The 55,929-nt window shown below is 67.6% G+C and carries 61 protein-coding genes and 1 tRNA gene (2 of these 62 only partly in view); 4 read left to right on the top strand and 58 right to left on the bottom strand.

The window, feature by feature from the left end:
* From nuoL to IT361_17490, 45 genes are all read right to left on the bottom strand, one after another.
* Positions 1 to 545 carry the 5' portion of an NADH-quinone oxidoreductase subunit L gene (gene nuoL / locus IT361_17710; protein MCC6319512.1) on the bottom strand. 1,633 nt of this gene lie to the left of the window's left edge, so the window shows 545 of its 2,178 coding nt (coding positions 1-545); its start codon is at positions 543 to 545; its stop codon lies off the left edge, out of view.
* Positions 545 to 841 carry an NADH-quinone oxidoreductase subunit NuoK gene (gene nuoK / locus IT361_17705; protein ID MCC6319511.1) on the bottom strand — a complete coding sequence of 99 codons (297 nt, stop codon included), beginning with the start codon at positions 839 to 841 and terminating at the stop codon, positions 545 to 547. Before nuoK ends, nuoL begins: the two co-directional genes overlap by 1 nt.
* Entirely contained in the window at positions 838 to 1,374 is a 537-nt protein-coding gene (locus IT361_17700) for an NADH-quinone oxidoreductase subunit J (GenBank protein MCC6319510.1), read from the bottom strand. The genes nuoK and IT361_17700 overlap by 4 nt, the downstream gene beginning before the upstream one ends.
* Positions 1,374 to 1,871 (bottom strand): NADH-quinone oxidoreductase subunit I, encoded by a 498-nt coding sequence (locus IT361_17695; GenBank protein ID MCC6319509.1) that lies wholly within the window; start codon positions 1,869 to 1,871, stop codon positions 1,374 to 1,376. The genes IT361_17700 and IT361_17695 overlap by 1 nt, the downstream gene beginning before the upstream one ends.
* On the bottom strand, positions 1,872 to 3,107 hold the full coding sequence (gene nuoH, locus IT361_17690; protein ID MCC6319508.1) for an NADH-quinone oxidoreductase subunit NuoH: 1,236 nt from the start codon (positions 3,105 to 3,107) through the stop codon (positions 1,872 to 1,874).
* A 56-nt stretch (positions 3,108 to 3,163) separates the two neighbouring features.
* Positions 3,164 to 4,729 (bottom strand): (2Fe-2S)-binding protein, encoded by a 1,566-nt coding sequence (locus tag IT361_17685; protein ID MCC6319507.1) that lies wholly within the window; start codon positions 4,727 to 4,729, stop codon positions 3,164 to 3,166.
* Positions 4,729 to 6,045: an NADH-quinone oxidoreductase subunit NuoF gene (gene nuoF / locus IT361_17680; protein MCC6319506.1), complete on the bottom strand. Its 1,317-nt coding sequence runs from the start codon at positions 6,043 to 6,045 to the stop codon at positions 4,729 to 4,731. The genes IT361_17685 and nuoF overlap by 1 nt, the downstream gene beginning before the upstream one ends.
* A 51-nt stretch (positions 6,046 to 6,096) precedes the next feature.
* A complete protein-coding gene (locus IT361_17675; protein MCC6319505.1) occupies positions 6,097 to 6,639 on the bottom strand; it encodes an NAD(P)H-dependent oxidoreductase subunit E in 543 nt (180 codons plus the stop codon).
* A gap of 49 nt (positions 6,640 to 6,688) precedes the next feature.
* Positions 6,689 to 7,843 carry an NADH dehydrogenase (quinone) subunit D gene (nuoD, locus tag IT361_17670; protein MCC6319504.1) on the bottom strand — a complete coding sequence of 385 codons (1,155 nt, stop codon included), beginning with the start codon at positions 7,841 to 7,843 and terminating at the stop codon, positions 6,689 to 6,691.
* Between the two features lie 158 nt (positions 7,844 to 8,001).
* Positions 8,002 to 8,700 (bottom strand): NADH-quinone oxidoreductase subunit C, encoded by a 699-nt coding sequence (locus IT361_17665; protein ID MCC6319503.1) that lies wholly within the window; start codon positions 8,698 to 8,700, stop codon positions 8,002 to 8,004.
* Positions 8,697 to 9,323: an NADH-quinone oxidoreductase subunit NuoB gene (nuoB, locus tag IT361_17660; GenBank protein MCC6319502.1), complete on the bottom strand. Its 627-nt coding sequence runs from the start codon at positions 9,321 to 9,323 to the stop codon at positions 8,697 to 8,699. Before nuoB ends, IT361_17665 begins: the two co-directional genes overlap by 4 nt.
* Complete coding sequence (ndhC, locus tag IT361_17655; protein MCC6319501.1) at positions 9,314 to 9,718, bottom strand: NADH-quinone oxidoreductase subunit A; 405 nt, start codon at positions 9,716 to 9,718, stop codon at positions 9,314 to 9,316. The genes nuoB and ndhC overlap by 10 nt, the downstream gene beginning before the upstream one ends.
* Before the next feature lie 197 nt (positions 9,719 to 9,915).
* Positions 9,916 to 10,671 carry a hypothetical protein gene (locus IT361_17650; protein ID MCC6319500.1) on the bottom strand — a complete coding sequence of 252 codons (756 nt, stop codon included), beginning with the start codon at positions 10,669 to 10,671 and terminating at the stop codon, positions 9,916 to 9,918.
* Positions 10,672 to 11,398: 727 nt separating this feature from the next.
* Positions 11,399 to 12,175 carry a succinate dehydrogenase/fumarate reductase iron-sulfur subunit gene (locus tag IT361_17645; GenBank protein MCC6319499.1) on the bottom strand — a complete coding sequence of 259 codons (777 nt, stop codon included), beginning with the start codon at positions 12,173 to 12,175 and terminating at the stop codon, positions 11,399 to 11,401.
* Positions 12,172 to 14,085, bottom strand: a complete 1,914-nt coding sequence (locus IT361_17640) for a fumarate reductase/succinate dehydrogenase flavoprotein subunit (protein ID MCC6319498.1) — start codon at positions 14,083 to 14,085, stop codon at positions 12,172 to 12,174. The genes IT361_17645 and IT361_17640 overlap by 4 nt, the downstream gene beginning before the upstream one ends.
* On the bottom strand, positions 14,082 to 14,873 hold the full coding sequence (locus tag IT361_17635; GenBank protein ID MCC6319497.1) for a succinate dehydrogenase cytochrome b subunit: 792 nt from the start codon (positions 14,871 to 14,873) through the stop codon (positions 14,082 to 14,084). The genes IT361_17640 and IT361_17635 overlap by 4 nt, the downstream gene beginning before the upstream one ends.
* Positions 14,874 to 14,897: 24 nt before the next feature.
* Positions 14,898 to 15,824, bottom strand: a complete 927-nt coding sequence (gene mdh / locus IT361_17630; GenBank protein MCC6319496.1) for a malate dehydrogenase — start codon at positions 15,822 to 15,824, stop codon at positions 14,898 to 14,900.
* Between the two features lie 63 nt (positions 15,825 to 15,887).
* On the bottom strand, positions 15,888 to 16,874 hold the full coding sequence (moaA, locus tag IT361_17625; GenBank protein ID MCC6319495.1) for a GTP 3',8-cyclase MoaA: 987 nt from the start codon (positions 16,872 to 16,874) through the stop codon (positions 15,888 to 15,890).
* Positions 16,871 to 17,317 carry a molybdenum cofactor biosynthesis protein MoaE gene (locus IT361_17620; protein ID MCC6319494.1) on the bottom strand — a complete coding sequence of 149 codons (447 nt, stop codon included), beginning with the start codon at positions 17,315 to 17,317 and terminating at the stop codon, positions 16,871 to 16,873. Before IT361_17620 ends, moaA begins: the two co-directional genes overlap by 4 nt.
* 3 nt (positions 17,318 to 17,320) lie before the next feature.
* Positions 17,321 to 17,560, bottom strand: coding sequence for a MoaD/ThiS family protein (locus tag IT361_17615; GenBank protein MCC6319493.1), 240 nt, complete (start codon positions 17,558 to 17,560; stop codon positions 17,321 to 17,323).
* Between the two features lie 91 nt (positions 17,561 to 17,651).
* Entirely contained in the window at positions 17,652 to 17,984 is a 333-nt protein-coding gene (locus IT361_17610) for an integration host factor subunit beta (GenBank protein MCC6319492.1), read from the bottom strand.
* Positions 17,985 to 18,054: 70 nt separating this feature from the next.
* Entirely contained in the window at positions 18,055 to 19,182 is a 1,128-nt protein-coding gene (gene carA, locus IT361_17605; GenBank protein ID MCC6319491.1) for a glutamine-hydrolyzing carbamoyl-phosphate synthase small subunit, read from the bottom strand.
* A 12-nt stretch (positions 19,183 to 19,194) separates the two neighbouring features.
* Positions 19,195 to 19,569 (bottom strand): preprotein translocase subunit SecG, encoded by a 375-nt coding sequence (gene secG / locus IT361_17600; GenBank protein ID MCC6319490.1) that lies wholly within the window; start codon positions 19,567 to 19,569, stop codon positions 19,195 to 19,197.
* Positions 19,570 to 19,662: 93 nt separating this feature from the next.
* Positions 19,663 to 20,412, bottom strand: a complete 750-nt coding sequence (locus IT361_17595) for a triose-phosphate isomerase (protein MCC6319489.1) — start codon at positions 20,410 to 20,412, stop codon at positions 19,663 to 19,665.
* A 5-nt stretch (positions 20,413 to 20,417) separates the two neighbouring features.
* Positions 20,418 to 21,614 (bottom strand): phosphoglycerate kinase, encoded by a 1,197-nt coding sequence (locus tag IT361_17590; protein ID MCC6319488.1) that lies wholly within the window; start codon positions 21,612 to 21,614, stop codon positions 20,418 to 20,420.
* A gap of 69 nt (positions 21,615 to 21,683) precedes the next feature.
* Positions 21,684 to 22,694: a type I glyceraldehyde-3-phosphate dehydrogenase gene (gene gap / locus IT361_17585; protein ID MCC6319487.1), complete on the bottom strand. Its 1,011-nt coding sequence runs from the start codon at positions 22,692 to 22,694 to the stop codon at positions 21,684 to 21,686.
* A complete protein-coding gene (locus tag IT361_17580; GenBank protein ID MCC6319486.1) occupies positions 22,672 to 23,238 on the bottom strand; it encodes a ComF family protein in 567 nt (188 codons plus the stop codon). The genes gap and IT361_17580 overlap by 23 nt, the downstream gene beginning before the upstream one ends.
* Positions 23,239 to 23,505: 267 nt before the next feature.
* A complete protein-coding gene (gene aroE / locus IT361_17575; GenBank protein MCC6319485.1) occupies positions 23,506 to 24,336 on the bottom strand; it encodes a shikimate dehydrogenase in 831 nt (276 codons plus the stop codon).
* The gene (locus IT361_17570) at positions 24,333 to 24,755 is read right to left on the bottom strand and encodes a low molecular weight protein arginine phosphatase (GenBank protein ID MCC6319484.1); all 423 of its coding nucleotides are present in this window, start codon (positions 24,753 to 24,755) and stop codon (positions 24,333 to 24,335) included. The genes aroE and IT361_17570 overlap by 4 nt, the downstream gene beginning before the upstream one ends.
* A 109-nt stretch (positions 24,756 to 24,864) precedes the next feature.
* Positions 24,865 to 25,536, bottom strand: coding sequence for a threonylcarbamoyl-AMP synthase (locus tag IT361_17565; GenBank protein ID MCC6319483.1), 672 nt, complete (start codon positions 25,534 to 25,536; stop codon positions 24,865 to 24,867).
* A complete protein-coding gene (gene ispD / locus IT361_17560) occupies positions 25,533 to 26,306 on the bottom strand; it encodes a 2-C-methyl-D-erythritol 4-phosphate cytidylyltransferase (protein MCC6319482.1) in 774 nt (257 codons plus the stop codon). The genes IT361_17565 and ispD overlap by 4 nt, the downstream gene beginning before the upstream one ends.
* Before the next feature lie 3 nt (positions 26,307 to 26,309).
* Positions 26,310 to 27,671, bottom strand: coding sequence for a DNA repair protein RadA (radA, locus tag IT361_17555; GenBank protein ID MCC6319481.1), 1,362 nt, complete (start codon positions 27,669 to 27,671; stop codon positions 26,310 to 26,312).
* A gap of 27 nt (positions 27,672 to 27,698) precedes the next feature.
* Positions 27,699 to 29,126 (bottom strand): replicative DNA helicase, encoded by a 1,428-nt coding sequence (gene dnaB / locus IT361_17550; protein ID MCC6319480.1) that lies wholly within the window; start codon positions 29,124 to 29,126, stop codon positions 27,699 to 27,701.
* The gene (locus IT361_17545; GenBank protein ID MCC6319479.1) at positions 29,074 to 29,664 is read right to left on the bottom strand and encodes a uracil-DNA glycosylase; all 591 of its coding nucleotides are present in this window, start codon (positions 29,662 to 29,664) and stop codon (positions 29,074 to 29,076) included. Before IT361_17545 ends, dnaB begins: the two co-directional genes overlap by 53 nt.
* A gap of 484 nt (positions 29,665 to 30,148) precedes the next feature.
* Complete coding sequence (gene coaBC / locus IT361_17540) at positions 30,149 to 31,306, bottom strand: bifunctional phosphopantothenoylcysteine decarboxylase/phosphopantothenate--cysteine ligase CoaBC (GenBank protein MCC6319478.1); 1,158 nt, start codon at positions 31,304 to 31,306, stop codon at positions 30,149 to 30,151.
* 54 nt (positions 31,307 to 31,360) lie between these two features.
* Positions 31,361 to 31,570 carry a DNA-directed RNA polymerase subunit omega gene (locus IT361_17535; GenBank protein ID MCC6319477.1) on the bottom strand — a complete coding sequence of 70 codons (210 nt, stop codon included), beginning with the start codon at positions 31,568 to 31,570 and terminating at the stop codon, positions 31,361 to 31,363.
* 5 nt (positions 31,571 to 31,575) lie between these two features.
* Positions 31,576 to 32,223: a guanylate kinase gene (gene gmk / locus IT361_17530; protein ID MCC6319476.1), complete on the bottom strand. Its 648-nt coding sequence runs from the start codon at positions 32,221 to 32,223 to the stop codon at positions 31,576 to 31,578.
* Complete coding sequence (locus IT361_17525; protein ID MCC6319475.1) at positions 32,220 to 33,089, bottom strand: YicC family protein; 870 nt, start codon at positions 33,087 to 33,089, stop codon at positions 32,220 to 32,222. The genes gmk and IT361_17525 overlap by 4 nt, the downstream gene beginning before the upstream one ends.
* Before the next feature lie 37 nt (positions 33,090 to 33,126).
* Positions 33,127 to 35,040, bottom strand: coding sequence for a hypothetical protein (locus IT361_17520; protein MCC6319474.1), 1,914 nt, complete (start codon positions 35,038 to 35,040; stop codon positions 33,127 to 33,129).
* 2 nt (positions 35,041 to 35,042) lie between these two features.
* Positions 35,043 to 36,518, bottom strand: a complete 1,476-nt coding sequence (locus IT361_17515) for a leucyl aminopeptidase (GenBank protein ID MCC6319473.1) — start codon at positions 36,516 to 36,518, stop codon at positions 35,043 to 35,045.
* Positions 36,519 to 36,611: 93 nt separating this feature from the next.
* A complete protein-coding gene (locus IT361_17510; GenBank protein MCC6319472.1) occupies positions 36,612 to 37,583 on the bottom strand; it encodes a D-glycerate dehydrogenase in 972 nt (323 codons plus the stop codon).
* An 82-nt stretch (positions 37,584 to 37,665) separates the two neighbouring features.
* Positions 37,666 to 37,749 (bottom strand) — tRNA-Leu (locus IT361_17505).
* 34 nt (positions 37,750 to 37,783) lie between these two features.
* Positions 37,784 to 38,314, bottom strand: a complete 531-nt coding sequence (locus tag IT361_17500) for a hypothetical protein (GenBank protein MCC6319471.1) — start codon at positions 38,312 to 38,314, stop codon at positions 37,784 to 37,786.
* 1 nt (position 38,315) lies between these two features.
* Positions 38,316 to 38,897, bottom strand: a complete 582-nt coding sequence (locus IT361_17495; GenBank protein MCC6319470.1) for a zf-HC2 domain-containing protein — start codon at positions 38,895 to 38,897, stop codon at positions 38,316 to 38,318.
* A complete protein-coding gene (locus IT361_17490; protein MCC6319469.1) occupies positions 38,890 to 39,444 on the bottom strand; it encodes an RNA polymerase sigma factor in 555 nt (184 codons plus the stop codon). The genes IT361_17495 and IT361_17490 overlap by 8 nt, the downstream gene beginning before the upstream one ends.
* Positions 39,445 to 39,614: 170 nt before the next feature.
* Here IT361_17490 and IT361_17485 point away from each other — a divergent pair, with 170 nt between their 5' ends.
* On the top strand, positions 39,615 to 41,075 hold the full coding sequence (locus tag IT361_17485; protein MCC6319468.1) for an amidohydrolase: 1,461 nt from the start codon (positions 39,615 to 39,617) through the stop codon (positions 41,073 to 41,075).
* Positions 41,072 to 42,340 (top strand): amidohydrolase family protein, encoded by a 1,269-nt coding sequence (locus IT361_17480; protein ID MCC6319467.1) that lies wholly within the window; start codon positions 41,072 to 41,074, stop codon positions 42,338 to 42,340. The genes IT361_17485 and IT361_17480 overlap by 4 nt, the downstream gene beginning before the upstream one ends.
* Before the next feature lie 120 nt (positions 42,341 to 42,460).
* Here IT361_17480 and rpmA read toward each other — a convergent pair whose 3' ends face one another.
* The 7 genes from rpmA to IT361_17445 all read right to left on the bottom strand — a co-directional run bounded on the left by rpmA (position 42,461) and on the right by IT361_17445 (position 50,331).
* Entirely contained in the window at positions 42,461 to 42,718 is a 258-nt protein-coding gene (rpmA, locus tag IT361_17475) for a 50S ribosomal protein L27 (GenBank protein MCC6319466.1), read from the bottom strand.
* Positions 42,719 to 42,730: 12 nt separating this feature from the next.
* On the bottom strand, positions 42,731 to 43,048 hold the full coding sequence (gene rplU / locus IT361_17470; GenBank protein MCC6319465.1) for a 50S ribosomal protein L21: 318 nt from the start codon (positions 43,046 to 43,048) through the stop codon (positions 42,731 to 42,733).
* 241 nt (positions 43,049 to 43,289) lie between these two features.
* Positions 43,290 to 44,843 carry an Rne/Rng family ribonuclease gene (locus IT361_17465; GenBank protein MCC6319464.1) on the bottom strand — a complete coding sequence of 518 codons (1,554 nt, stop codon included), beginning with the start codon at positions 44,841 to 44,843 and terminating at the stop codon, positions 43,290 to 43,292.
* A 375-nt stretch (positions 44,844 to 45,218) separates the two neighbouring features.
* On the bottom strand, positions 45,219 to 45,776 hold the full coding sequence (locus tag IT361_17460) for an isoprenylcysteine carboxylmethyltransferase family protein (protein ID MCC6319463.1): 558 nt from the start codon (positions 45,774 to 45,776) through the stop codon (positions 45,219 to 45,221).
* The gene (locus IT361_17455; GenBank protein MCC6319462.1) at positions 45,773 to 46,990 is read right to left on the bottom strand and encodes an acyl-CoA dehydrogenase; all 1,218 of its coding nucleotides are present in this window, start codon (positions 46,988 to 46,990) and stop codon (positions 45,773 to 45,775) included. The genes IT361_17460 and IT361_17455 overlap by 4 nt, the downstream gene beginning before the upstream one ends.
* Positions 46,991 to 47,133: 143 nt before the next feature.
* Positions 47,134 to 49,623 carry a U32 family peptidase gene (locus tag IT361_17450; GenBank protein MCC6319461.1) on the bottom strand — a complete coding sequence of 830 codons (2,490 nt, stop codon included), beginning with the start codon at positions 49,621 to 49,623 and terminating at the stop codon, positions 47,134 to 47,136.
* Positions 49,624 to 49,659: 36 nt separating this feature from the next.
* Positions 49,660 to 50,331 carry a hypothetical protein gene (locus IT361_17445; protein MCC6319460.1) on the bottom strand — a complete coding sequence of 224 codons (672 nt, stop codon included), beginning with the start codon at positions 50,329 to 50,331 and terminating at the stop codon, positions 49,660 to 49,662.
* Between the two features lie 134 nt (positions 50,332 to 50,465).
* On the opposite strand from IT361_17445, the gene IT361_17440 reads away from it, so the two are divergent.
* Positions 50,466 to 50,813 (top strand): hydrogenase maturation nickel metallochaperone HypA, encoded by a 348-nt coding sequence (locus tag IT361_17440; GenBank protein ID MCC6319459.1) that lies wholly within the window; start codon positions 50,466 to 50,468, stop codon positions 50,811 to 50,813.
* Positions 50,810 to 51,505, top strand: coding sequence for a hydrogenase nickel incorporation protein HypB (hypB, locus tag IT361_17435; protein MCC6319458.1), 696 nt, complete (start codon positions 50,810 to 50,812; stop codon positions 51,503 to 51,505). Before IT361_17440 ends, hypB begins: the two co-directional genes overlap by 4 nt.
* A 4-nt stretch (positions 51,506 to 51,509) precedes the next feature.
* Here the strand turns inward: hypB and IT361_17430 are convergent, their stop codons facing one another.
* The 6 genes from IT361_17430 to IT361_17405 form a co-directional block, all read right to left on the bottom strand.
* Positions 51,510 to 51,689 carry a hypothetical protein gene (locus IT361_17430; GenBank protein MCC6319457.1) on the bottom strand — a complete coding sequence of 60 codons (180 nt, stop codon included), beginning with the start codon at positions 51,687 to 51,689 and terminating at the stop codon, positions 51,510 to 51,512.
* Between the two features lie 2 nt (positions 51,690 to 51,691).
* A complete protein-coding gene (locus tag IT361_17425; GenBank protein ID MCC6319456.1) occupies positions 51,692 to 52,048 on the bottom strand; it encodes a hypothetical protein in 357 nt (118 codons plus the stop codon).
* Positions 52,045 to 53,406 (bottom strand): DUF1446 domain-containing protein, encoded by a 1,362-nt coding sequence (locus IT361_17420; GenBank protein MCC6319455.1) that lies wholly within the window; start codon positions 53,404 to 53,406, stop codon positions 52,045 to 52,047. The genes IT361_17425 and IT361_17420 overlap by 4 nt, the downstream gene beginning before the upstream one ends.
* Positions 53,403 to 55,073 carry an acyl-CoA carboxylase subunit beta gene (locus IT361_17415; protein MCC6319454.1) on the bottom strand — a complete coding sequence of 557 codons (1,671 nt, stop codon included), beginning with the start codon at positions 55,071 to 55,073 and terminating at the stop codon, positions 53,403 to 53,405. The genes IT361_17420 and IT361_17415 overlap by 4 nt, the downstream gene beginning before the upstream one ends.
* Entirely contained in the window at positions 55,070 to 55,483 is a 414-nt protein-coding gene (locus tag IT361_17410; GenBank protein MCC6319453.1) for a cobalamin B12-binding domain-containing protein, read from the bottom strand. Before IT361_17410 ends, IT361_17415 begins: the two co-directional genes overlap by 4 nt.
* Before the next feature lie 163 nt (positions 55,484 to 55,646).
* Positions 55,647 to 55,929, bottom strand: partial view of a methyltransferase domain-containing protein gene (locus tag IT361_17405; GenBank protein ID MCC6319452.1) — the final stretch only. The gene runs 374 nt beyond the window's last position; the window shows 283 of its 657 coding nt (coding positions 375-657); its start codon lies off the right edge, out of view; its stop codon occupies positions 55,647 to 55,649.

Here is a 55,929-nt window from a genome sequence, read left to right as displayed (position 1 = left end):
ACGAAGAGGTTGAGGTACGCAAAGTATCGCGGATAGCCGGGATCCTCGCGCATGTACCCGACGCTGAACACGTGGATCAGCGATCCGACGCCGGTGATCACCAGCGTCATCACCATGGAGAGCTGGTCGACCTGGAACGCGGCGTCGATCTGCATCGCACCGGCGGGCATCCAGGAGAACAGCGTTCTGACGAACGGAGCCTCGGCGTGCGCACCGACCAGCGCGACAAAGATCGCCGCGGCAAGGCCAAAGGAAAGCAGCAGCACCGCCGGTCCAACCAGGCTCACCAGCGCCGCATGTCGGTGCGCCGTGGGGTGATGATCGTGACCGTGGTCGTCGGCATGTCCGTGCGCGTCGTCGGGTCCGTGGTGCGCGTGGTGCGCCGTCGGATCCTTCGGGCCGATGGTCGACGCGCTGCCGATTGACAGCCAGCCGTTGACGAAGAACCCGATCAGCGGAAGAACCGGCACCAGCCAGATCCACTCCGCCACCGTTCCCGCCAACGGGTGCGCGCCCGCGGCCGCGGCTTCCTGGAGAAGGAGCATCAGCCCTTGAGGATGTTGATGTTCTGGAGGTCGACCGTCTGCCGGTGGCGGAAGATCGAAATGATGATTGCGAGTCCCACGGCCGCCTCGGCCGCGGCCACGGTCATCACGAAGACCACGAAGACCTGCCCCGTCGCGCCGTACAACCGCGACAACGCCACGAAGGACAGGTTCACCGCGTTGAGCATGAGCTCCACGCACATGAAGATCACGATCGCGTTTCGGCGGGTCAGCACGCCGATCACGCCGATGGCGAACAGTACGGCGGAGAGCGCGAGGGCTTCGGCGACCATCATGCGGTGGCCCTCCGCTTCCCCAGGACGACCGCGCCGACAATGGCCACGAGCAGCAGCACCGACGTCAGCTCGAACGCCAGCAGATGTTCGGTGAACATCGGCTTGGCGATGCTGCCCACGGCGTTGAGGTCCCGCAGCTCTGCCGCGGCGGTCGCCGCCGGCACGAGCAGTTCCTCCGGGGCCTGCGAACGCGCCAGCGCCATCACCTGAGCCAGCACGGCAAGGCCAATGAACGCTGCGGCGATGCGTCCCCACTTGCCCCGGATGTCGGAGATCTCGTCGGGGTGGCCAAGGTTGAGGAGCATGAGCACGAACAGGAACACCACCATGATCGCCCCGGCATACACCAGCACCTGGATCGCGCCGATGAAATGCGCGTCCATCATCACGTAGATCGCCGCCAGGCAGAACATCGTGTTGACCAGCCAGAGCGCGGCGGCCACCGGACCCTTGCGCGTGATGAACGTGATCGCCGATGCAATGGCGAGCAGCCCGAACAGATAGAAGTGTACGCGATAGAAGAAGTCCGACATCACTCCCCCTTCGGGTCGGCAGGATCCCACAACTCGGTCACGGGGTGCGTCTGCGCCATGAGTCGCTCCAGGTCGTAGATGAACGCCTCGCGATTGAACTCCGCGTTCTCGTAGTGCCTGCCGAGGTGGATCGCCTCCTCCGGGCAGACTTCCTGGCAGTACCCGCAGAAGATGCAGCGGAACTCGTCGATCTCGAAGACGAGCGGGTAGCGGTTCCCCTTCTCGTCTTCCCCAGGGACCAGCTTGATGCAGTTGGACGGGCAGACCGTCGGACACAGGCCGCACGCCACGCACTTGGCCTTGCCGTCTTCGGTCGTGAGCATGCGGTGCGTCCCACGCCAGCGACGCGTGATCGACTCGCGCTGGTCGGGATACTGCGTCGTCACGCGATGCGGATCGATGAGGTGCTTGAACGTGTTGGCCATGCCCTTGAGCGTGGCCCGCACGTACGTGGTGTCCTCGATCGGTCGCTCGACGACCTTCACTGTGATCGCCATCTAGTCTCCCGCAGAGGTCGAGAGGCGGGAGCGCGACGCCGTGATGCCGCGCAGCCGCTGGAGTTCGTCGGTCGAGGCGCGACCATATGCCGCGCTCAGGATCCTGCCCCGGTCGAGGATTGCGAGGAACACGCCCACCAGCACGACGTTCACGCCGAGGAAGATCAGCCCGTAGACCAGTCCGCGCTCGATGCCCGCGGCGTCGAGCACGAGCATCAGCGACGCCACCACCAGGATGTATCCGAGTCCGGTCGGCAACAGCACCTTCCAGCCCAGGGACATGAGCTGGTCATAGCGGAAGCGCGGGAGGGTCCAGCGAATCCAGATGTAGACGAAGAGGAAGAACAGCGTCTTCGCCATCATGATCGCCATCGACAGCAGCACGAGCGGGAACGACACTGCCCCGGTGTTGTCGGCCTGCGTGAACGGGACGTCCCAGCCGCCGAAGAACAGGGTCGCGATCATCGCCGACTGCGTGGCCATGTTCGCGTATTCGGCGATGAAGAACAACGAGAACTTCATCGCGCTGTATTCGGTGTGGTACCCGGTGATCAGCTCCGACTCGGCCTCGGGCATGTCGAACGGCAGTCGGTTCGTCTCGGCAAAGGCCGAGATCAGATAGACCAGGAACGCCACCGACAGCGTCAGCACGTTCCACAGGTGCATGCTCGCCTGCGCGTTGACCACAGTCGAGAGCGTCACGTTGCCCGTGAAGAGCAGCACCGGGATCAGCGACAGCCCGAGCGAGATCTCGTACGACACCATCTGCGCGCTCGAGCGCAGCCCGCCGAGCAGCGCGTACTTGTTGTTGGACGCCCAGCCGGCGATCACGATGCCGTACACGCCGAGCGAGGCGACGGCGATGGTGAACAGGAACCCGATCGGCAGGTCCGCGAGGACCATGTCCACCCGGCCCCACGGCGAAGCCCACGACGCGCCCCACGGAATCACCGCCCAGATGGTCATGGCCGGGATGAACGCCATCATGGGCGCGAGCACGAACAGCGCCTTGTTCACGTATGGCGGCAGCGTCTCTTCCTTCATGAAGTTCTTCACGCCGTCGGCGAGCGGCTGGAAGAACCCGTTGGGTCCGACGCGGTTTGGGCCGTGCCGGTGCTGAATCCACGCCGAGATCTTGCGTTCGGCAAGGGTCAGGTAGGCCACGCCGAGCATGTAGATCGTGAAGAACGCGAGCAGCTTGACGGCGGTGGCAAGGAGCCATGGCCAGAAATGCATCGGCCCTTGTGGATCAGCCGTCTGCAGCAGCGCGAAGACGGTCGGCATGGCGGCGCTCATGCGGAGGCTCCCGCCATGGCACCCGCGATCGGCAGGCCACGCACTCCGAGGGTGTCGTAGGTCAGTCCGCGGAAGGCGTCATGGCTCGTGGCCAGTCCCTCGAAGACGTCACTGGCCGTGAAGTACGTCGTCGTCTCGCCGGTGGCCCCAAGGAGATCGGACATCACGAACCAGCTCGGCCGCGCGAGGCCCGGCGCCGCCTTCGCCTGGAGGAAACGCTGCACGCGTCCACGCAGGTTGGTGAACGTCCCTTCTTCTTCCACCGTGGTGGCGATCGGAAGCACCACGTCCGCGCGCGGCAGGCCCTGCGGCATGGCCGTGGCGAGCACGATCACCGCCGAGGCCCTGGACACGGCGGCGAGGTCCGCGTCGGTGAGTTCATGATCGGCCAGCACCAGTGCGTCGCCGGCGGCAAGGCCGGCGAACGGTGTGTCACTGCGCGAGAAGCCGAGCAGGTCGGCGCCACGGGGATTGGCCGCACGATCGGCGCGCAGCGCGAGGTCGTCCACGCCCGGCAACGGCGCTTCTGGCCCGCGCGCCACGCGGTAGGTTCCCACGCCGCTGAACTTCTTCATGAGCCGCCCCAGCAGATACAGCGTCTCGTTGGAGAGGTTCGGGGAGGCCACGACAAACGCGCGCTTGCCGCGCAGCACCCGGGCCGCCGCCTCGAGCGCGATGTCCCAGTCCACGGCTTCGTGGCCGCGGGGCCCGAGGATCGACGGCGCCTCGAGCCGCGAGGGCGCATTGAACTTCCGGTAGCCGAACCGCCCCTCATCGCACATGAAGAACTGGTTCACGCTCTCGTTGGACCGCGGCCGCACCCGCATCACCACGTTGTCCCGCGTCTCGACGATGATGTTGCAGCCCTGCGAGCAGCCCGTGCACACCGAGGCAGTGCGGTCCAGTTCCCAGGCGCGCGCCTTGTGCAGGAAGTCCTTGGAGAGAAGCGCCCCGACCGGGCAGAGGTCGACGACGTTGGCGGCCCAGGGGTTGGTGAGATCCTTCCCCTCGAACTTGCCGATGGTCGCGCGGTCTCCGCGCTCACTCACGTTCAGGACCGCGTCGTGCGCCACATCGTCCATGAAGCGCACGCAGCGCGTGCACAGGATGCAGCGCGAGGTGACGTAGACCACGTCGCCGCCGAAGTCTTCGACCGGGTTGAACCGCTTGGGCTCGCGATAGCGCGAGTCCGCGCGGCCTTCCTGGTACGTGTAGTCCTGCAGCTCGCACTCGCCCGACTGGTCACAGATCGGACAGTCGAGCGGGTGATTGATGAGCAGCATCTCGAGCACGCCCTTGCGAGCCTCGCGGGCCTTCTCGGAGTGCACATGCACCACCTGCCCCTCGGCGACCGCCGTGGCACAGGCTGGCGCGAGTTTGGGCGCCTTCTCCACCTCCACCAGGCACATGCGGCAGACGCCGGCGACGGGAAGCCCGGGGTGGTAGCAGTAGTGCGGGATGAGCACCCCCGCCTGCTTGGCCGCCTCGATCAGGTTGGTGCCCGCAGGCACCGCAACCGGGCGGCCTTCGATCGTGAGGTTGACCCTGGATGTGTCGGCCATCAGCCCACCAGTACGGGAACGGCGTGAACGGTCGTGCGGGTGATCAGCGCCTCGAACTCATGCCGGAAGCGCTGCAGCCCGCTCACCACCGGCGTCGCACACGAGTCGGACAGCACGCAGATCGTCTTTCCCGTCATGTTGTCGGCGATCGAGAGGAGCGTGTCGAAGTCCTCGGCCGTGCCGTCACCGGCCACGATGCGCTCGAGGATCTTTGTCGTCCACGCCGTCCCTTCGCGGCACTGCGTGCACTGGGCGCAGGACTCGTGGGCATAGAAGCGCGCGAGCCGCGCGATCTGCCTCGGCATCGACTGCGCGTCATCGATCACGATGCACCCCGCGGAGCCCAGCATCGTGTTGGCGGCGACCATGCCCTCATAGTCCATCACCGCCGACTCCGCTTCTTCCCACGTGATGATTGGCACCGACGACCCGCCCGGGATCACGGCCTTGATCTTTCGGCCATGCGGCGCGCCCCCGCACACATCCTGCAGGAACTCCCCAAAGGGGAAACCCATCTGCACCTCGTAGTTGCCCGGCCGCGCGATGTTGCCGCACACGCTCCACAGCTTGGTGCCCGTGGATTTCGGGTTGTCCGGCCGCGCCATCTGCTTGTACCACGCCGCACCCCGATTGAGGATGTGCGGCACCGCGGTCAGCGTCTCGACGTTGTTGATGGTCGTGGGCAGGCCGAAGAGTCCGGCCACCGCGGGAAACGGCGGCTTGATGCGCGGGTTGCCGCGCTTGCCCTCGATCGAGTTCATGAGGGCCGTCTCTTCACCGCAGATGTAGGCGCCCGCGCCCTTGTGCACCCAGACGTTCACCGTCTTGCCGGAACCCATCGCGTTCGGGCCGATGATGCCTGCCGCGCGCGCCTCGGCGCACGCACGCTCCATCACGTCGAGCGGTTCGGTGAACTCGCCGCGAATATAGATGTAGCAGTTCTCCGCTCCGATCGCGTACGCGCCGATCGCGCAGCCCTCGATGAGGGCGTGCGGCGTCCAGCGCATGATCTCGCGGTCCTTGAACGTGCCGGGCTCGGACTCGTCGGCGTTGCAGCACAGGTAGTGCGGCTTGCCGTCCCCGAGCTTCATGAACGACCACTTGAGACCCGTGGGGAACCCGGCGCCGCCACGACCGCGGAGTCCGGAATCCTTCACGACCTGCTGAATGGCCGTCGGCTCCATGCCCAGCGCCTGCTGCAACGCCTGATAGCCACCGCGCTTCTTCCACCCGTCCAGGGAGCGCGCCTCGGCGACACCGAAGTGTTCCGAGAGGACGCGCGTTTCCCTGGGATGTGGCGTATGTGGGTAACCCATGATCAGTCCGTGGACCGTTGATCGGTGGCCGGCGCGCAACGCGTGAAACGCCTATCCATATCGCTTGAGAACCTCCGGGACGGACTCCGGCGTGATCGACTCCAGAAAGTCGCTGTTGATCATCACGGGCGTCGCAAAGCCGCAGGCACCGAGGCACTCCACCTCGATGACCGTATACCGGCCGTCATCGGACGTCACGCCCAACTCGCCGCAACCGGTCTGTTGCAGGAATGCTTTCACGACGTCTTCGGCACCGCACACGTGACAGGGCGACGTGGTGCACACCTGGATGAAGAATTTCCCCACCGGGTGCTGGTGGTACATCGTGTAGAACGTGACCACGCCCTGCACGTACGCCGGGGTGAGGTCGAGTACCTGCGCCACCTCGGCCATGCCGGCCTCGCTCACCCAGCCGCGGGCCTCCTGCAGCATCCAGAGTGCCGGCAGCAGGGCGGCCTGCTTGGTGGGATAGCGGGTGAGCAGATCATCGAGCCTCGCCTTCGTCGCACCGACGAAGACCGGCTCATGTGGTTCATGCGCGCCGTGACCGCCCTTGATGATGGCGCCGCCGGCAGCCGAAGGACCATGACTCATTGATCGATCGCTCCCATGGATACCGTCGTGCTCTTCCGACTCACTGCGTTCATCGGTCAATCTCTCCCATCACGATATCGATGCTCGCGTTGATCGCGATGACGTCGGACAGCAGGTGCCCTTCGACCATCTTCGGGATCGCCGAGAGGTTCACGTAGGACGGCGGCCGGATGCGCCAGCGCACCGGCTTGGACGTCCCGTCGGAGACCATGTAGTAGCCCTTCTCGCCCTTCGGGCTCTCGACGGCGACGTACGTCTCGCCGATGGGTGGCCTCGGGCCTTCCATCACCTGCTTGAAGTGATGGATCATCGATTCCATCTCGCTCGTCGCCTTGCTCTTGGGCGGCAGGATGACGCGGGCGTCGTCGACGTTCACCGGCCCATCAGGCAGGCGGCTCGCCGCCTGTTCGAGAATGCGCACCGACTGCCGCAACTCTTCCATGCGCACGAGGAACCGATCGTACACGTCGCCCGCGCTGCCCACCGGCACCTCGAAGTCGTACGTCTCGTAGTCGAGGTACGGGAAGTCGCGCCGGATGTCCCACGCGACGCCAGCCGCGCGGACCATCGGACCGGACAGCCCGTAGTTCACCGCCTCGGTCGCCGAGAGCGCGCCGATCCCGATCGTGCGCCCCACCCAGATGCCGTTGCGCGTCACCATCTTGTCGACTTCGGCGATGGTGCGCGGGAACGTCTTGATGAAGTCGCGCAGCCCGTCCATCCACCCGTCGGGAATGTCGGCCGCCATGCCGCCGACGCGCGTGAGCGACGTCGTCAGGCGGGCGCCGATCCAGCCCTCGAGCAGGTTGTAGACCCGCTCACGCTCCTGGAACGCCCAGAGGAACGGCGTGAACGCGCCGATGTCGATGCAGGTCGTGCCGAGCCACACCAGGTGCGAGATGATCCGCGACAACTCCATCGCGATGACGCGAAGCACGGTACATCGCGGCGTGATCTCGATCCCGAACAGGCGTTCGGCGCCGAGCGCGAACGCAACATTGTTCCCCGGCGAGTTCAGGTAGTCCTCGCGGTCGGTCCAGGGGATGATCTGGTTGTACTGGCGATATTCGCCGATCTTCTCGAAGCCGCAATGCAGGTACCCAACGTGCGGGATGCATCGCACGACCGTCTCGCCGTCGAGTTCGAGCACCAGGCGCAGCACGCCGTGCGTCGCCGGGTGCTGTGGGCCGAGGTTGAGGAGCATGTGCTCGCCTTCGAGATCGGGCTCCAGCGCCGGCGGGGCCTCGAGCGCCGTGAGGGTGCCGCCACCATCCACGACCAGCGGCACGCGCTGCGGCCGCCCTTCCGCGTCGAGTCCGGTGGTGGACAGCGCTACCTCGATGGTGCGTTTGGTCGCCATCGCTACTCTCCCGTCTGTTCGCCGCCGGCGAGGCGCCGACGCATGTCCTGCGGCAGATCCTCGAAGGCGTCGGCAATCCTGAGTTCCTCCATCGAGTAGCGCGCCTCAGGGTTGGCCGCGAGGGCCTGACGCAACTGCTCGGCGCGCGAGAAGCGGCCGCGCAACGGGAAGTCCTTCCGGAGCGGAAAGCCTTCCTTGTATTGCTCCCACAGCAGGATGCGACGGAGGTCCGGGTGCCCGTCGAACACCAGGCCGAACATGTCGTAACACTCGCGCTCCATCCAGTCCGCGGCCCTGTAGATCGGCCACACGCTCGCGATGCGCAGCGGCTGCCCCTTGGGCAGCTGTGCCTTCACGCGAAGAAATCGGCGATGCGGCAGCGAACGCAGGTGCCAGACAACTTCCAGCGGGAGTTCGAGGTCACGATACTCGACCGCGGTGACGTCCGAGAGATAGTCGTATTGCTCCGCGGGATCGTCGTGCAGGTACTGCACGACGGCGAACACGTGTTCGGGCTTCACGAAGACGGTCGTTTCGCCCCACACGACCTCGGCGCGCACGAAGGCCAGCGGGAACCGTTCCTGCAGTCGGCCGGCCGAGGGATTCGCGGCCCCACCGCGATGCGGAACCTGCTTCGGCGTCGAGGGGACGTCCCCCGGCGCCGCGTGGCCGGCCATCACCGGCGAGAACGCGGCGCTCACAGGCTGGAGCGCGTCTGGTGCACCGAGTTCCCGAACGGCTCGGACAACTCGTCGATCATCGACGGCGGGATGTAGAGGTTGCTCTTCGGGTCGGGCTCCATCTCGGTGCGCAACGACGTATCACTCATCCGCTCCCGCTTGATCTTCTCCTGCAGCATCATGATGCCGTACATGAGGCCTTCGGGGCGCGGCGGGCACCCCGGTACGTAGACGTCCACGGGAATGATCGTGTCGATCCCCTGCGTCACCGCGTAGGTGTCGAACATGCCGCCCGTGGAAGCGCACGCGCCCATGGAGATCACCCACTTGGGCTGCGGCATCTGCTGGTAGATGCGACGGATCACCGGTGCAAGCTTGAACGGCACGCGGCCGGCGCAGATCAGCACGTCGGCCTGGCGCGGCGAAAACGACATGCGTTCCATGCCGAACCGCGCGAGATCGAACCGACTGGCCGCCGTGGCCATGAACTCGATCGCGCAACAGGCCGTGCCGAACGGCATCGGCCACAGCGAGTTGGCCCGGCCCCAGTTCACGAGAAAATCGAGGCGCGTCGTGACCCAGCCCTCCTGCGACTGCGGGTCCACCGTGACTGTCGCACGCTCAGATCGTGGCGCTAGTCCCATTGCAGCGCTCCCTTCTTCCAGATGTACACGAAGCCGACGACGAGGATGGCCATGAAGACCAGCATCTCGCCGAGCCCGAAGAACGAGGTCATGCCCGCCGGACACGCCAGGTTGACCAGCGGCGCGGTGCACGACAACTGACGGAAGTAGACCCCCCAGGGGATCATGAACACGGTCTCGATGTCGAAGATGATGAACAACATCGCGACCATGTAGAACTTCACGGAAAAGCGCTCCCGCGCGTCACCCAACGGCGGAATGCCGGACTCGTAGGGCTGGTCCTTCACCGGCGTGGGGCGGCGACGCAGGATGATCGTCGAGATGGCGACCATCGCGACCGCGTTCAGGGCCACGAATCCGAGTAAGAGCAGAACCGGGAGGTAGGTGCGATCCATCGCGCTCCTGACTTCGTGAAATTTTTCACGTGAACGGCACGGAGAAGGTACCCGGCCGCGTCAGGCGGTGTCAACGGACGTAACCGACGCACTACCCTTGCTTTATGCCGTCGCGCGCAGTCGCGAAAATCGCGCGCCGGTGCGGGATGTTGGTGCTGGGCATGCACCATCCACCAGCCCGGTCGGGGGACATGCGCTCACCGGCCGCGGCGGTGGAGTCTGTACTTCGCGATACTGGGCATTCCATCCACAGCGCCCCCCGCGAGAACGTGGTCGCGGCCGATGTCGTACACTCGGGTCCCCGGCACCCACAGATCGGCGAGTTCCTTCCCCGTTTCATCGACCGCGAGCCGGCGAAGTCGCGCCTCCCCAGGTGCACCCTGAACGATCCACAGCACCCCGTACTCGTCGGCGATGAGACCAGTGTAAGCAGGCAGCACTCGGGCGGCATCCAGACCGCGCAGGCGAGCGATCACTGTGTCACGTGTCGCGCCCGCAACGGGACCCGCCATCTCCTCCAGCGCGGCCTCGACGTGCTCTGCGCTCACCCGTCTCGGGCGAACCGCAAACTTGATCGCCCGGGTTCCACTCCCCGCCACGTCGTAGGAGGTGACAAAGCCGGAGTCGGCCGATCCCACGAACAGACGGGCCTGGCCGAGTGCGAGATGGGGCTGCCTGCCGAGGGGCCGCGGCAACCATTCTCCGGAGGGCGTTCGCGTCATCTCCACCCCGGGCACCGTCCCGAGCTGGACTGGAGGAGCACTCGGATCGCTCCACATGAACACCGGGGACGCGGTCCGCGCCGACGCCGTCTGTGGGCTCGGCCAGCTCAGAACGACAAATCCAAACAGCCCGTTCCTGTTGCACACCCAGAACGCCGGCCGTCCCGCCGACTGCTCGTGCAGGAACGGCTGTTGGCTGAGCAGAGTGCCCGTGGCACTCAGAGTCGTCATCCTTCGCTGCGCCGGATCCCAAACGCTCAACTGAGCGTTGGCGCCACAGCGTCCGAGCCATGAGATCGATCTGAACTCGCCGGGTCCCGAGCCCCGACGCCCCACGCTTCTCGTGAGCTGACCGCGGAGATCGAAGAACTTGACGACCCCCGCTGCGGCTTCAGCGACCACGATCCCACCTGCGGGCTCGATCAGCGCGGCCGAAGGCATTTCCAGCAGAACTTCGCCGGTCGGCGATGACGCGAGAAGCGTCAACTCGGGTACGGTATCAACGCGCACGGGAAGCTGAGCGCCAGCGACGCTTGCGAACAGTGCTCCCGCAGCGGCTATGATGTGCCTCGCGATGTGACGCCGACGCTCGGAGCGGCCAGCCCATCCCCTACGGAACGTGCAAGCGCGAACCGGAAGAGGTCGTTTCATGGTTGGCGTCATCCTGAAAGGCGAAGGATCCTCGACCGAGGACTGCTGGCGCTCCACGGCCTGCCTAACAGCGACATACCGCTCGTGCAGACGCGGAGGCCCTCCTGGTCATCCGCGAACGCCACGGGACTGTTGTCAACGCAGAGATACTCGGCCGGTACCCCGAGCGCGAGGCCTGCTTCCCGATGCATGGTACGTCGAGAGCGCCCAAGGAATCTCGGTGCCCGCGAGGCGGCTTGGCTATGCATCACACGCCGGGCTCGCCATGAAGCGCGCCCGACTCAGCCGGGGCCGCGAGTAACCGTCGTTACCCCGCGCCGCCCGTCTTCGCGCTCTCTTCCAGTTCGGACGCGGAGGCATACAAGAAGTCCCGGTTCATGCGCGCGATCTCGTCGATCGAGATCTCCTTGGGGCAAGCCGCCTGGCACTCACCGAACAGGGTGCAGCCCCCGAAGTGCTCGAGGTCCATTTGCGCCACCATCCGGAGCGCCCTCCGGTAGCGTTCCGGCTGGCCCTGTGGCAAGTGTCCCAGGTGCGAGACCTTGGCCGCCGTGAACAGCGACGCGGAGCCGTTGGGGCACGCCGCGACGCAGGCCCCGCAACCAATGCAGGCCGCCGCATCCATCGCCGCGTCCGCATCGGGCTTCGAGATGGGCATCGCATTGCCGTCGACCGCGTTGCCCGTCGCCACCGACACGTACCCGCCGGACTGGATGATGCGGTCGAACGCCCCACGGTCCACGCAGAGGTCACGCAACACCGGAAACGCCGCCGCACGCCACGGCTCGATGGTCAGCGTCTCACCATCCGTGAATGAACGCATGTGCAACTGACACGTGGTGGTCGCCTGTACCGGCCCATGCGCCAATCCGTTGATCATCATGCCGCACATGCCGCAGATGCCTTCGCGGCAGTCGTGATCGAAGGCAATCGGCGCCTCGCCCTTTGCCGTCAACTCCTCGTTGACGACGTCGAGCATCTCCAGGAACGACATGTCGGGGCTCACGTCGTGGGCGCGGTACTCGACAAACGCACCCGCGGCCGAGGGACCCGCCTGTCGCCACACCCGAAGGGTCAGGTTCACTTGTACGACCTCGTTGCGAGATGGACGTTCTCGAAGGTCAACGGCTCCTTGTGCAGCGTCGGCGACTGACCGGGACCGCCGTACTCCCACGCCGCGACGTAGGCAAACTTGTCGTCGTGGCGCAGCGCCTCGCCGTCCTCCGTCTGGTGTTCCGTACGGAAGTGCCCACCGCAGGACTCCTCGCGGTGCAGCGCGTCGATGCACATCAGCTCGGCGAGCTCCAGAAAGTCGGCGACCCGCCCGGCCTGCTCCAGGGACTGGTTGAGTTCTGCCCCGCTCCCCGGCACAGTGACGTTTCCCCAGAACTCCTCGCGGAGCGCGGGGATGCGCTGCAACGCCTCGTTGAGTCCCGCCGCATCGCGCGCCATGCCGCACTTGTCCCACATGATGCGACCCAACTCACGATGGAACGACTGCACCGTGCGCTTGCCCTTGATGTCGAGCAGGCGCTTCGTACGCTCCGCGACCTCGCGCTCCACGGCCACGACGTCCGGATGATCCTTCCCCACCGGCTCGAGCCGGTTGCTGGCGAGGTAGTGTCCGATGGTGTACGGGATGATGAAGTACCCGTCGGCAAGGCCCTGCATGAGTGCGCTCGCACCAAGGCGGTTGGCACCATGATCGGAGAAGTTCGCCTCGCCCAGCACGTGCAGGCCCGGGATGGTGCTCATCAGGTTGTAGTCGACCCACAACCCGCCCATGGTGTAGTGCACGGCGGGATAGATGCGCATCGGGACCTCATACGGATTTTCGTCCGTGATGCGCTGGTACATGTCGAACAGGTTGCCATACCGCTCGGCGATCTTCTCGCGGCCGAGCCGCGCAATGGCGTCGCGAAAGTCGAGGTAGACGCCGAGGCCCCCTGGGCCGACACCGCGACCGTCGTCGCAGGCCTCCTTGGCTGCACGCGACGCAATGTCCCGCGGCGACAGGTTGCCGAACGACGGATACTTGCGCTCCAGGTAGTAGTCGCGCTCGGCCTCGGGGATCTGATGCGGCGCGCGCTTGTCACCATGCGCCTTCGGCACCCACACGCGACCATCGTTGCGCAGCGATTCCGACATGAGCGTGAGCTTGGACTGGTACTCGCCGCTCTGCGGAATGCACGTCGGGTGGATCTGCGTGTAGCACGGGTTCCCGAACAGCGCGCCCTTGCGGTGGGCGCGCCAGATGGCCGTGGTGTTGGCCCCCTTCGCGTTCGTCGAGAGAAAGAACACGTTGCCATAACCACCGGTCGCCAGCACCACCGCGTCACCGAGATGCGACTCGACCTTGCCCGTGACGAGATCGCGCGTGACGATGCCGCGCGCGACCCCCTTCACCAGGATCACGTCGAGCATCTCGGTGCGGGGATACATCTTCACGCCGCCCTTCGCGATCTCCTTCTCCAGCGCCTGGTACGCGCCCAACAAGAGCTGCTGGCCCGTCTGCCCGCGCGCGTAGAACGTGCGCGAGACCTGCGCGCCCCCGAACGAGCGATTGGCGAGGAGGCCGCCGTACTCACGAGCGAACGGAACGCCCTGAGCCACGCACTGGTCTATGATGTCGACGGAGATATGCGCCAGCCGATGCACGTTGGCTTCGCGCGCCCGGAAGTCCCCGCCCTTCACCGTGTCGTAGAACAGGCGGTAGACTGAATCCCCGTCGTTCTGGTAGTTCTTGGCCGCGTTGATGCCACCCTGCGCCGCAATCGAATGGGCGCGGCGCGGCGAATCCTGGAAACAGAAGCACGAGACCTGGTAGCCAAGCTCGGACATGGTGGCGGCCGCCGACGCGCCCGCGAGCCCGGACCCCACGACAAGCACGTGATGCTTTCGCTTGTTGGCGGGGTTGACGAGCTTCATCTCGAACTTGTGCCGGTCCCACTTCTGCGCGATCGGGCCGGAGGGTATGCGGGCATCGAGAGTCATCGCCCACCTCCGGGCGGCAGGGCCGGGCCCGTGGGTGCCGCGAGAACGCTCGCGTCCATCTCCAGGGGCACCGCAGCCTCGGGAAAGGCGCCGAGCGCCGCGGCAATCGGGACGGCGGCGAGTCCCACGGCGATCACCACCGCGAGGACGACGGCGATTGGCCGATGCAGCGGATGGGGAGACGGGCGGCGCGCGCCGAGGGTGCGCCACGACGACCAGGCGCCATGATAGAGGTGCAGACCCAGGAACACCGTGGCGATCACGTAGAACGCCGTCGCCCACCATCGGGTAAAGCCCAACCGGAGATTGTTGTACGGGTCGAGGTGCGTGAAGCCCGGGTGCCCGACGCCAAACGTCATGTCGGCGATGTGAAATACGATGAAGGCGAGCAGCACCACGCCTCCGATGCGCATCGTGCGCGCGCCGAGCGTGGACGTTTGTCCGTGTCGTCGCGCGTAGGCCACGGGTCGCGCGGCACGATTGCGCATGGTCAACTGCCACGCCGCCACGACGTGCACGCTGACGCTCGCCAGCAGACCGAGGCGCGCGACCCAGAGCAACGCGCCCAGCTTGCGAAGGGCGACGGCATAGTCGTGCATGGCGGGGGCAGCGCCAACCGGCTTGAACATCTGCAGGTTGCCCGCCATGTGCACGAACACGAACGCGATGCCGCTGATTCCGGAAACGGCCATGACGGTCTTCTTGCCGACCGACGAATCCCAGAACCGGCGCAACCGACCCGCCGGCCGCGGAGACGCGGCGGCCGACGGCAGGGTGGAAGCAGCCATGTGGACGGACGGTGGGGGGAGCGCCTACGAGAGCTTCGCCATCGGTTCGCGGACCGCATCGGCGCTCTTGCCCAGCGCCACACGCTCGGCCGGAGTCAGCTCCACCTCGATCACCTTCTCCAGCCCCTTGCGACCCAGCTTGCACGGCACGCCGAGGAACAGCCCGCTCATTCCGTATTCGCCTTCGAGCCACGCGGCGCACGGCAGGATGCGCTTCTGATCCTGCACGATCGCTTCGGCCATTTGCACCGCGCCGGCCGAGGGTGCGTAGTACGCCGAACCCGTCTTGAGGAAGCTGACGATTTCGGCGCCCCCGTTGCGCGTGCGGTCCACGATCTTGTCGAGCGCGGTGCGCTCGAGCAGCTGCGTGATCGGGATGCCGCTCACGGTCGTGTACGAGATGAGCGGGACCATCGTATCCCCGTGGCCACCGAGCACCATCGCCTGGATGTCGCGCACCGAGATATCCAGGGCCTCGGCGAGGAACGCGCGGTAGCGCGCCGTGTCGAGCACTCCCGCCATGCCCAGAACGCGCTCACGCGGGAAGCCCGTCGCCTTCTTGGCGACGTAGCACATCACGTCGAGCGGATTGGAGACCACGATCACGATCGCGTTTGGCGACGTGCGCGCCACGTTCTCGGAGACGGTCTTCACGATCCCGGCGTTCGTGTTCATCAGGTCGTCACGCGACATGCCCGGCTTGCGCGCGATGCCGGCGGTGATGATGACGATGTCCGAGTTCTCGGTCTCGTCGTAGCCGCTCGTGCCAACGATTCGCGAGTCGTACAGCTCGATCGGCGCCGACTGCCACTGGTCGAGTCCCTTTCCCTGCGGCACACCGTCGACGATGTCGACCAGAACGACCTGCTTCGCAAGTTCCTTCTCGGCGACGCGCTGCGCTGCAGTGGCGCCCACGTTGCCGGCGCCAACGACCGTGATTTTGTTGACCATGTGTCGGGGAAAATGAAGGGCGGGAGGGATGGCGAAAGGTAATCAGCCGCCCGGGGCCGCGCGCTATCCGCCAACCTGCGACAGGGCGCGCAGGCCACCCACCTTCATCTGCAACAGCTGGTGCTCGCGGGGCTTTTCGGCGAGCGCCTGCCGAAACAGTGGCTCGAGCGGCTGCCCCGCGCGCAGCGGATCCCTCAGGTTCACCTCGTGGTCGCCGTACAGGCACGTCCGCAGGCGCCCGTCCGCCGTTAGGCGGACCCGATTGCAGGAGCCGCAGTAGGTGTGCGACATCGGCGTGATCACGCCCACGGTGCCCTGCGCACCTTCGAGGCGATGGTACTTCGCCGGACCATTTCCGCGCGGCCCCGCGACCGGCTCGAGCGCGCCCAACGTGGCGATGCGCGCCAGGACTTCGTCCGACGGAACCACGTGCTCCCAGGTCAGCTCGCGCAGGTCACCGACCGGCATCAGCTCGATGAAGCGCACGTGAAACGGATGCGTCAGCGTCAATCGCGCGAAGTCCGTGACCTCGTCGTCGTTCACGCCGCGCAGCACGACCACATTCAGCTTGACCGGACCCAGCCCGGCGTCGACCGCCGCGCGCGCGCTCGCCACCGGATCAAACGCGAGGTTCCGACGTGCGATGGCCACGATGCGATCCGCGCGGAGCGAGTCGGCGCTCATGTTCACACGATCGAGCCCGGCCGCGGCCAGCTCCGAGGCCAGCGCCGGCAGCTTGACGCCATTGGTCGAGAGCGCGATGTCCTCCACGCCCGGCACCGCGCGAAGCTGCCTCACCAGCGACGCGAGGTCCGGCCGAATCGTGGGCTCGCCGCCCGTGATGCGCAGGCGGCGGAGGCCGAGCGGCGCCAGCTGCGCGACCACGGCGACGATCTCCTCGTACGAGAGCAGATCCTGCTTGGGCAGCCACTGCAGACCTTCGAGCGGCATGCAGTACTGGCACCGGAAGTTGCAGCGGTCGGTGATGGAGATGCGCAGGTACTCGATGCTTCGACCGAACTGGTCCTGGAGCGTCTCGGGCTGGTTCACGGTTCACCTCCCGTCACCGCGGCCCCCAGACGGGTGGGATCGACCCACTCGCGCGAACCGTCGACGTAGTGCTCGCGCTTCCAGATCGGAACGCGTCGCTTGAGTTCCTCGATGATCCATCGGGCGGCGTCCATCGACGGTGCCCGTCGCTCGTGCGACACCGCAATCGCCACGCTGGCCTCGCCCAGGTCGAGCGTTCCAAGCCGATGCACGACCACGACGTGCGGCGTCTCGAATCGAGTACTGGCCTCGCTCACGATGCTCGCGAGTTCGCGGGCTGCCATGGTCTCGTAGGCTGTGTAGTCGATGCCCACGACGGATCGCCCATCGTTCACGTCGCGCACAGTCCCGACAAAAAGCGTGGACGCTCCCGAGGCGTGCGACGCGACCTCGGCGAGCAACGCCGCGCCATCGATCGGCTCATGGACGAGTGCGCTGCGCATCGGTCAGCCGCCGGCAACCGGGGGAATGATCGCGACCTCGTCGCCCACGTCCAGCCGTTGATCCAACTCGGCGTACTCCGCGTTGACCGCAACCAAAGGCCGCGGCGGCACCGCGTGTGCCGCCCGATCCTGAATGGCGGCAAGGAGATCGCGCACGCGCGCCTCGGGGCCCACCGCCACCTCGATGGAGTCGGCACCGAGGGCGTCGGCGTAGGAGGCAAAGAGGAGGACGCGGACATTCATGTTCGTACCAACTCTACGCGCAGGCGCCCGTTCCCTGCCAGTGGAAAAACAAAACGCCCCGGAGAACCGGGGCGTGCCCACGTGCGGCGCGTCAGTCTTCGTCGTGTCCCTCGCCGTCAGGGAGCGGCTCGAGGTCGGCGACCATCGCGCGTAACTCCTTGCTGGGCTTGAACACGGGCACCGGTCGTGCAGACACCTCGACCGGGCTGCCGGTGCGCGGGTTGCGGGCCATGCGCGTCTTGCGATGCCGAATCTTGAACGTACCGAAGCCGCGAACCTCGATGTTGCGCTGCTCCTGGAGGGCTTCCTTGATCGCGTCGAGGAATGCATCCACCACCCGCGCGCAATCCTTTTTGGAAATGAGCGGGCCCGCGGTACGGGAGATTTGCTGCGTGACGTGCTCGACGAGGTCGGCCTTGGTCATTTCGTTGCCTCAGGAGGGGCAGCCAAAAGCCCGTTAGGTGGGTCGAACATAGACCGTCACCTGTTGAGTGTCAAGCGTTTGTGCCGCTTCGCGTTACCTCACCCCGGACGGCACTCATGAACTGCTTGAACAGCGGCCGGGCGTCATGCGGACCAGGTGCCGCTTCGGGGTGATACTGCACGGCAAACAGCGGGAGATCTCGATGCCGAAGCCCCTCGACTGTCCCGTCGTTGAGGTTGACGTGGGTTACCTCGAGGGCGGGCGCGCCCGGGATGCCATCTTCGCCACCCTTCACCGCAAAGCCGTGGTTCTGGGACGTGATCACCACGCGCCCGGTGGAGAGCTCCTTCACAGGGTGATTCCCGCCGCGGTGCCCGTACGGGAGCTTGACGGTCTCGGCGCCGTAGCTGAGCCCGATCAGCTGGTGGCCGAGGCAGATGCCGAAGACGGGCACCCCTTTGTCGGCAATGGTCCGGATGGCCTTCGGCGCGTAGGCTACCGCCGCCGGGTCACCCGGACCATTCGAGAAGAAGACGCCATGCGGTTCGCGGGCGAGCACCGCCTCAGGCGCCGTCGTCGAGGGAACGACCGTGATCCGGCAGCCGTGCGCTTCGAACAACCGGAGGATGTTTCGCTTGATGCCGTAGTCGTAGGCCACGATGTGATACGGCGCATCGCCCGGCCCCCAGGTGTACTCTCGATCCGTCGTCACCTCGGACGCCAGATCGAGGCCCTCCATGCTCGGACAGGCATCGAGCGCGGCACGCGCCTCGTCTGACGCCTGGTCGCCAACCCCGATGACGCCGCGCATCACGCCAACGGAACGGAGTCGCCTCGTGAGTTCGCGCGTGTCCACGTCATGCAGGATCGGAATGCCGGCCCCCGTGAGCCATGAGGCGAGGTCTCCGCTCGCCCTCCAATTGGAAAACCCGCGGGAGAGCTCGCGCACCACGACGCCGGCGACGTGGGGCTTCTCGGATTCCGGATCCTCGGCATTGATGCCGTAGTTGCCGATCATGGTGGAGGTCATCACCACGATCTGCCCGCGGTATGACGGGTCGGTAAAGACCTCCTGATACCCGGTCATGTTCGTGGTGAACACCACCTCCGCCACGGTGGGCGGGATGCGGCCGCTGAGCCGGCCGAGAAAAAGGGTTCCATCCTCGAGGAGGAGGAACCCCTTGATTGCAACGGGCATGCTCACGTCGGACTATTGCTTGGGGGGCGGAGTGGTCGGCGGCGTGGTGGCCGCAGGCGGCGGCGTCACAGGCACTGCGGCGGCGCCTGCCTTGGGAGCCGTGGCCGGTGCGCTCGAAAATGGCTGGTCGAGCACCGAGCGCGGTACCCGAGCGCTCTTGGACATCAGGCCAAGGACGAACGCGATCAGCAGGAACAGACCACCACCGTACCAGGAGACCTTGGTGAGGAGGTTGCCGGCCTGACGGCTCCCGATGAGCGAGTCCGCGGCTGTGGTGGCGCCGCCGAACGAGGCGGCCAGACCACCGCCCTTGCCCGCCTGGAGCAGGACCGCGACCATCACGGCCAGACTGACGAGGATGAGAATGACGAGCAGAAAGGTATACATGGGATGCGGCGCGGAGCGACGTGGTTCCAGCCGCTAATTATCGCCGGTCCACGCGGCCAAGTGCAAGAGGGGTAAGGGGATGAGATCGCCCCTTCAGCTCCGGACGATCGAGCTCCACCCTTCCGCGTCCAGCGACGCGCCCCCCACGAGCAGGCCATCGACTTCCGGGGCCTCGAGCAGGGTGGCCGCATTCCCTCGGTTCACACTACCCCCATAGCAAATCGGGATCGCGCGCGCCTTCTCGCCCAGGATCGCGAGCAGTTCCTGACGGATCACCTGATGGATGAGCGATGCATCGTCGGGGGTGGCGGTCTTTCCGGTGCCGATGGCCCACACCGGCTCGTACGCGATCATCATCGTCGCAATTGCCGCGGGTTCGATCGCCGAGATGCCGGTGCGGAGCTGGCGAAGGACGACCAGCTGAGTCTCGCCTCGTTCGCGCTCCTCCAGCGTTTCACCCACACAGAGCATCGGGACCAGGCCAGCCCGCACGGCGGCCGCCACCTTGAGCGCGGTCTGCTCATCGGTTTCCCCGAATACGTGGCGGCGCTCCGAGTGGCCCACGAGTGCCATCGTCGCCCCCGCATCGCGGGCCATCGGCGCACTCAGCTCGCCCGTAAACGCGCCCTTGTCCTGCCAGTGGATGTTCTGCGCCCCCACCTGAATGTCCTGGCGTTCCCGCAGTCCGTCGACGACGGTGGTGAGGCTCACGGCCGGCGGGAAGAACAGCACCTGCCGATCGGGGCGACGCGCATAGTGCGCCAGGAACGACCGAAGGAACGCCCGGGTGTCGGACGGTCCGTGATGCATTTTCCAGTTGGCGGCAAAGACAGGACGACGCATGAAGGTCACCGATCGTCGAGGGCGGCTACCCCGGGGAGCACCTTGCCCTCCAGGAACTCGAGCGACGCGCCACCACCGGTCGACACGTGGCTCATGGACGCCTCGAGGCCGGCCTCGGCGACGGCCGCCGCGGAGTCTCCCCCACCCACGATGGTGGTCGTTCCGCGTGAGGTGGCGTCGGCCATCGCATGCGCGATGGCGTTCGTGCCGGCATCGAATGGTTTGGTTTCAAAGACGCCCATGGGTCCGTTCCACAGCACCGTCTTCGCGCTGGCGATCGCGCGCGCATACGACGCCTGCGTCTCGGGGCCAATGTCGAACATCGCCTGGTCGGAGGGAATCGCGTCCCGCCTGACGTTGGTGGCGCGCGCCCCGTCGGTCATGGAGGGCGCGATGGTCGCGTCATGCGGGAGGGTCAGACGAACGCCGGCCCGCTGCACCAGTTCGCGCGCCAGATCGACCCGATCGAGTTCCACGAGCGACTTCCCGGTTTCGAGTCCCATCGCCCTGAAGAACGTGCAGGCCATCGCGCCGCCCACGAGAAGACCGTCCACCTTGGGGAGCAGCGCCTCGATCACGTCGATCTTCCCCGACACCTTGGCGCCGCCAAGGATGGCCACGAACGGGCGCCTGGGGTCAGCGACCGCGCTCCCCAGGTACCCCAGTTCCTTTTCCATGAGGAACCCGGCCACGCATGGGCGGAGGAAGGCCGCGACACCGGCCGTGCTGGCGTGTGCCCGATGCGCCGACCCAAACGCATCGTTCACGTAGAGATCCCCGAGGGCCGCAAATGCCTTTGACAGCGCCTCGTCGTTCTTCTCCTCGCCCGGGTGAAAGCGCGTATTCTCCATGAGCAGCACTTCGCCGTCTCCCATGGCCTTCGTGCGCGCTTCGGCTTCCGACCCAATCGACGTCGGGCAAAAGCTCACGGGCCAGTCGATGAGCCCATCGAGACACGCGGCCACCGGTGCCAGGGAGTACTTCGGATCGGGGCCGCCCTTTGGTCGCCCGAGATGCGAAAGCAACACGACACGAGCACCGCGGGCCGCGAGGTATTCGATGGTTGGCAGTGCAGCGCGCACGCGTGTGTCGTCGGTGACACGACCGTCACCGTCGAGGGGCACGTTGAAGTCGACGCGGACGAGCGCACGCTTGCCGGCGAGCGAGGCGTCCGGGAGGTCGCGAATGGAGCGTTTGTTCATCGAGGCGGGTGCAAGGCAACACGACGACCGACGCCGGCTCCGCGGTTGCGGAGCCGGTGGTCGCCGACCTCAGAGCTTCTGGCCGACGTAGCGCAGGAGGTCAACGCAGCGGCTCGCGTACCCCCACTCGTTGTCGTACCACCCGGACACCTTCACCATCGTGCCATCGATGACGTTGGTGTTCTTCGAGTCGAGAATGCACGAGTGCGGATTCCCGATGTAGTCGGCAGAGACGAGTTCCTCGGTGGTGTACGCGAGGACGCCGTTGAGCGCGCCATCGGCGGCAGCGCGGAAGGCGGCATTGACCTCATCGATCGTCGTCGCCTTCTCCACCTCGACGGTCAGCTCGGTGAGCGACACGTCCGGCGTGGGCACCCGAATCGCGATGCCGTCGATCTTGCCCTTCACCTCGGGGATCACGAGCGAGGTGGCCTTGGCCGCACCGGTGGTGGTCGGGATGATCGACACCGCGGCCGCGCGGGCGCGCCGCAGGTCCTTGTGCGGCAGGTCGAGGATCTGCTGGTCGTTGGTGTAGCTGTGGATGGTGACCATGGCGCCATGGCGAAACCCGAACGCATCACGAATCACCTTCACCATCGGCACGAGGCAGTTGGTCGTGCAGGACGCGTTGGAGATGACATGGTGCGACGCCGCGTCGTACTTCTGGTGATTGACGCCCATCACCACGGTGATGTCTTCTCCCTTGGCCGGCGCCGAGATGATGACCTTCTTCGCGCCACCTTCGAGGTGCTTCCTGGCCACCGGTGCATCGGTGAAGCGGCCGGTGGACTCGAGCACGATGTCGACGCCCAGGTCCCTCCACGGCAGCGCGGCAGGATCCTTCTGTGCAAAGACCTTCACGGTGTCGCCGTTGATCGTCAACGCCTCGTTCCCGCTCGAGACGCTGCCGGCGAACGCGCCGTGCACCGAGTCGTACTTGAAGAGGTGCGCGAGGGTCCTGGTGTCGGTGAGATCGTTGACCGCGACGAAGTCGAGGTCGGTGACGCCGGTCTCCTTGGCGGCGCGCAGCACCTGCCGGCCAATGCGGCCGAACCCGTTAATGCCTACCCGAATCGCCATGTGAACGTGTTCCCCGTGAAGCGGGCGCGTCGCGCGGATCGCGCGCGCGGCCGTATGTGATGAAGCAGATGGTGCGCACCCCGGCGCTTGCCAGCGCGTCGGCACAGGCATTCAACGTCGCGCCGGTCGTGATGACGTCGTCGACGAGGAACACCGTCACGTCCCCGAGTCGCTGCAACAGCGAGGCATCGACCTGAAAGGCGTTGGCAACGTTCGTCAAACGTTCTTCGACTGTCAACCGAGTTTGCGATGGGGTCTCGCGCAGGCGCTGCAACAGTGGTACCGGTACGCCGAGGCCCCAGCGCGCCGCCACACCACGCGCCAGGCCCTCGCTCTGGTTGTAGCCGCGCTCGCGAAGTCGGCCAGGTGCGAGTGGTACGGGGACCATCGCGCGCGCTGCGCTGAGCGTTGACGGAAACTCGAGCTGGGACATGCGGGCGGACAGTTCGTCCGCCACGCGGTGCCAGCCATCGTACTTGATCGCATGGAGCAGGCTTCGCGCCACCGGATCGTCGGCCCAGGCGCACGAGCGTGCAGCGTGCACGTGTGGCGACAGGTGGCGACACCAGCGACACACCGTACCGCGCTGCGGGTGTCCGCATCGCGCGCACGTCGGTCGCCCGAGCGGGGCGACCTGCGCCCAGCAGCGAGAGCACGCGTACCCGCTGGAGGCCCGCGGCATGTGGCGCGCACACGTCAGGCACGTGCGCGGCAGCAGGAGATCCGCGAGATCGGTGGCCAGGGTGCGCCACCACGTCGGTCTGGCGGCCCGGTGAGCGCTTGAGTGTGACATGGCGTCCTCCCGGACGCCTCACTCGCTCCGCGTCGAGTGCCCGAGGGCCGTCCGCATGACTTCGAGATCAGGATCACGGCCAAACCAGCACCGGAACGCCTCGGCTCCCTGCGAGAGGAGCATCGCGCGTCCGTCGATGGCCCGGAGACCGCGTGCGCGCGCCGCACGCACCCATGACGTCTCACCATCACGGTACACGAGATCCATCACGTGCGCGTCACGCGGGAGCCATGCGACCTCCACCGGATGTGCGTCATCCGTCATGCCAACGGGCGTTGCGTTCACCACGAGCGACGCCCCTGACAGCGCGGCCGCGGCGCTCGAGGCCGGCCGTGTGTGCGGGAAACGCTGACGCAGTTCGTTCGCGCGCTCGGGCGAGCGAGCGAAGATCCCCACCGTGGCACCGGCCCATGTGGCCACCGCGGCGCACACACCCGCCGCCGCTCCCCCCGCGCCGAGCAGAGCCACCACGGCGCCCGGTCGGGTGGTGCCTAACGAATCCACGGCGGCTTCGAACCCTGCAACATCGGTGTTGTCGCCGTAGAGCCGTCCCTCCTCATCATGCCAGAAGGTGTTCACCGCCCCCGCCTGCTCGGCGCGGGGCAGGCGCACCTCGCAGGCTTCGTACACCGCGCGCTTGTGGGGAATCGTGACGTTCCCTGCCCCGCGAACTGCACGCAGGTCCGCGAGCACCTGCCCCAACTCCGCAGGCGCGACGTCGAGCGCGGTGTATCGCAGCGGAATCCCGGCGGCCTCGAGCGCCGCATTCTGGAATGCCGGGGATCGCGAATGACCGACGGGATGGCCGAGGAGGACCAGGCGACCAGGCCACGCCGCAGTTCGACTCACGCCGACGTGGCCGCGCGATCCCGCGTGAGGCGGTCGAACACCGAGCGCACGTAGGTCGTCAGCTCATCGGCCGTCGCGCGATACCCTGCGAGGTCGCCGCCAAAGGGATCGCTGATCGCGACCCCCTCACCGCCCGTGGCAAACGCGGACAACAACACGGCTTTCCCTTCGCCGCCCAGGGACAACGCGCGCTCGAGGTGATTCGGCGACATCACCAGGATGAGGTCCGCCGCCCGCACGAGGTCACGCGTCAGCGAGCGCGCGCGGTGATTCGCGAGGTCGAGGTGCCGCTCGAGCGCGACGAGGAGCGAACCGTCCGATGCCGGCGCGCCGTCCCAGGCGCTGGTTCCCGCGCTCTCCACGTCGAACCCGAGGAGGCCGCGTTCGATCGCCTCGCGGCGCCCGATGGCTTCGGCCATGGGTGAACGACAGGTGTTCCCGGTGCAAACGAAGAGGAGCTTCACGGAGCGGCGCAGGCGACGGGCCTGAAACGTAACCCGCGTGGTGGCGCCGCGTCACTTGCGCCGCTCATCGATCGCCGATGAGCCGTGGCAACGACTCCCGCAGCACCGACGCGGGGATCGCACCAGGTCGGATCACGCGCGGGCGCGCCCCCACGCAATCCACGACGGTCGACGGCTCCGACGGCGAGAGTCGCCCGCCATCGAGGACGCGCATACGACCCGCGCGCACCGGATCCGGCCACTGCTCGAGGATCTCGAACGCCGACATTGCCGGCGGCTGTCGAGGGCGATTGGCGCTCGTGCTCGTCATGGGGTCCCCGTACGCGCGGATCAACTGCTGCAGGCCCGTATGCGAGGTCCAACGTACGGCGATGCCGCCCTCCGGGCCGCGCAGCCGATCGGGAACGCGCCGTTCTCCGCCGGGAAGCACGAGCGTCACCGGGCCCGGCCAGTGTCGCGCCGCGAGGATCGAGGCGTCCCTCGTCAGGCGCAGACCGAGTCGCTCGATCATGTCGCTGCCGGCGATGAGCAGAAGAAACGGTTTGCTCGCCGGTCGCTGCTTGAGCAGCACGAGCGCCTCGACCGCCTCACGATCGACCGCGGTCCCGAAGCCATACAGCGTTTCCGTGGGGTACGCGAGCACGCCACCCTCGCGCAAATGATCGATGGTGCGCGGAATCGCGGCGTCGACTTCGCCGGGCGACCAGAACGGGACCGCGATGTTCGCGACGCTCACGCGGGGAGGTCGCCCAGGCGCTCGGCGCGCGCAAAGTCATCAGCCTCCGTCACCTTCATTGCCCGCTCGCTGCCGCGCACGACGACCACTTCGAAGCCCAGCCGCTCACAGAGCGCGGCGTCGTCGGTGGCGACGATGCCGTCGCGGCGAGCGTGGAGGTGCGCGGCTTCGATCATGGCCCGTGGAAACGCCTGAGGCGTCTGTGCGCGCCAGAGCCGCGCGCGATCGATGGTGCGCACGACCCGCCCGTCGTCGTGCACTTCCTTGAGCGTATCCACCACCGGGAGCGCCGCGATCGCACCGCGGCCGGCGCGCGCTTCGGCGATGACCGCGGCGATCGTCTCATCGGTCACGAGCGGGCGGGCGGCGTCGTGAATGACGACGATCCCGGCTTCGTCGGGGAGATCCTCGATGCCGCTCCACACCGAATCCATGCGCTCACGCCCGCCGGTGGACACGAGCAGGCGATCGACGTCGCACTGGAACAACCAGGGGGGCGGGTCGCCGGCGTGGCTGCGCGGCAGCACCGTGACCACGAGGGCGACGTCGGGCCGCCGATGGAAGGCCTGAAGGCTGTGGAGCAGCATCGGCTTCCCGGCGACCCATCGGAACTGCTTGAGTTCCGCCGTTCCGGTTCGCGAACCGGTGCCGGCGGCAACGATGACGACCCCGACATCCGGCGGGGCGGCGGGCTCTGGGCGCAGTTCCGCGGGCGTGGTGTCCCGCGACAGATGGCCTGCGGCGCGCTCGCCGTCGTGGTCGTCGGTCATCGCCTAACGAAACAGGTGCGCGAACAGGGCGCCGATCGTCTCGACCCCAACGACGCGCAGCCCCTCGGGCGGTCGGCGCGGAATGCCGCGCGCCGCCACGAACGCCGAGGCAAATCCGAGCTGCGCCGCTTCGGCCAGGCGCCGTTCGACCTGCGACACGGGCCGGACTTCGCCGCCCAATCCGACTTCGCCAATGAACACCGCGTCGCCGGCGAGCGGGCGGTCATAGATACTCGAGGCAAGCGCGCTGACCACCGCGAGGTCGCCGGCCGGCTCCACCATGCGCAAACCACCGACCACGTTGAGGAACACGTCGAGCGCCCCACAGGACAACCCCGTGCGCTTGTCCAGCACGGCAAGCAGCAGGGCAAGGCGGCGCCCGTCGAAGCCCGTGGACACGCGTTGCGGCGTCCCGAACCCCGCTTTGGCGGCCAGCGCCTGCACTTCGACCAGCACCGGCCGCGTCCCCTCCATGAGGGCCGTGACGGCGCTTCCGGATGCGCGCGACTCGCGATCGGCCAGGAAGAGCGCTGATGGATTGGCCACGCCCGCAAGTCCGTCTTCGGTCATTCGGAACACGCCGATCTCGTCGACCGAACCAAACCGATTCTTCGTGGCACGGAGCACCCGATGGTCCGCCGAGCTTTCGCCTTCGAAGTACAGGACCGTATCGACGATGTGCTCGAGGGTCCGGGGACCGGCGATACTGCCGCCCTTGGTCACGTGCCCGACCACGACGACGGCCGCACCGCTGGCCTTGGCGTGGCGCATGAGACGCGCGGCGCATTCGCGCACCTGACCCACGTTCCCGGGCGCACCCTCGAGATCGTCCGTTGCCACCGTCTGGATGGAGTCGACGATCATGAGACCGGGGCGTGCGCCCTCGGCGGCCTCCAGGACGTCCTCGAGCGACGTGGCGCAGAGCAGCGACACCGACTCACCGAGGCGCAGGCGCTCCGCACGGAGCTTGACCTGCAGCGCCGATTCTTCGCCGGAGACGTAGAGCACCTCGGTGCCGCGCGCGGAGACGGCGCCCGCGACCTGCAGCAGGAGCGTCGACTTGCCGATGCCGGGTTCGCCGCCGACCAGGATCAGGGAGCCCGGGACGACACCCCCGCCGAGCACAAAGTCGAGCTCTTCGATGCCTGACGAGAACCGGCTCGTGCGCGCGGACCCCACGTCCCGCAGTCGCGTGGGACGCGCCGTCGGTCCCGGGATGGCGGCGCGCGGCGCAGCCGCCCGACTCGGCCGCGAGACGACTTCCTCGACGAGCGTGTTCCACTCGCCACACGCGTCACAGCGCCCCTGCCACTTGGGGTGATCGGCACCGCACTCGGTGCATCGGAACGTCGTCTTCGTTCGCAGGGTGCGGTCGGGTCGAGGGGTCAGGCGCTATTCGCGCCGTGGCGCGTAGTTGTCGAAGCGCGTGAAGCGCTTGTGGAAGTACATCCGGACGGTATCGGTCGGACCGTTGCGCTGCTTGCCGACGATGATCTCGGCGAGGCCCTCGAGCGGCGTGCCATCGGCGAGGCGGCGGGGCTCGCCCCGTTCGTCGTGCGCGCCGTCGTAGTACTCCGGCCGAAAGAGGAACATAACGACGTCGGCATCCTGCTCGATGGCGCCGGACTCGCGGAGGTCCGAGAGTTGGGGCCGACGGTTCTCGCCCGTCCGCTGCTCGGGCGCGCGCGAGAGCTGCGAAAGGCACACCACCGGAACCTGCAACTCACGTGCAAGGATCTTGAGCGAACGCGAGATATAGCTGATCTCCTGCTGCCGATTCTCCGAGTCGGCGGGACCCTGAATGAGCTGCAGGTAGTCGATGATGATGAGCCCGACGTCATTCTCGGCCTTGAGCCGCCGCGCCCGCGAGCGGATCTCGAGCGCGGTGAGGCCGGGCGTGTCATCGATCCAGATCGGCAGCGAGCCCAGGATGCCGGACGCCTTGCCCAGATTGCGGAAGTCGTCGTCCGAAAGCTTGCCGCTGCGGAGCTTTTGCGCGTCCACCCACCCTTCGGCCGCGAGCATCCGGGTGACGAGCTGCTCCTTGGCCATCTCGAGCGAGAAGATCGCCACGGGGGTGTGACCGAGGTAAGCCGCGTTCTGCGCCACGTTCAGCACGAACGCCGTCTTTCCCATCGAGGGGCGCGCCGCGACGATGATCAACTCGGAGCGCTGGAAGCCGAGCGTGAGCTTGTCGAGATCGGTGAAGCCCGACGGCACGCCGGTGACTTCCTCACCGTGCTTGCTCAGTTCCTCGATGCGCTCCATCGCGGTCCAGAGGAGCTCCTTCATGCGATGGAACCCTTCGGCCTTCCGCGTCTGGTTGATCTGGAAGATCCGTTGCTCCGCCTTGTCGAGAAGGTCCGCCGAGCTGACTTTGCCCTCGAACGCCTCGCTCACGATGTCGGTGGACGTTTCGATGAGGCGCCGGACGACGGCCTTTTCGCGGATGATGCGTGCGTGGTATTCGACGTTGGCGGCGGTCGGGACGGCGTCCACGATGGAGGCGAGGTAGTCCTTGCCGCCTGACGCGTCCAGCTCGCCGCGGCGCCCCAGCTCATCACTCAGGGTGAGCGCGTCGACGACCGTGCCCTTTTCGCTCAGCCAGAGGATCGCGCGGAAGATGCGGCGATGGGCCTCGCGGTAGAACATCGTCTCGTCCACGAACTCCCCGGCCCGCACGATGGCGTTCCGGTCCATCATCATGGCCGACAGCACGGCCTGCTCGGCGTCCTCGGAAAACGGCGGACGCCGGTCCCGGAACGCGTTACTGCGCGCCTGGGATGGCGCGGTCGAGGAGTCTTCGAGCAAGCTGGACATCTTCCCAGGTGGGGCGTTTCCACGACGGGTTGCGAAGCAGCGCGGCCGGGTGATACGTGACCACGCAGGGCACTCCGTAGTAGCGGTGGATTCTGCCGCGGAGTTTGCCGATGGGCTCCTTCGTCTGCAACAGTGTTTGCGCCGCAAAGGTGCCGAGAGCGAGCAAGACCTTTGGGCGCAGCAGCTCGATCTGACGGACGAGGTATGGTGAACAAGCCGTCACCTCGTCCGGAGACGGGTTGCGATTCCCCGGCGGACGGTGCTTGAGGACGTTGCAGATGAAGACGTCGTCGCGCGTCAGCTGGATCGCACCGAGGATCTTCGTGAGCAGCTGGCCGGCGGGCCCGACGAACGGCAGACCCTGCTCGTCTTCGTTAGCGCCGGGCGCCTCGCCGACACACACGAAATCGGCGTTCGGGTTTCCGACGCCGGGGACCGGGTTCTTCGCCGTCTGGTAGAGCGCGCACCTGGTGCATCCGGCGACCGCCTGGGCGATGTCGTCCAGGCTCTGCCACGGCGATCGCGATGCCTCGAACATGTCGTGCGCGGCCGACCCCACGACGAGCCCGGTCGGCAGGTCGTCGAGGGATATGAGCGCATTGTCGGGAGCGGCCGCGGAGGACTCGGCGGGTGGCGGGGAAACGGTTGGAGCGGGGACAGGACGATGACGCAGATCGGGAGGAATCGGGCGATCTTTCGAACGGGGGGGGGCCCCCGCCCCACTGGGCGCGGCCACCGTTCGGTCGGGAGGCCCTCCCGGTGCTTGCGGCTCGCGTCGCTCCGCGCGCGCACTTCCAGCATCGGCCGCGCCCAGCGCGGCGCGCCAGTCAATCCGCGCACCGCTGGCGTCAGGCGCACGATCACCGCCGGTGCCCACCGCGCCCGCACGAGGGCCCGCGCCCGCACCGACACCCGTGCCCGCCCCCAGCACTCGCAGCACGTCGTCCACGCCCATCGCGTCGAGCACGAACTCGGTTTCGCCCAGTTCGCGTCGTTGTTCGAGGAATCGCCGAATCTGCTCTCTAGGGTCCACAGACCATCCTCTCCACGCGATCGAGAATCGCGTCCGCCACCTCGGCCTTGCTCATCAATGGGAGTGCCTCGGGTTCGCACCCTGCGGCGATCAGTGTCACGCGATTGGTATCCACCTCGAACCCGGCCCCGGCCTCGGTCGCGTCATTGACGACGATGAGGTCGAGCGCCTTGGTGGCCAGCTTGGCCCGTGCGTTCTCGATCACGCGTTCCGTCTCGAGCGCAAAGCCCACGACGACCGTCCCGTCGCGGCGCCGGCCCGCGGTGGAACGGAGAATGTCCGCTGTCGGCGCAAGCGCGATGGCCTCCGGCGCATCCGCCTTCTTGATCTTCTGTTCGGCGACCGACTCTGGTCGGAAGTCCGCCGGCGCAGCGGCCATCACGAGCACATCACTCGCTGGCAGCGACGCGGCCACCGCCGCGTGCATGTCCGCGGCCGACTGCACGGGCACGAGGCGAACGCCGACCGGCGCCGGAGTTCCCGTCGGGCCGGTCACGAGCGTCACGTGTGCGCCACGGCGCCAGGCCGCGGCCGCGATCGCCACACCCATCTTGCCGCTCGAACGGTTTGAGAGAAACCGCACCGGATCGAGCGCCTCGCGCGTCGGCCCGGCAGTCACGAGCACGGAGCGGCCGCTCAGCGGTCCGCGCGGCTCGAGCATCCGGCCGATATGCGCCAGGATGGCCTCTGGCTCGGGCATCCGCCCCGGCCCCGTTCCCTCACCCACGGCAAGTTCACCCACGTCGGGATCGACGACCGTGTACCCGATCTCGCGCAAGTGCGCCACGTTGCGGGTCGTTTGTGGATGCGCCCACATCCGGTCGTTCATGGCCGGCATGACGAGAACCGGCGCGGTCGTGGCCAACAGACACGCCGTCAACAGGTCGTCGGCCTGACCCGTCGCCGCGCGGGCGAGAAAGTCGGCCGTCGCCGGCGCCACGATCACGGCGTGTGCCGCGCGGGCCAGTCGGATGTGGTCCAGCGCATGGCCTTCGGCGATGAGCGCCGCATGCACCGGCCGGCCGGTGAGCGCCTCAAACGTCACGGCACCGACGAACTCCCGGGCCGAGCGCGACAGCACCACATCGACCTCCGTGCCAGCCTGCGTCAGCAGGCGTGCGAGGGACGCGGACTTGTAGCTGGCGATGCCTCCCGTGACCCCAAGGAGGACGCGACGACCCCGGAACGGACGAACGGCTGATTACTCCGAACGCGGCTTCGTGACGATCTTGTAGTCCACATCCCCCCGCGACAGCTCTTCCATGGCCCGCGTGGTGAGCTTCTTCTCGCGCGTCGACGAACGGTCGCGCGGGAACTCGTTGAGGACGCGGGCATACTTGGCGGCCACCAGCACGCCGAGGTACTTGTTGGCCGACCCGCTGGAGATTTCGTCTGGCGTGAAGACTCGCATGAGGTTCAGGAGGTTCCGGGAAACTGCGCGATCCGCCGGTCCAGTGCTTCGACCAGCCGACGAACCCGATCCGACAACAACGGCAACCGCGCGTGACGCACCGTTTCGGCGTCGATGATCGCCGAGACCTGTGCGTACGCCGTCTCGAGATCGTCGTTGACCACCACGTATTGGTACTGATGCACGGCGGCCAATTCATCCCTCGCCGCCGTGAGCCGGCGCAAGGTCGCCGCCGGGTCTTCCGTTTTTCGCCCCGTCAGCCGCCCAACAAGAGCATCGGCCGACGGAGGCAACAGGAAAACTAACACGGACTCGGGGTAGGCGACGACAAACTGACGAGCCCCCTGGACATCGATATCCATCACGACGTGCCGGCCGGCCGAAAAGACCTGCTCCACCTCCGACCGGAGGGTCCCGTAGTGATTGCCGTGGACCTCGGCCTGCTCGGCAAACTCTCCGCGGGCGTGGTGGTCGGCAAACTCGTCCAGCGAGAGGAATCGGTAGTCGCGCCCGTTCTGTTCCCCGGCACGGGGTGACCGGGTCGTGCATGAGACCGAGTACCCCAGGTCCCGGCGACGCTCGAGCAGCAGCCGAGCGATGGTCGTCTTCCCGCCCCCGGAGGGCGACGAGAGGATGATCGGAAACGGATTCACTCGAGGTTTTCCACCTGCTCTCGGAGGCGCTCGAGTTCCTCCTTGATGATCACCACGTCACCGACGATGGCCGCATCGTTCGCCTTGCTGCCGGTCGTGTTGGCCTCGCGCAGCATCTCCTGGAGGAGAAAGCCCAGCCGCTTGCCCACCGGCGCGCCGGTGGAACCCAGCGTCGCCCGGAAGGCCGCATTGTGCGCCGCAAACCGGGAGAGCTCTTCCTGCACGTCCAACCGCTCGGCAAGCAGCGCAATCTCCACCGCAAGCCGTTGCTCATCGAGGACGATGCCGTCGGTGAGCTCCTTCACCGCCGTTCGAAGCCGGTCACGATGCGCTTCGAGCCGCTCAGGTGTACGCACCCCGATCCTGACCAGTGCCCCCTCAACCACGGCCAGCCGCTCGAGCAGAAACGCCACGAGTCTCCGACCCTCCTCCGCGCGGGACCTCGTGAGCTGGTCGGCGGCTTCGTCGACCAACGCGACCAGCTCACCGACACTCGACTCGTCGGCCTCCGGAATGCCGGCCAGGACATCAGGCAAACGGAGGATAGCCGATGCGTCAAGTTCACGACCCAGTTCATGCCGCTCCTGCAGCGTGCGCACGATCGTCACGTAGGCGGCGAACCGGGCTTCGTCGATGACGATGGCACCCGGGGCGCTGCTGTCGGAGCGTGCACTCAGGGTCACGTGGCCGCGGGCGACCTTTCGACGCAGCGCTTCGCGCACGTCGTTCTCCCAACGCGAGAGCTCGCTGGGCAACCGGATGGTCGCATTGAAGAACCGGTGGTTGACCGACCGGACCTCGACCGTCACACGTCGGGCGCCGACCATGCCGGTCGCCGACCCGTACCCCGTCATGCTTCGGATCATGATAGGGGGCGCAACTTATTGCGGCACAACAACCTTGTCAATTGAAGAAGTTCCACCGGACCCCGTAGAACTGCACGGGCCGCGGCGCCAGGAAGCCCGGCACCTGCTCGTACTGCGCATTCATCACGTTCCTGAACTGGTAGCTCACCGTGGCCTGCAGCAGTCGGATCTCGAGTTGCAGGCCGATCGTGCGGTATTGGGTTGAGCGCACGACGTCGCCGTCGTCCACGACGAAGGGCACCTGTGTGCGGTAGTCGTGCGTCAGCGCAAACAGAATGTTGAGGTTGCCTGACGGGAAGCGCGACGGCCAGCTCGTATCGACAAAGAGTCGCGTATGCACCTGGTACGCGGGTCGGAACGCGCGTTCCGCTCCCCACTTGGTGGCGGCGAAGTCCACGCCCACGTCCTTCCAGAACTTCCCGCGCGCCGTGACAAACGTGGCGGTGGCAGCGGTGGAGTCGCCGACCGGTCGAAATCCGGTATCGAACACCACGGGGGCGATCAGCCGCGCCGGGTCGCGTGAGAGAAATCCGATGCCGGCCCACATCCGCCGGAACCGAAGGGCAACCTCGCCACGGTAGGACTGGGGCTGGCCGGAGATGGTCCGGTCATCGAACCGCGTCCGACTCGCGGCGCCACTCAGCGCGAACCACGACAGCGGCTCGAGCCGCGCCGAACCCTCGAGCCGCGTGAGTTCGGCTGCGTCGCGACGCTCGGCGGTTCCCGTCAGAGCAAGCCGCCTCGTGTCCCAGGCACCACGCAGCATGGGCGACACGAATGTGTCACCACCGTTGCGCTCGATCCGCGTCGTGGCGGAAAGGGAGAGCGCCCGCCGCGACCAGCCCACCGCCGCCACGTACTGCGGACGACTGGTGCGAAACGCCGTGGAGTCCGTCGTCGTGTCGGACGGCGCACCAACGCCGGGCTCCGAAGCATCGAGCCGGGACGACTGGCGATGCGCAAATGACGCCGCCATCACCTGCGCCCACAGCTTCTTCGTCGTGTCCTGCCACGCCACGCGCGCGTACGCATCGGTACCCGTGACGTCGATCGGCGGCAGGTTGGCGCGGCCGCTTTCCGTGGTGCGCGGCTGTTCGGTGCGCTCACGGCGCGTGCGCAGGAACGAGCCATCGATACTGAAACCGCGGATCGCCCATCCGACGCGGCCAAACAGCGACAGATTGTCGGCCTCGCCAATGGATCGCGGATCGCGTGTCGAATACTGATAGGCGCCGAGCTGCAGCACCTCGCCGTGCGCAAAGCGTCGGCCGAAGTAGCCGCGATACGCGTTCGTCGAGAGGTCGCCCGTCCCGATGTCCACGCGGGTGGCGGGCGTCACGTTGCGCACACTCCACGTGCGCAGGTGAATCCGCAGCTCCGTCGCACCGCGCTCGATGCGAACGTCCTCCAGCTGCCAGAGCTGGATGAGCGAGAGGTCGTGCGTGCCGCCATTGCGAGGGTCGAGTGCGGGCGCCTCCAGGCCATCGTAAAACACGCGGACCGTCCCGAAATCGCCGAGGTACGCGGCCTGTTCTGGCGACCCGATCCACCCGGTGCGAAAAACGGTGAGTCCCGGGATGCCTTCGAGCAGGTCGCCTAACGTCATGGCGCCGCTCGCGCCCAGTTGCTCGCGGTTCCAGGAGAGGACGCCGGGATGTTCGGTGAGCACGGGCGATTCCGCCGCCGCCAGCGGGGCCTTGATGCTGTCAGCTCGCTTGCGCTGTTCGGCGATGATCGCCAGGTCTTCGCGCATCAGCGAGTCCGACCGCAGACTGTCGGCGCGGGCCCGCGCGAGCGAATCCGCGCGCAGCCGAGCGCGCGCCAACGAGTCGGCCCGGAGCGAGTCGGCACGGGTGCGCACCGTGTCACGCCCCTGGGCAGCGACGGGCGTATGTAAAACGGCCCCGACCAGGAGGCCGAGGCCGGCGCGCGCGAGCCAGCGGCGCAGCATCGTCAGGTGACGCGCCTCCGAACGAATTCCACGAATGTTCCCACCGGCACACCGGTCGCACCGACCGGGATCACGGTCAGGTCGGATTCGGTGTACGCGGTGCCAGCGATGTCCAGGTGCACCCATGGGTACGCGACGAACTCATTGAGGAACGCGGCGGCGGTAATGGTGCCCGCCGCGCGCCCGCCGGTGTTCTTGATGTCGGCCACCACCGAGCGGATCTGCTCCTTGTACTCATCAGTCAGGGGAAGTTGCCACGCCGGCTCGGCCGCGCGGCGTGAGGCCGCGATCACTTCCGCGACGAGGGCGTCGTCGTTGCCCAGCGCGCCCGTCGTCGTGTTGCCCAGCGCGATCACGCAGGCCCCGGTGAGCGTGGCGGCATCGATCACCGCGGCGGGCTCATAGCGCCGAACCCAATGCAGCACATCGGCCAGCACGAGCCGACCCTCGGCATCGGTGTTGATGATCTCGATCGTCTTGCCTGACGAGGCAGTCACGACGTCGCCTGGCTTCACGGCGTTGGACCCCGGCATGTTGGTCGTGGCTCCGAACACGCCGACGACGTTCACGGCGAGGCCGAGTCGTGCGATCGCCTCCATGGCGCCCAACACGCCGGCCGCGCCGCACATGTCGAACTTCATGAACTCCATTCGCTCCGCGGGCTTGATGGAGATGCCGCCCGTATCGAAGCAGAGCCCCTTGCCCACGAGGACGATCGGCGCCGCGCCCTTTGGTCCCTTGCGGTATTCGATGGCCACGAGCCGCGGATCCTGGGTCGTCGCCTGCGCGACACACAGGAACGAACCCATCTTCTCCTTCTCCATCTCCTTGCGGCCAAGGACCGTGACCTTGAGACCGTGGCGCTTGCCGATGTCGCGCGCCGCCTCGGTGAGGTGGTCCGGTGTGCACACGTTCCCCGGTGTATTGGCGAGCCGACGCGCCAGCGCGTAGCCCGCGCCGAGGGCGCCCGCGGCCGCGATCGCGCCCGCCGTTTGCCGAACGTCATCCACGAGCAGCGTGATCGCGGAGAGGGGGTCGCGACGCTCCGCGTCCGGCGGTGGCGTCTTGAGTTCGCTGTACTCCCACGCGCCGAGTTGTGCGCCAATCGCGACCTGCTCCACCTCGTCGTTCGACATGCCGGCGGCGAGCACGGTGAGGGCACCCACACCGAGACGATGGGCCTGGCGCGCGGCGAGTGTGGCGGCCCGGCGCAATGCGAGCGCGCGCTCCCTCGGCTTTCCGGCACCGACCAGCAGAATCCGGCGCGGACCCTTGCGCCCGCCGACCAGGTGAAAGGTCTCGTCCCGGTTGGCCCGGAAGTCCCGGCGATCGAACGAGCGTCGCAGCGCGCCGCCTAACGACTTGTCGATCTCGCGGAGTGCGGCCGGCATGCCCTCGCCGGCGACCACGAGACAGGCGAGCAGCGGCGTGGCGGCAGCCGCGGGCCGACCGGCGCGCGCAGAAATCTCCAGGGACATGTCCAGGTGGGGTGCAGGAGTGGCCCGGCGGTTCGGGCGGTGCGGAAAGCTATTGACCGCCGACCAACGACCACAAGCGAGCGCAGCGGACCATCAGACGACCCGATCGGGGAGCGGGGCCCCCTGCACAAACGCCGTGATGTTCCGCACGGCGACCTGCCCCATCGCCACACGGGACTCCACGGTCGCGCTCCCGAGGTGCGGCAGCGTGACGACGTTCGGCAGCGCGAGCAGCGCCGGGTTGACGTGTGGCTCGCCATCGAACACATCGAGCGCCGCGCCACCAAGGCGTCCCGCGACGAGCGCTCGCACGAGCGCGCGCTCGTCCACCACATCGCCTCTCGCCGTATTCACCAGGAACGCGTGCCGCGGCATCCTCGCGAGAATCGCGTCGTTGATGAGATGGGTGGTTTCGGTCGTGGCGGGACAATGGAGCGAGAGAAAGTCGCTGGCCTCGGCGAGCCGGTCGAGCGTCGACACCCAGGTCACTCCGAGCGCGGACTCGGCGTCAGGCTGCAGCCTGGTCCGTGACCAGTACGACACCGGCATGGCGAATCCATGCCGCGCACGGCGAGCCACGGCCTGGCCGATCCGCCCCATGCCCACGATGCCTAACGTCTTGCCGGCGACGCGTGCGCCCAGCAGGTGCGTCGGACGCCAGCCGGTCCAGGCTCCGGCGCGCAACTCCCGGTCCCCCTCCCACGCGCGGCGGGCGACCGCGAGCAGCAGGAGCATCGTGAGGTCGGCCGTGTCTTCGGTGAGGACGCCGGGCGTATTGGTCACCGCGAGTCCCGACGCGCGCGCCGCCTCGAGGTCGATGTGGTTGGTCCCGACGCCAAAGTTGGCGAGGAGACGGGCTCGCCGATCCGGCACCGCGAGAACCTCGCGGGTCAGGCGATCGGTGAGGGTGCAGAGCACGATGTCGTGGCGACGCAACGCGTCGGCCAGCTCCACGGCATCCATCTGGTGGTCGTCGGTGTTGAGCTGTGCCGCATAGCGGTCCCTGAGGACGGACTCAATCGCCTCGGGAAGGCGCCGCGTGACGAGGATCGAGGGAAGACGCATGACGCAATCTGTCACGCGCACCCGAGCGGGCCGAGTGCCAACGAAAACGGCGCCCCGAAGGGAGCGCCGTGATCGTCATGAGTGCCCAGGACGAGACTCGAACTCGTAAGGGCCGGAGCCCGGTGGATTTTGAGTCCACTGCGTCTGCCAGTTCCGCCACCCGGGCAGGCGATGGAGCCTAGACAGACGTGGCGCGTTCCTCAAGGGCCCCCGCGCGACGGGTACGGTCGACGCACCGGCGACGGGCTGCGCCTGGCGCTGTCCTCCCGGCGATATCGCATGTCATCCATCTGCCGGCGGACCTGCTCCAGCAAGCCGAAATAGCGCGCGCGCTGGATGGGTGTGAGGAAGGTGGCCAGCTCCTTCTGCTCCGCCTCCATGAGGTCGAAGCGCTGTCGCTGGACGCGCATCGCGCGATCGAGCAGCGCCGCGACTTCGTCGTTGGTGGCCGTCGCGCTATCGCTGCCGACGGCACGCCGCAGGTCCGTGCGCACCTGGCGCTCCTCGGTGAACAAGTCGCGACGGCGTGCCTCGAATCGGCCGTTGGCATCCTGCAGCCGCCGAACCTGGTCATCGGTCAGCCCCAGGCGCTGACGCAACACCGCCTCGAGCCGCTCGTGAAAGCGCTTCTCGAGCGTGGCGCGGTCTTCGCGCGCCGTCTGAGGACGCTGCGCGCCGAGCGGCGCGGCCACCGTGGCGATAGCGACCAACAACAGCATGGTTCGTCCCACGTCAGTTCCCTCCGGTCGCCCCGGATACGATGCGAAGGAACGCGCTCGTATCCGGCTCGACGTGCGGCGCCGCTTCGATCCGGTCGAGGGCGCCGATCAAGGTCTCGATGTCATCGTCCTGGAGGTCGGTGAGTCCTCCGCCCGCCGACAGTCCCACCGGCCGCACCGCGGACGGAGAATCCACCGCAGGCCCCGTGGTGGCGACCGCCGGCGCGACTGCGAGCGTGTCGACCGTGGGGACGTGCCCGAAGTAGCGACGCACGGTGGTCAGCGAGAGCCCGCCCAGGGCCACGAACGTCACCACCGCCGCGATGCGCCACTGCGTGGCAAAGGACCGCCGTGCGGGTGGCCGGGCCGCCGCTGGCCGCCGCGGCAACGCGGCCACGATGGCGGCCGTATCGATGCGCGGCACGCGCCTGCCTCGATACACCGCTTGCGCACCGCGCAGCACCTCGAGTTCGGCAGCGCATTCCGCGCACGTCGCCAGGTGTGCCTCGACGACGGCCCGCTCCCCGGAGGGGAGCGCGCCGAGCAGCAGCTCGGGAAGGCGCTCACGCACCTCGACGTTCAGGCAATCAGACATACAGACTCTCCTTCACATGCCGCAGAGCATTGTGGTAGTGCACCCGGGCCGCGCCCTCGGTGGTCCCGACCACCCCTGCAATTTCCTTGTAGGACAACCCTTCGTTCACCCGCAACAGGAAGACCTCGCGCTGGGTCGGCGACAGCCGACCGATCACCTCGTGCATCCGCTGGCGCGACTCATCGGCGATCAGGTCGTCCAGCGGGTCGAACTCGGTGGAAGCATCGCCCTCCTGCACTTCGACCACATCGCGCTGCCGCCGCAACGTCCGCCGCGAATCCGCCACCAGGCGTCGCGCGATCGTGAACAACCACGTCCTCAGCGTACTGTCGCCCCGGAACGAACCGAGCGAGCCAAACGCCCGCACGAACGTGTCCTGGACGACCTCCTCCACCCCGCTCCGCAGTCCGAGACTCGCTACATAGCGCGCGACCGGCTCCGCGTGGCGCTCCACCAGAAACGTCGCCGCCCGCTCGTCCCCGCCCTGCCAGCGGGCGATGAGGTCGGCATCCGTCGCATCGGGTGGGAAACGGTCACCTGCGGTCATGTCGCTACGTGGATTCGACGGGAGGATGGGACGGGACGTTAAGGGCGGACGACGCAAGATACCGCCGACGTTGCACGGAGGCCGCGTGGGCCCGGTTGCTCGCCATCCCCTGGCACGACGCATACCTTGCGCTCATCGTCTCCATTGCCTCCTGGAGGAGGTTCCGCCGAGTGAAAATCCGCGCCCTGCCGCTGGCTCTGGGATTGGCCGTCACCGGGTGTAACACCCCACAGGCCGCCCCGCCCCCGACGCCGGTCCCGATGCCCGCCCCCGCCGCCCAGACTCCGGACACCGCCCAGCGTGTCGCTCCCGGAGCCGGAGCCCTGTCGGAGCCCAACGCCAACCCCTTCCCGAGCACGTACCGCCCCGGCCCGGCGCGCACGACCGTCATCCGGAATGCGACGGTCATGACCGCCACGGGGACCACCATCCGGGGCGGCTCCGTCCTCCTGCAGGGGGGCAAGATCGTCGCCGTCGGCGCCACCGTGTCCGCGCCCGCGGACGCAGTGACGATCGACGGCACCGGGAAGTTCATCACGCCCGGTATCATCGATACGCATTCGCACCTGGGCGTGTACGCGGCTCCGCCCGTCGAGGCCCTCTCGGATGGGAACGAAATGACCAACCCATCGACGCCTAACGTGTGGGCGGAGCACTCGGTCTGGCCTCAGGATCCGCAGTTCCCGCGGGCGCTCGCCGCGGGCGTAACGACCATCCAGATCCTTCCCGGCTCCGCGAACCTCATCGGCGGACGCTCGGTCGTGCTCAAGGTCGTCCCCTCGGCCACCGTGCGCGGGATGAAGTTTCCCGGCGCGCGCTACGGGCTCAAGCAAGCCTGCGGCGAGAACCCGAAGCGTGTGTACGCGCAACGGGGACCGTCCACCCGCATGGGGAATGTGGCGGGGTGGCGGGCACAGTACATCCAGGCCGAGCAATACCGGCGGCGCTGGGACAAGTGGCTCGCGGACCGTAAGGGAGAGCCGCCGGCCCGCGACCTGGCGATGGAATCGCTCGCCGAGGTCCTGCGCGGCAACATCTTCGTGCAGTGGCACTGCTACACTGCCGCGGACATGGAAGGCGCCATGGAAGTCGCCGACGAGTTCGGGTTCCGCATCCGCTCGTTTCACCACGGCGTTGAGGCGTACAAGATCGCCGACCTGCTCACGTCCAAGGGCATCTCGGCATCGCTCTGGTCTGACTGGGGTGGCTTCAAGATCGAGGCGATGGACGGTGTGCGCGCGAACCTGGCGCTGTTCCACAACGCCGGCGGGCGAGCGGTGGTGCACTCCGACGATGGAAGCGGCATGCAACGCCTCAACCAGGACGTCGCCAAAAGTGTGAGCGAGGCGCGCGGGCTCGGGATCAATGTCTCGGACGAGGACGCGATCAAGTGGATCACGATCAACCCAGCCTGGGTGCTCGGCCTCGACGATCGCATTGGTTCGCTGGAGGCGGGCAAGAACGCGGACGTGGTGCTGTGGGACAAGCACCCGTTCAGCATTTACGCGAGGCCGGAGAAGGTCTGGATCGACGGCGCGCTGAGCTTCGATCGGCTCGATCCGACGCAACGCTGGCGCACGGACTTCGAGCTGGGCTTTGTGCCGGAGCCGGCGGGAGGGAGCAAGCGATGATCGCGCGCATCGTAGCGGCGGCAGCGCTGGCCGCCACCACCACCTTGCCACTGCCCGCCCAGGTGGTCGCGATCACCGGCGCACGAGTGTTTCCGGTGAATGGGCCGCCGGTCGACAACGCCACGGTGGTCATCACCAACGGTCGCATCAGCGCCGTGGGCGCCGGCGTAGCGGTTCCGGCGGGCGCCAGGCGCATCGACGGCACGGGCAAGTGGGTGACGCCGGGCATCTTCAATGCCACGACGTCGTTAGGCGTCTCGGAGATCGGGCAGATCCCCGGATCGTACGACGCCGGCGCCCAGGGGACTGGTGACGGCGTCACGGCATCGTTCCGGGTGTGGGAGGGATTCAACCCGGCGTCACCGCTGCTCCAGGTGACGCGGAACGACGGCATCACCACGGTGGGCATCATCCCGAGTGGATCGCTGGTCGGCGGCCAGGGCGCGGTGGTTGCCCTGCGCAACGGCTCCCTGGCCGATGTGCTCATGCGCGGCCCGGCAGCAATGTTCGCTGACCTCAACGCGCGCGGCGCACGCATCGGGGCGGCGCGTGCGGAGGTGTATGCGCGGCTGCGTGATGTCTTCGACGACGCGCGGGCGCTGCCGACGCTCCGGGCCGGTTATGAGCGCAACGCGTCTCGCCCGCTCGCGGCCGGACTCGCCGACCTGCGGGCGCTCCAACCGGTCCTGGCTGGTACGCTTCCGCTCGTGGTCGACGCGGACCGGGCGACGGACATCGAGGAGGCGCTCACGTTGGCCAGGCAGTACGGTCTCCGCATCGCCGTGGGTTCGGCGACCGAAGGCTGGAAGGTGGCTGATCAGCTCGGGGCGGCGAAGGCGTTCGTGCTGGTCGGCGCACTCAACAACATCCCGCGCGACTTCTCCTCGCTCGGTGCGCGGCAGGACAACGCCGCGCTGCTGCACGCCGCGGGGGCTCGCGTGATCATCTCGGGCGGCACGGACGCGTTCAACGCGCGCAACGTGCGGTTCGAGGCCGGCGTGGCGGTGGCGTTCGGGTTGCCGTGGGACGCGGCCCTCCGGGCGGTGACGCTGACGCCGGCGGAACTGTACGGCGTGGCCAATCGCGTCGGATCACTCGAAAACGGCAAGGACGCGACGCTGGTCGTGTGGAGCGGTGACCCGTTCGAACCGTCGACGCGCGCCGAACATGTCTTCGTCCAGGGTGCCGAGGTGCAGGGGCCGTCCCGGCAGGACGAACTCATGCGGCGGTACCGGACGGTCCCGGCGGACTACCGCAAGCCGTAGCGCGGCCAGGCAGCCCAGGCCCGGCACTGGTACCGGGCCCGGGCGGACCAGGTGCAGCAGGTGCGGAAACGCAAAAGCGCGCCCCGAACCGGGCGCGCTTTCTTACCGTGATGCTCGCGGTCAGGCCGCGGGCTCGACGGACACGCGGATGCGCTTCTTGTCCTTGTGCTCGAACTTCACCGTGCCGGCCACCAGCGCAAAGATGGTGTAGTCCGTGCCGAGACCCACGTTGCGACCGGGGTGCCAGCGGGTACCGCACTGCCTGAGGATGATGTTCCCTGGCACGACGGACTCACCGCCGTACTTCTTGATTCCTCGATACTTGGGATTCGAGTCGCGGCCGTTGCGCGAGGAGCCGACGCCTTTCTTGTGAGCCATGGTATCCTCGTGTCAGCCGAGAGTGATGTCCTTGATGCGGACTTCGGTGAAGCCCTGCCGGTGGCCCTGCTTGCGGGCGTAGTTCTTCCGGCGTTTGAACTTGAAGACGACGATCTTGTCGCCGCGGCCATGCTTGACGATCTCGCCCGTCACCTTGGCCCCGGAGAGCGTGGGGACGCCGACCCGCGACGTCTGTCCGTCGGACCCGAGGAGCACCTCGTTGAACTCGATGGCCGATCCCGCATCACCCTCGAGCGAGGGAATGCGAAGCGTGGTGCCCGGCTCGACGCGGAACTGCTTGCCGCCGGTGCGGATGATGGCGTATGGCATGGTGTGCAGCGAAAAGATTGCGAGCCCACAAAGCTAAGTGGGCATTGAGCTTCGGTCAACCGGGCCGATAGGCCTGGTCGCAGTCACCGCTGCGCGGAACCGCGGACCGGAAACGATCCCTCATCTGCCCCGCTCGGGCACCGGAGAGCGCCTGGTGTCGAGCCCGAGCCAGAGAGGGGGCAGAAGCGGCGGCGCGAGCGGCTCCGTACCACGCACGCAGTCCGGTCGCGAGGACCTTCCCTCACGCCACCGAGTACTGCTGCGTCACGTCGCGGCCTGCACCCTTCTGGACCAACTTGAACTCGTCTGGTCTAAGTAGTGGATCGTCACGGAGTTCCACCGGAAAGCCTGCTACCTTTTCGAGCTTGCGAAGGTAGTCCTTCTCCTGCTCGAGTAGGTAGAACGCGACGTCGGGATGGAGCCGTACCACGACGTGTTCCTTGCGCCCCTCGACTCCCATGCGCTTGACCGAGCGCTCGACGCGCCGAACGATCGTCTCGGGCGTGAACACCCGGCCGGTACCCCCGCAGGTCGGGCATGACGCCGTCATCGACTGCAGGTGGCTCTGCCGCACGCGCTGGCGGGTCATTTCGATGAGCCCGAGGTCCGAGACCGGAAAGGCCTTGGTGCGCGCCCGATCGCGGCTCAGGTGCATCCGCAGTTCCTGCAGGACGCGGTCGCGGTTGCTCCGCGTCTCCATGTCGATGAAGTCCGCGACGATGATCCCGCCGATGTCCCGGAGGCGGATCTGGCGGGCGACTTCGCGCGCCGCCTCGATGTTCGTGCGGAGGATCGTCTTCTCCGGATCCTTCTTGCCCGTGAACCGGCCCGAGTTCACGTCGACGGAGACCAGCGCTTCGGTGGGCTCGATGATGAGGTATCCGCCGGAAGGCAGCTCGCACCGACGCTTGAAGAGGTCGCGGATCTCGGTTTCGATGTCGGCCTTGTCGAACAGGGGCACCTGGCCCTCGTAGAGCTGGATGCGCTCGATCAGTTCCGGCGCCACGCCTTTCAGATACTCCACGATCTCGTTGTAGATCTGGCGTGAATCGACCTCGATGCGCTCGATCTTGGTCGAGAAGACGTCGCGGATGATCCCGCGCGTGAGACTCGTTTCGCGATGCAGCAGCGACGGCGCGCGGACGAACGTCTGCTTGCGCTTCACCTTCTTCCAGGCACCCATGAGCGTATCGAGCTCGCGCTTGAACGCCTCCGGCGTGGCATCTTCGCCGACAGTCCGCACGATCACGCCGCCGGACTTCTCGGGCAGCATGCCCTCCACTTGCTCCCGCAGGCGCTGGCGTTCGGCGCGTTCGCCGATCTTGCGGCTGACCCCGACGCGGGAGGCATGCGGCATGAACACCAGGAACCGACCGGCCAGCGAAACCTGCGCCGTGACCCGTGGCCCCTTCGTGGAGATAGGCTCCTTGGAGACCTGGACCAGGAGGGTGTCGCCCTTCTTGATGACGTCCTGGATAGGCGGCGCCTTCTCGCGACGACCCCGGCCGCGCGGCGACTCTTCACTGTCGTCGTCCTCTTCCTCGTCGTCCTCGTCGTCGTCCGCGTCGGCGGCCACCACGTCGGACGCGTGGAGGAACGCGCTCTTCTCCGTTCCGATGTCCACGAAGGCGGCCTGGATTCCCGGCTGCACCGCTTCGACGCGTCCAAGGTAGATGTCGCCGACCATGCGCCGGGCTTCCGGCCGGTCGATGAGGAGTTCAACCAGCTGATCGTCTTCGAGTATCGCGACTCGCGTCTCGCGCGAGGTGGAATTGATGAGGATCTCTCGCTTCATCGACGGCTCTGCCGTGGCGGTGCCAACGCGACTCGATGGCGGGGCCCCGGCGAGTTCCCAGGAGGGTGAGTGCCGGCGACCCGCGGCGTGTTGCGCGCGGGACCGACAGGGTCGAGGGGAGTGGTCCTGTCGCGTGCGCGATCGTCCACGCCCCGGCCGCCGCGCGCGAACGGCTCGGTCTGGCGTCCAACACCAGGCGGCCGGCGAGGCGGGAAGGCGTGCGATCCGGGGTCTGCACCCCCGCGGACGCGCGAGAACCGGTCGCTCCGATCCACGACGTCACGCGCCGCGGGGGAAACGACGAGACCACACGGACGTGGGCGAGTCGCGCCCGCATCCGGGAGAAAACGGAGGCACACCGCAGAACGAAGCGGACTAAGGCCAAAGTGCGATGCCCCGCATCCTGAGGACCAGCACCACGAGGGCGCCTGCATACCCCAACGCGGCCTTCCACTCGCCGTGTTTCATGTACAGTGCGCTGCTGAATCCCGCGGCCTCGGCACCGGGGCGCCGCCATGGAGTCAGGCGCGGAAAGAACGCCGGGACATTGGCGCAGAACTCCGCATACGCGCCCGGGAACCGCTGCGCAATGTTTGCCCGTTCGCGTTGCATCGTGGGAACATAGATGGCTAGGAAGAACAGCGCCACGAGCCCCAGCAGCGCCCAGTGAGCGGCGAAGGCAAACCCGCAGGCAATAAGGAACGATCCGAAGTACAGGGGATTGCGCGTGTGCGCATAAGGTCCCGTCGTCGCCAGGCGATCGTTCTTCATGATGTGCCCGGACGCCCAGGCGCGCACGATCAGCCCGACCAGCGCCACACCGGCACCCACCGCCAGCCGCATGGGGGTCGGCCTGGCAAACACGAGGTAGGCAATCGCCAGCACGAATCCCAGGGGCAGCCGCAGCTGCTTGGCGGTCAGCGACCAGGTCACGGCAGCAGATCCTTGAGCAGTTCGCGGGAAATGACGAGCCGCTGGATCTCGCTCGTTCCCTCGCCGATTTCGCAGATCTTCGCGTCGCGCATCATTCGCTCGACGGGATACTCCTTGGTGTACCCATATCCGCCGTGCACCTGGATGGCCTTGATGGTCGCGCGCATCGCCAGTTCCGAGCAGAACAGTTTGGCCATCGCGGCGGCCCTGGTCACCGACTTGCCTTCCTGCAACATGCGGGCGGCGTGGTAGACGAGGTGCCTTCCCGCCTCGATTTCCGTGGCCATGTCGGCCAACTGGAAACCAATGCCCTGAAAGCTGGCGATCGGCTGCCCGAACTGCTTTCGCACGCTGGCGTATCTGAGGGCTTCATCGAACGCGCCTTCCGCGATACCGAGCGAGAGCGCCGCGATGCCGATGCGGCCCGCGTCGAGCGTGCGCATGAAGTTCACGAAGCCCATGCCCTCCTCGCCGAGCCGATTCTCCACCGGCACGACGACGTCCTGGAAGATCAATTCCCGAGTGTCGGAGGCACGCCAGCCGAGCTTGTCCTCCTTCTTTCCCGAGGTGAAGCCGGGCATGGCGACGAGGGAGTCCGCGTGCCCGATCCCGTAGGGTGCGGCGCGCTGCAGGTCGTCGTTATGCTTGGTCAGAATGAACGACGAGATCCCTCGCGTGCCCGCGGACGGATCGGTCACCGCCGTGACCACGAACACCTCGCCCACCCCGCCGTGGGTGATGAAGCGCTTCGATCCGTTCAGCACGTAGGTGTCACCGCGGCGCACGGCGGTGGTACGCGTGCCACCGGCGTCGCTTCCCGCGCTCTCTTCGGTCAGGCCGAAGCCACCCATGACCGTCCCGCTCGCGAGCAGCGGAACGTAGCGTTGCCGCTGCGCCTCGGTGCCGAAGTACACGATCGGTGACGTGCCGAGGGTGGTGTGGGCCGATACCGTGAGCCCGTGCGAGGCATCCACCCGCGCGAGCTCGTGGATTACGATGATGTAGCTCGTCAGGTCCAGTCCGGCGCCACCAAGCTCCTCCGGCCACGGCACGCCGAGCAGCCCGAGTTCGCCCATCTTGCGAATGTTTTCCCAGGGAAACTCGGCGATGGCGTCGTACTTCGCGGCCACGGGTGCCACCTCGTCCCGGGCAAAGGCGCGCACCATCTCGCGCACCTGAAGGTGCTGCTCGTTGAAGTACTGGGAATCTTCCATGACCTGGTTCAGCGGGCGCGACCATCGATCGCGAGGCACCGCCCCACGCGGGACGGGGACGAACCGGCCTCCCCGGACTCGCCGGAGCGGAATGTAACGGGACCGCCAACGGGAGCGAATGCCGCGGCGACCGCGGCATTCGGTCACACCGGCCGCAGAAAATGGCCCCGGGTGAAGGCGTGCCCCACCAGGGATCGGAGCTCGGTGGTCTCGTCAGGCACCACCCCGCGAGCCAGGGCGCCTAACGCCTTCGACCACGCAGCCACCACGGCGCCCACGGGCTCCCCGGGCACGTTGAACAACAGGTGGTAGCCCCGCACGCCCATGCCCCAGAGCGCCGGGAGGAACTCGGACCCCTCGATGGGTCGCGAGTGGAGCAGCCGGTTGCGGCACGCGGAGTCGGTCGCGACCGGGAACGTGTACCCCGCGGGGTCGGTCAGCTCGACGACGGGGTGCGACTTCACGCAGAGATCACGACAGGTCGTCGCGACACGATCAAAGGCCGCCGACAGCACACAGTGTTCGATCGTCATGCCCTCGGGGCGTCCGTAAACGACGACGTCGAAGCCGTCGCCCCGCCATGGCAACACCAGCGACGCCAGTTCGGCGAGCGTGAGTTCCACCGAACACACGAGTCGACGCACACCGTGTGCGAACAGTTCATCGGCCGTGAGCGGATTGAAGACGTTGACCGCGTAGTCGGCCACCACATCGCGCGGCTCGGCGGCGAGCGCCGTTGCCAGGCCGACGTGACCGCTGAGGAGCGGCAGCCCGGTGGCGAGCCATTTGTCCAGCGACCGTCGCTCCTCGGGTCGCACGATGGTCGGCGTGCGCAGCCGCAGGGAGCATCCCTGCCCCGCCAACTCGTCGGCGAGTCCGACCACGCGGGCGACGGGCGGAACCGGATGCCTGAGGAACGGATCGAACACGACCTCCGTCGCGCCGGCAGCCGCGGCCTCGCGAGCGGCATCGGGTGTGTAGACCGTGGCGGTCAGTCGCGGCGTTGATCCCGCCAGAGGCACCTGCGGCCCGGACACCTCAACCGCGCGCGCGATGGCTGCGTCCCGGTCCGCCATCCGGCTGGCGAGCGCCCAGTCGCGCCGCGTCATCAGTTCATCCACGGCCTCCGTGCGCAGGCGATTGAGTTCGCTCACGGGCAGGAACAGGTCGCCGGCAAGGGCCGCCGCATCGAGACCCGCGAGCACGAACGGCGTCTCGCCAAGGCGGCCGAGCTGCTCCCGGAGGCGCGTCGCATCGAGAGGCTGGCGCGTGGCGGGCGTGAGCGGAATCGCCGACCGTACCACGACCTCCGCATCTTCCCAGGACCACACCGCCTTGAGGGGCGCCCCCGCGGTACCGAACAGCCGAACCGCGATCGGTGTCTTGCGCGCCCTGACGGAAGGGTCGAGCGCTTCGTAGGAGGCCCTGGCGCGCCGCAGGAGCTCCGACTCGACGTTGCGCACGACGCGCCATCCAGCCGGGATGCGGTCGCGTGCCCAGAGCGCCTGCTGCACGCGTCCGTCACGCTCGCTGATGGTCCGCACTCGCTGCGCGGTGAACCCGGTGGACACGGCGCGCACGCCGGCCGGTGGCTCGAAGCCCAGGCCATCACGCTCGAGAATCGGGTGCGACACGTCGATGAAGAGTTCCCGACCGTCGCTGCCGGTGACCACACCCAGCTCGTGACCGCGGTTGTCGGGCTGCGCACGCGTGATGTAGTCACGACCCGCGCGGCCCACGAGCATCCCGGCCGTGAATCCGCGCGAGTAGATCTGTACGAGCGGGCGTACCTCCTCGAACGCCGGCGTGCCACGATCGCCGTTGGCCAGTCGGTCGAGCCACTCGCGATAGGCGCGGGTCACGGTGGCGACGTACTCGGGCTTCTTCTTTCGCCCTTCGACCTTGAGGCAGCCGATGCCAGCATCGGCGAGTTGGGCCAGCTGATCGTGCGCAGCCAGGTCGCGTGCCGAGATCAGGAACCCGCGATCGAGTTCGACCCGCGTCGCACTGTCGGTCAGCACATAGTCCTTGCGGCACGCCTGGGCGCAGGATCCCCGGTTGGCGCTCCGCTCGGAGATGAGCCCACTCATGAGACACTGCCCGGAGTAGCTGATGCACAGGGCGCCGTGCACGAAGGCCTCGAGGCCAAGCTCCGGGACCGCGTCGCGGATGGCCCGGATGTCGTCGATGGTGTTCTCGCGAGCCAGGACGACGCGGTCGATGCCGAGCTCGCGCATGAAGCGCGCCCCGTCCGCGTCGTGGACCGTCAGCTGCGTCGACCCGTGGATCTCGAAGCCGGGAAAGGCGCGCTGAGTCGCACGGATGAGACCGACGTCCTGGACGATGGCGGCGTCGACACCACGATCGATCGCCTCACCCAGCAGCGCGAGTGCCTCCGGCAGTTCGTGGGTCTTGGTGAGGATGTTGAGCGTGAGGTAGATGCGCACCCCGCGCGCATGCGCGATGGCGCACGCGACGCCGACGTCTTCCAGCGTGAGCTGCGCTCCTTCGTCGCGCGCGTTGAAGCGCTGCGCGCCGAGATAGACGGCGTTCGCACCGTTGGCCACGGCGGCGCGGACGGCGTCCAGAGAACCAGCGGGCGCGAGCAGTTCGGGAACGAGCTGGTGAGTCACCGGGGGGAAGTTAACCCCACCACGCGCGGCTTCGGCCTATCCGGACAGGGTGCTCCAACCGAGCCACGCGCCCGCCATCGTGCTGGCGAGGGCGGCCCCGACGCGGAGGGACACAGCAGCGCCGCGGTGCGAACGCGCGACCGCGCCGGTGACCACCCCGGTGAGCAGCGAGACGCCGGTCATGCCGGCGATGGTGCCAAGGCCAAAAGCGGCGAGGTAGGTGAGCTGTGTCTCAACCGTGGTCGCCGCGGCCACCAGGAGCACGATCACCGCACCACTCCCCGCCAGTCCGTGTGCGATCCCGAACGCCAGGGCGCGGCTCGCCGATCGGACGTGCGCCGGGTGAACGTGCGGATCCCGCGCCCGGTGCGCGGTGGCGTGCGCAGAGCCTAACGACTCGCGATGGCGCGCCGCCTCACGCCACAGGGAGCTGACGCCCAGCAGGCTGAGCAGCAGGGCGACCGCAAGCTCGGCGACCGCGTGGAACCGCTCGGGCACACGCACCCCGAGCCCGACGAGGATGGCCGCGACGACGCCCACGCTGAGCGTGTGGCCCATGCCCCACGCGACGCCGAGCCGCGCCGCCTGGCGCAGCCCGCCCCCACGCGTGGCGAGCGTGGTCACCGCGGCGAGATGGTCGGGCTCGAAGGCGTGACGGAAGCCGACCAGGAAGCCGACGCCGACAACGGAGAGCAGCGCGAAGGACATGGGAGGGGTGCTGGCGTCGCGAGGACCACTGGAAGGTCGGCAAATGGTGCGCACGACGCTACCCTCGGGTTGCGCCAGCGTGCAGCCCGCGCTTTGATGCACGGTGCGCTCGCGGCGCACACACGTCCCCGCTCATGCACGAGATCGACCTTGCTCAAGACATCGTGAACCTGGCCCTCGAACAGGCCAGCCGACTGCGGGCCACGCGCGTGCTCGCCGTCAACCTCCGGGTCGGCCAGTTGGCGGGCGTGGAAGCGGGCGCACTGCACGCCGCGTACCGCGAGGCCTCGGCGCGCACGGTGCTTGCCGGATCGCGCCTCGCCATCATCGACGTGCCCCTGGTCGTCTGGTGCGCGGTGTGCCTCGCCGAGGTGACGCCCGTACGGATCAATCGCCTGCGGTGCCCGCGGTGCGACACGGCGGCGGGTGAGATCAGGCGGGGTCGCGAGTTGGAGATCGCAGCGCTGGAGGTCGACGCGTGACGACCCGGATCGTGGAGGTGCGAGCCGGCGTGCTCCGGCGGAATGACGAAGTCGCACGCGCGTTGCGCCGCGAGTTCGAGGCCGCGGGTGTATTCGTGGTCAACCTGGTCTCCAGCCCAGGGACCGGAAAGACGTCGCTCCTGCAGCTCACGCTCTCGCGACTCCGCGAGTCTGGCATCCGCACCGCGGCCCTGGTGGGCGACCTCGAGACGGACAATGACGCGCGGCGGCTGGCGGAGAGCGGGGTGCCCGTGAAACAGATCAATACGCACGGGCGCTGCCATCTGGAGGCCGACATGATCGGCACGCACCTGGCCAGCTTCGACGTCGCGGCACTCGATTACCTGTTCATCGAGAACGTGGGCAATCTCGTCTGCCCGGCGAGCTACGACCTCGGTGAAGCCCTGCGCGTCGTGTTGCTGTCGGTCACTGAGGGCGAAGACAAACCGCTCAAGTACCCGACGATGGTCAACTCGTCCGACCTGGCGGTGATCACCAAGATCGATCTGGCTGCGGTCTGCGAGTTCGATCGGGCGGCGGCACATGCCGCGATCCATGACGTGCGGCCGGCGATGCCCATTCTCGAGGTGTCGGCCCGGCGAGGGATTGGCATCGATCCGTGGCTGGCCAGCCTTGCCGAGCGCCGCGAGGCCTGGCTCGACCGTCTCGGGCCGGCCGCACCGGGGACCTGAGTCGTCAGCCTTCCGGAGGCGCCTCAGGACCGTCGTTCCCCTTCACGAAGCGCAGGAGGAACGCGCCAGCCATCATCGCGATCGCGACCCAGCGCAGGGCTTCGACCTCGAAGCGGGCGCCGGCGGCGAACAGCAGGAGTCCGACAATGGCGAGGACCAGCTTGACCTTCGTGACGGTCGTCATGCCTACCCCTTGGCGTCGGGCAGTCCCAGCGTGGCCCCCTCTGCATCGGGCACCTCGAGGATCAGCCGCAGCATCGCCGTGCTGAAGACCTTGCCCTGGGCGTCGGTCTTGAGGGAGAGCGTCCCGCCGCCGTCCAGCGCGCCATGCAGCAGGAAGTTGAGCGCATGGAGATTGGGCAGCTCGTAGCGCTGCACGCCACCGGTGATCATGCCGTGAAAGTGCGCGGCCACCCGCGCCTCGCTCAGTTCGCGCACCATCAGCGCATACCACTCGGGGCGCAGCGCAATGACGCCGACGTTGGCGGTATCACCCTTGTCGCCCGATCGGGCATGCGCGATGTCGGCCAGTCGGACCTTCATTCGACGATCTCCACTTGCGGCATGACGACGGTCTTGTCGACGAGCGCCGGCCAGTACGCGACGATCTCCTCCACCTTTGGCCGGCCACCGGCGAAGCCGGTCACACTCGGTGGGCCATTGAGTACGAGGGGTGCGAGTTCGCGGGTGAAGCGCTCGACCATCGTGCGATCGGACGAGCGCACGCCGATGCGGAGCTGCACTTCGTCGTTGGCGTGCCCGTCACCGGCCAGTGGACCGTGGGTGCTGTTGACGCCGACGAACTCGGTGAGGATGGCATCGAACGAGAGCCCGAGCATGGTGAAGCGCTCGCGCAGCACGCGGTCGGCGAGTGTGGCCTTGGCCATGGCGTCGGGCCACGAGTACACCAGCGTCCCGACCGCCTTGAAGCCGGCACGATAGGCGATCGACACCTTGAGCTTGTCCGTGGCCGGCGCGCCGCGAATGCCGAAGACCCGCACCCGGTCCTGGCCGGTGGCCTCGAGCCGGATCGACGTGAAGTCGGCGACGACGTCCGGTGTGATGTACGCGTGCGGGTCGCCCATTTCGTAGACCAGCTGTTCGGTGACCGAGGGAACGGAAATCCGCCCGCCCGTGCCCGGGTGCTTGATGATCTCGAACGTCCCGTCGCGCCGAGCTTCGACGATCGGGTACCCGACGTTGGCGAGGTCGGGAATCGACTGCCATTCGTGGAGGCAGTTCCCTCCCGAGCACTGGGCCCCGCACTCGATGATGTGCCCGGCGATGATGCCCGCGGCGAGGCGGTCCCAGTCGTCGGCCTTCCACCCGAACTCGTGCCGCAAGGGCGCCATGGTGAGCGCCGTGTCGGTCGACCGCCCGGTGATCACCACGTTGGCGCCGAACGCGAGCGCATCGACGATCGGCACGGAACCGATATACGCGTTGGCCGATAGCACCCGGTCACGGATCGCCGCCAGCGGTTCGCCCGTCTCCATGTTGGCGAGGGCATGTCCTTCGGCGATGAGCTGATCGAGGCGCGGCAGCAGGTCATCACCCGTGACGACACCGAGCTTGAGTTTGCCGCGCGCACCGCGCTTGTCAGCGAGCGCGAGGATCGCGTCGCCACACGCCCTCGGGTTCACGCCGCCGGCGTTGGCAATGACGCGCACGCCCCGCTCGACGATCGCCTCCAGCACGGAATCGATGGCGCCCACGAAGTCCCGCGCGTATCCCATCGCGGGATCGCGCTCCTTCTGCTTCTGCAGAATGGACATCGTGACCTCGGCCAGGTAGTCGAGCATCAGGTAGTCCACGGGCCCGCCCTCCACCTGACGGCGGGGCGCAGCGAGCCAGTCTCCCCAGAACCCCTGTCCGGAGGCAATGCGTACCACGGATTTCATCGAACGGTCTCTGGTTGCGGCGGGAGCACGAAGGCGCCGATGTGCGGGCCCTCGTTATGCAGCGTGGCCTGGAGTGCCATGGCGAGCACGTCGCGCGTCTCGTCGGGGAAGATGATGGCGTCGACGTACCCGCGCGCGGCGGCGAACGTGGCGTCGAGCTGGTGTTCGTAGTCGGCGCGCATCTCCTCGATCGCCGCGAGGACCTCGCGCGGAGCTTCGCGCCCGGCCTTCTTTGCCTCGGCGAGGGCTGGACCATGCACCGCCTGGATGGCGCTCTCGCCCTCCATGACGCCCATGCGTCCGGTCGGCCACGAGAAGATGAAGTCGGGATCGAAGCCCTGCCCGGCCATTGCGTAGTAGCCGGCCCCCGAGGCGTGGTTTACGGTGAGCACCAGCTTGGGAACCCGGGCGCACGCCATGGCCTCGACCCAGCGCGCGCCCGCGCGAATGATGCCCTCGTGCTCGGCTTCGCCGCCGACCATGAAGCCGGAGACGTCCTGGACGAAGAGCAGCGGGATGCCCTGGCGGTCGCAACGGTCGATGTAGTACGCGACCTTCTCCGCGCTCTCGGCGTAGATGATGCCGCCGAAGCGCGGTTTCTCTCCGGCGCGTCCCTTGATGAGGCCACGCTGGTTGGCGATCACGCCGACGGGGATCCCGTGGATGCGGGCATCGGCGCAGATGACTTCGCGCGCAAGGCTGCCCTGGAACTCATCGAGGACGCCGTCGTCGGCGATGGCGCGAAGGACGTCGTGCATGTCGTAGGACATGCGGTGGTCGGCGGGCAGGAGATCGTAGAGGTCCGGCGGTTTCTTGGCTGAAGCGGGGACCGGATGGTTGCGCGTTTCACGCGGGGGCGTGGTATCGTCGTTTTCGGGGGGGGCCCCCCACGACCCGAAGCGGACCGACCCACGCGGCAGCCGGCCGACCAGTTCCCGCAACTTCGCCAGACACGCCGCATCGTCGTCCACGGCGTAGTGCGCCACACCACTCACTTCCGTGTGCGTCACGGCGCCGCCCAACGTCTCGCCGTCGATCGTTTGGCCGGTCGCACCCTTGACCAGGTTCGGTCCACCCAGGCCCATGAACGACGTCCCCTTCACCATCAGGATCACGTCCGAAAGCGCCGGGAGATACGCCCCGCCGGCGATACACGGTCCCATCACCGCGGCCAACTGCGGCACGCGCAGGTAGCGCCGCATGATGGAGTTGTAGTAGAACAGGCGCGCCGCGCCGTACTGGCCAGGGAAGACACCACCCTGATAGGGCAGGTTCACGCCCGCCGAGTCCACGAGATAGAGGATCGGAATGCGACACCGCATCGCGATCTCCTGGGCGCGGAGCATCTTCTTGATGGTCTCCGGCCACCACGACCCGGCCTTCACCGTGGCGTCATTCGCGACGACGACCACCTGTCGCCCCTCGACCATCCCGATACCCGTCACGACGCCGACCCCAGGCGCCTGACCGTCGTACTGGTCATGCGCGACCAGCAGTCCGATCTCGAGAAAGCGCGCTCCCGGATCGCACAACGCTGCGATGCGTTCGCGCGCGGTGAGTTTTCCCTGGGCGTGCTGGCGTGCCACCTTCTCTGCGCCACCACCTTGCCGAAGGGTCGCCTCGAGGGACCGCACTTCGGCGCTTCGTTCCCGCAGTCGTGAGGTCACGTCGCCTGGTGCTGCTTGGCCTCGAACCAGTGGCGGATGTATTCCACGAGGTCTGATGTGCGCGTCCCGGGCCCGAACAGCTGCCCCACGCCCTGCGCGGCGAGGGCCTCCATGTCTTCACGCGGAATGATGCCGCCCCCGGTGACGAGGATGTCCTCGCGGCCGGCGTCCACGAGCAGCTGGCGCACCCGGGGAAATAGCGTCATGTGCGCGCCGCTCAGGATCGACAGGCCTACGACGTCGACGTCTTCCTGGACCGCGGCGGTCGCGATCATCTCCGGCGTCTGATGCAACCCGGTGTAGATCACCTCCATCCCGGCATCACGCAGCGCCGCGGCCACCACCTTGGCTCCGCGGTCGTGCCCGTCGAGGCCTGGTTTGGCTACGAGTACGCGAATCGGTCTGGTCATGTCTCCGCAGGGGTGAACGCCGCGCAGCGCGGACGGTGAAAACTAGTGCGGTACACAAGGACGAGAAGCCAACGTGCGCGGAGACTCCGTCTGGACCTCGCCGCCGTCCGAGGCATGCCCCGCCCGATGGTGGTGCGATGGAGATCGTCCGGGCCGCGCCGCGTCAGTCGACCTTGCGGGCCACCAGCAGCATCTCCGATGAAGTCCGCCGCAGCGGCCGATCCGTCCACGCGTCGTACGCAGCTTCCACCAGGAGCCCGGCATCGCGCATCAGCTCAGCGAGTCGCGTCGCCGTGTACAGGCGGATGCGGTGCTCGCGCGCCGGAAGGGCGCGCGGCCCTCCGATGAACGTCGACGAGATGGTCAGGATGCCCGAGAGCGGATCGAAACGTCGCTCCTGCCCGACCATCGTCCCGCGTGACGTCGGCCACCAATCCTTGGCCAGG

It is taken from the genome of Gemmatimonadaceae bacterium (genome assembly GCA_020846935.1).
GTDB lineage: Bacteria > Gemmatimonadota > Gemmatimonadetes > Gemmatimonadales > Gemmatimonadaceae > RBC101.
Note: the sequence above shows the minus strand (reverse complement) of the source record. Positions and strands in the feature narration are given on the sequence as shown.

What these genes read in the sequence shown, in the direction of transcription:
- nuoK (MCC6319511.1), bottom strand. Translation starts at nt 841, where the DNA reads ATGATGGTCGCCGAAGCCCTCGCGCTCTCCGCCGTACTGTTCGCCATC.
- IT361_17700 (MCC6319510.1), bottom strand. Translation starts at nt 1,374, where the DNA reads ATGTCGGACTTCTTCTATCGCGTACACTTCTATCTGTTCGGGCTGCTC.
- IT361_17695 (MCC6319509.1), bottom strand. Translation starts at nt 1,871, where the DNA reads ATGGCGATCACAGTGAAGGTCGTCGAGCGACCGATCGAGGACACCACG.
- nuoH (MCC6319508.1), bottom strand. Translation starts at nt 3,107, where the DNA reads ATGCATTTCTGGCCATGGCTCCTTGCCACCGCCGTCAAGCTGCTCGCG.
- IT361_17685 (MCC6319507.1), bottom strand. Translation starts at nt 4,729, where the DNA reads ATGGCCGACACATCCAGGGTCAACCTCACGATCGAAGGCCGCCCGGTT.
- nuoF (MCC6319506.1), bottom strand. Translation starts at nt 6,045, where the DNA reads ATGGGTTACCCACATACGCCACATCCCAGGGAAACGCGCGTCCTCTCG.
- IT361_17675 (MCC6319505.1), bottom strand. Translation starts at nt 6,639, where the DNA reads ATGAGTCATGGTCCTTCGGCTGCCGGCGGCGCCATCATCAAGGGCGGT.
- nuoD (MCC6319504.1), bottom strand. Translation starts at nt 7,843, where the DNA reads ATGCTCCTCAACCTCGGCCCACAGCACCCGGCGACGCACGGCGTGCTG.
- nuoB (MCC6319502.1), bottom strand. Translation starts at nt 9,323, where the DNA reads ATGGGACTAGCGCCACGATCTGAGCGTGCGACAGTCACGGTGGACCCG.
- ndhC (MCC6319501.1), bottom strand. Translation starts at nt 9,718, where the DNA reads ATGGATCGCACCTACCTCCCGGTTCTGCTCTTACTCGGATTCGTGGCC.
- IT361_17650 (MCC6319500.1), bottom strand. Translation starts at nt 10,671, where the DNA reads ATGACGACTCTGAGTGCCACGGGCACTCTGCTCAGCCAACAGCCGTTC.
- IT361_17640 (MCC6319498.1), bottom strand. Translation starts at nt 14,085, where the DNA reads ATGACTCTCGATGCCCGCATACCCTCCGGCCCGATCGCGCAGAAGTGG.
- IT361_17635 (MCC6319497.1), bottom strand. Translation starts at nt 14,873, where the DNA reads ATGGCTGCTTCCACCCTGCCGTCGGCCGCCGCGTCTCCGCGGCCGGCG.
- mdh (MCC6319496.1), bottom strand. Translation starts at nt 15,824, where the DNA reads ATGGTCAACAAAATCACGGTCGTTGGCGCCGGCAACGTGGGCGCCACT.
- IT361_17620 (MCC6319494.1), bottom strand. Translation starts at nt 17,317, where the DNA reads ATGCGCAGCGCACTCGTCCATGAGCCGATCGATGGCGCGGCGTTGCTC.
- IT361_17615 (MCC6319493.1), bottom strand. Translation starts at nt 17,560, where the DNA reads ATGAATGTCCGCGTCCTCCTCTTTGCCTCCTACGCCGACGCCCTCGGT.
- IT361_17610 (MCC6319492.1), bottom strand. Translation starts at nt 17,984, where the DNA reads ATGACCAAGGCCGACCTCGTCGAGCACGTCACGCAGCAAATCTCCCGT.
- carA (MCC6319491.1), bottom strand. Translation starts at nt 19,182, where the DNA reads ATGCCCGTTGCAATCAAGGGGTTCCTCCTCCTCGAGGATGGAACCCTT.
- secG (MCC6319490.1), bottom strand. Translation starts at nt 19,569, where the DNA reads ATGTATACCTTTCTGCTCGTCATTCTCATCCTCGTCAGTCTGGCCGTG.
- IT361_17595 (MCC6319489.1), bottom strand. Translation starts at nt 20,412, where the DNA reads ATGCGTCGTCCTGTCTTTGCCGCCAACTGGAAAATGCATCACGGACCG.
- IT361_17590 (MCC6319488.1), bottom strand. Translation starts at nt 21,614, where the DNA reads ATGAACAAACGCTCCATTCGCGACCTCCCGGACGCCTCGCTCGCCGGC.
- gap (MCC6319487.1), bottom strand. Translation starts at nt 22,694, where the DNA reads ATGGCGATTCGGGTAGGCATTAACGGGTTCGGCCGCATTGGCCGGCAG.
- IT361_17570 (MCC6319484.1), bottom strand. Translation starts at nt 24,755, where the DNA reads ATGGCCGAAGCCATCGGGCGCCGCGAGGCGATCGAACGCGGCCTCCTC.
- ispD (MCC6319482.1), bottom strand. Translation starts at nt 26,306, where the DNA reads ATGACCGACGACCACGACGGCGAGCGCGCCGCAGGCCATCTGTCGCGG.
- dnaB (MCC6319480.1), bottom strand. Translation starts at nt 29,126, where the DNA reads ATGTCCAGCTTGCTCGAAGACTCCTCGACCGCGCCATCCCAGGCGCGC.
- IT361_17545 (MCC6319479.1), bottom strand. Translation starts at nt 29,664, where the DNA reads ATGTTCGAGGCATCGCGATCGCCGTGGCAGAGCCTGGACGACATCGCC.
- IT361_17535 (MCC6319477.1), bottom strand. Translation starts at nt 31,570, where the DNA reads ATGCGAGTCTTCACGCCAGACGAAATCTCCAGCGGGTCGGCCAACAAG.
- IT361_17525 (MCC6319475.1), bottom strand. Translation starts at nt 33,089, where the DNA reads ATGATCCGAAGCATGACGGGGTACGGGTCGGCGACCGGCATGGTCGGC.
- IT361_17520 (MCC6319474.1), bottom strand. Translation starts at nt 35,040, where the DNA reads ATGCTGCGCCGCTGGCTCGCGCGCGCCGGCCTCGGCCTCCTGGTCGGG.
- IT361_17515 (MCC6319473.1), bottom strand. Translation starts at nt 36,518, where the DNA reads ATGTCCCTGGAGATTTCTGCGCGCGCCGGTCGGCCCGCGGCTGCCGCC.
- IT361_17510 (MCC6319472.1), bottom strand. Translation starts at nt 37,583, where the DNA reads ATGCGTCTTCCCTCGATCCTCGTCACGCGGCGCCTTCCCGAGGCGATT.
- IT361_17495 (MCC6319470.1), bottom strand. Translation starts at nt 38,897, where the DNA reads ATGTCTGATTGCCTGAACGTCGAGGTGCGTGAGCGCCTTCCCGAGCTG.
- IT361_17490 (MCC6319469.1), bottom strand. Translation starts at nt 39,444, where the DNA reads ATGACCGCAGGTGACCGTTTCCCACCCGATGCGACGGATGCCGACCTC.
- IT361_17480 (MCC6319467.1), top strand. Translation starts at nt 41,072, where the DNA reads ATGATCGCGCGCATCGTAGCGGCGGCAGCGCTGGCCGCCACCACCACC.
- rpmA (MCC6319466.1), bottom strand. Translation starts at nt 42,718, where the DNA reads ATGGCTCACAAGAAAGGCGTCGGCTCCTCGCGCAACGGCCGCGACTCG.
- rplU (MCC6319465.1), bottom strand. Translation starts at nt 43,048, where the DNA reads ATGCCATACGCCATCATCCGCACCGGCGGCAAGCAGTTCCGCGTCGAG.
- IT361_17465 (MCC6319464.1), bottom strand. Translation starts at nt 44,843, where the DNA reads ATGAAGCGAGAGATCCTCATCAATTCCACCTCGCGCGAGACGCGAGTC.
- IT361_17455 (MCC6319462.1), bottom strand. Translation starts at nt 46,990, where the DNA reads ATGGAAGATTCCCAGTACTTCAACGAGCAGCACCTTCAGGTGCGCGAG.
- IT361_17445 (MCC6319460.1), bottom strand. Translation starts at nt 50,331, where the DNA reads ATGTCCTTCGCGCTGCTCTCCGTTGTCGGCGTCGGCTTCCTGGTCGGC.
- IT361_17440 (MCC6319459.1), top strand. Translation starts at nt 50,466, where the DNA reads ATGCACGAGATCGACCTTGCTCAAGACATCGTGAACCTGGCCCTCGAA.
- IT361_17430 (MCC6319457.1), bottom strand. Translation starts at nt 51,689, where the DNA reads ATGACGACCGTCACGAAGGTCAAGCTGGTCCTCGCCATTGTCGGACTC.
- IT361_17425 (MCC6319456.1), bottom strand. Translation starts at nt 52,048, where the DNA reads ATGAAGGTCCGACTGGCCGACATCGCGCATGCCCGATCGGGCGACAAG.
- IT361_17420 (MCC6319455.1), bottom strand. Translation starts at nt 53,406, where the DNA reads ATGAAATCCGTGGTACGCATTGCCTCCGGACAGGGGTTCTGGGGAGAC.
- IT361_17410 (MCC6319453.1), bottom strand. Translation starts at nt 55,483, where the DNA reads ATGACCAGACCGATTCGCGTACTCGTAGCCAAACCAGGCCTCGACGGG.